Source organism: Micromonospora sp. NPDC047644 (assembly GCF_040704315.1).
GTDB lineage: Bacteria > Actinomycetota > Actinomycetes > Mycobacteriales > Micromonosporaceae > Micromonospora.
On sequence record NZ_JBEYSY010000007.1, the window covers coordinates 75,518 to 131,195 of the forward strand.

Sequence of the window (55,678 nt, forward strand, 5' to 3'; positions counted from 1 at the left end):
CGGAGCGAGCGAACCAGCAGGCACAGCAGCGACACGTTCGCGCCGCCGCGAAGCGGTGGCGCAAACGAGCGGAGCGAGCGAACCAGCAGGCACAGCAGCGACACGTTCGCGCCGCCGCGAAGCGGTGGCGCAAACGAGCGGAGCGAGCGAACCAGCAGGCACAGCGGCGACACGTTCGCGCCGCCGCGAAGCGGTGGCGCGAACGAGCGGACCAGCGGGCACAGCGGCGACGTCAGCGCGGTTCCGGAGTTGGTCACGCTGCACGTGTGGCGGACCTCCCGTGGCGCGTTGCCCCGGGCGCTGACCCGGATGGCGGTGGACCCCCGCCGGTTGCGGGCCCTCCCCGGCGTTCGTTTCGGCAAGCTGCTGGGCACCGGGACCGGCACCGACTTCGGGCCCCGGGACGCCGACCTGACCCGCTGGGCGGCGCTGACCGTCTGGGACTCCCCCGCCGCGGCGGCCGGCTTCGACGACTCTCCGGTCGGGCGGGCCTGGGCGCGCATCGCCCACGCCCAGGTACGAATCGACCTACGCCCGTTGACCAGCCGGGGCGAGTGGTCCGGCCAGCGACCGTTCGGCGACCCGTCGGGCGGCCGGGTCACCGGCCCGGTGCTGGCACTGACCCGGGCCCGGCTGCGGGCCCGCCGGGCGGCCACCTTCTGGCGGGCGATCCCGCCGGTGGCCGCCGCGCTGCGCGACGCGCCCGGGCTGCTGGCCCGGTTCGGGGTCGGAGAGGCCCCGCTGGGTTGGCAGGGCACGGTGAGCGTGTGGCGCGACCCGACGGACCTGGTGGCGTTCGCGTACCGTCACCCGGAGCACCGGGCGGCGATCATGCGAACCCCCACCGCGGGCTGGTACGCCGAGGAGCTGTTCGCCCGGTTCGAGGTGCGCGACGTGGTCGGCGACCGGTCGGTGCTCGGATGGGTCGTCGACGACGGCCCGGAAACGGTGAAGGGTGGACGGGCATGAGGTTGGTGCGCTGGACGCCGGACGATCTCGTCCGGCGGCTGGACGACGTGGTGGCCGTCTACGGCGAGGCGATGGGATACCGCACCGACCTGCTGGAGGCCCGGCGCGGTTACATCGCCACCCATGTCCGCCGACCGGGTTTCCGGGCGGTCGCCAGCCTGACCAGTGAGGGTCATCTCGCCGGCTTCGGCTACGGCTACCTGGGCGCGTCCGGTCAGTGGTGGCACGACCAGGTGCACCGCGCACTGAACGCCCCGACCCGCGCGCGCTGGCTCACCCACTGCTTCGAGGTGGTCGAGCTGCACGTCCGGCCACCGGCGCAGGGGCACGGCCTGGGCACCGGTCAGCTGCGGGCGCTGCTCGGCATGGCGGAGGGCGACACCGTACTGCTGTCCACTCCGGAGGCCGACGAGCAGACCTCGCGGGCCTGGCGGTTGTACCGACGGTTCGGCTTCGTCGACGTGCTGCGCGACTTCCACTTCCCCGGCGACGAGCGACCGTTCGGCGTACTCGGTCGGGATCTGCCGCTCGAGCCACCGGCGTCATGACCCGGCGGATCTCCTGGACGCTGCTCGCCGTCCTGGTCCTCGCCCAGATCTGCTACCCGCTCACCACCGGCGCCACCCGGGCCGGGCTCACAGTGGCCACCGTCGTCCTCGGTTGGCTGCTCTCGGTCGGCCACGCGCTGCTCAGCCGGGGCCCCCGGGTGGCGGCGGCGCTGGTCGCGGTGGCCACCGGCGGCGGGTTCGCGATCGAGGCGATCGGGGTGGCCACCGGTGTGCCGTTCGGCAGCTACGACTACTCGGGAGAGCTGGGTCCGAAGCTGGCCGGCGTGCCGCTGATCATTCCGCTGGCCTGGACCTGGATGGCCTGGCCGGCCTGGCTGGCAGCGGTCCGACTGACCGGCGGAAGGACCACGACAGCCGGCGGCAGCGGGCCGACGGTGGGGCGGTGGGTGGGGCGGATCGCGCTGGCCACCGTGGGGCTGGCCGCCTGGGACCTCTTCCTCGACCCGCAGATGGTGGCCGAGGGCTACTGGGTCTGGCGCGACGCCACCGGGGCCCTGCCCGGCCTGGCCGGCATTCCGGTCAGCAACTATCTGGGTTGGCTGCTCTTCGCGGTGCTGATGATGAGCGCGCTACGCCCGCTGGCCGGGCCGGCCGCCGAACACACCGATCGGCGGGACCACCCGATGCTCGCGCTCTACCTGTGGACGTACTTCTCCAGCATCCTGGCCCACGCCGTCTTCCTCGACCTGCCCGCCTCGGCGCTCTGGGGCGCCGCCGGCATGGCGGTGACCGCCGTACCCCTGGCGGTGACCCTCCTGCGTGCCCGCCGGGGCGGTGACCCCGCTCGGGAGGCCCACCAGCCACACCGCCCCGGCGTCGACGCGACCCGATGACCGTCCTGCTCGCCCTGCTCATCGCCGTCGCCGCGTTGACCGGGCACACCTGGCTCAACGCCACCCGGTGGCTGCGCCGACCCACCGACCGGCCCGACGACGTCGACGAGCCGGTCACCGTGCTGCTGCCGCTGCGCGACGAGGCCACCCGGGTCACGCCCTGCCTGCGTGCCCTGCTGGCCCAGCGCGGCGTACCCGGGCTGCGCGTCGTGGTCCTCGACGACGGGTCCACCGACGGCACCGCCGACGTGGTCCGCGCGGTGGTCGGCGACGACCCCCGGGTCACGTTGCTCACCGGGGTCGCTCCACCGCCGGGCTGGCTGGGCAAGCCGCACGCCTGCTGGCAGCTCGCCACCCGGGCCGATCCGGACGCCACCGCACTGGTCTTCGTCGACGCCGACGTGGTGCTCGCCCCGCACGCCGTGGCCGCTGCCGTCACCGAGCTGCGCGCCGCCCGGGCGACGTTGCTGTCGCCGTACCCCCGGATCGTGGTGGCGACGGCCGGCGACCGGTTGGTGCAGCCACTGCTGCAGTGGCTCTGGCTGACCTTCCTGCCGCTGCGCGCGATGGAGCGCTCGCCGCGGCCGTCGCTGGCCGCGGCGGGCGGGCAGTTCCTGGTGGTGGACCGGCGCGGCTACACCGCCGCCGGCGGGCACGCCGCGGTCGCCGACAAGATCCTGGAGGACGTCGAGCTGGCCCGGGCGGTCAAGCGGGCCGGTGGGCGGATCGCCCTGGCCGACGGCTCCCGGCTGGCCACCTGCCGGATGTACGACGACTGGCCGCAACTGCGCGACGGGTACTCGAAGTCGCTCTGGGCGTCGTTCGGGCACCCGGGCACGGCGGCGGCCGTGGTGGCGGCGTTGCTGCTGCTCTACACCGCCCCACCGCTGATCGCGTTGACGGGTGCGGCGGCCGGCGCACCGAGGGTGGCCACCGTGGGCCTGGCCGCGTACGTGCTCGGGGTGCTCGGACGGGTGCTCACCGCCCGCGCGACAGGTGGCCGGTGGTGGCCCGACGCGCTCGCACACCCCGTGTCGGTCGTGGTCCTCGGTTGGCTGACCCTGCGGTCGTACCATCTGCGGAAGCGACGCCGCCTGACCTGGCGGGGCCGCCCGGTCAGCTAGGGAGGACGCGGCATGGCGCGGATCGTGGTCGTGGGCGCCGGGGTGGGTGGCCTCGCCACCGCCGCCCGGCTGGCCGCCACCGGGCACCAGGTGACCGTCTTCGAGCGGGCCGACACGGTCGGCGGCAAGCTCGGCCGGTACACGCACGACACCCCGGCCGGGTCGTTCCACTTCGACACCGGGCCGAGCCTGCTCACCCTGCCCGAGGTCTTCCACGACCTGTTCGAGGCGACCGGGGCGAAGCTCGACGAATACCTGGACCTGGTTGCCCTGGACCCGATCGTCCGGCACGTCTTTCCCGGCGGTGGCCCGACCCTGGACTCGTGCGCCGACCCGGCGGAGTTCACCGCCCGGATCGGTGCCGCGTTCGGTGACCGGGCGGCGGCCGACTGGCAGCGGCTGTGGCGTCGGGCGGCGCGGGTGTGGGACGCCTCCTCACGGGACATCCTGCGCCGTACCGTCGACTCTCCCCGCGACCTCGCGTCGCTGGCCTGGCGCGTCGGCGACCTGGCCGCCATCGCCCCGGGCCGCAGTCTGCGCGGCCTGGGCCGCCGGCACCTGTCCGATCCGCGGCTGCGGATGATGCTGGACCGGTACGCCACCTACACCGGCGCCGACCCACGTCGGGCACCGGCGGCGCTGGTCGCGGTCCCCTACGCCGAGCTGGCCTTCGGCGGCTGGTACCTGCGCGGTGGTCTGGGCACGCTCGCCGACGCGCTGCTGACCCGCTGCCTGGACCTCGGCGTGGTCGTGCAGACCGACGCCACCGTCACCCGGATCGACGCCACCGGCGGCCGGGTGCACGGGGTACGCCTCGCCGGCGTCACCGCCCCGGCACCCGCCGACGTGGTGGTGGCCAACGTGGACGCGCTCACCGTCTACCGTGACCTGCTGCCCCACCCGGGTCGGCTGGCCGCGCTGACCGACCGAAGCCTCGCCGGCTTCGTGCTGCTGCTCGGCGTCTCCGGCAGCACCGGGCTGGCCCACCACAACGTCTACTTCCCGGACGACTACGATGCCGAGTTCGACGCGGTCTTCGGTGACCCGGGGCGCGGGGTACGGGCCCGGCCGGCGGCCGACCCGACGGTGTTCGTCACAGTGGCCGACGACCCGATGGTCCGCCCAGCCGGACACGAGGCGTGGTTCGTGCTGGTCAACGCCGCCCGACAGGGCACTGCGGCGGGTGCTGTCGACTGGCGACGCCCGGGGCTCGCCGACGCGTACGCCGACCGGATCCTGGACGTGCTGGCGCGGCGCGGCGTGGACGTGCGCGACCGGCTGCTGTTCCGCGAGATCCGCACCCCGGCCGACCTGGACGTGGCGACCGGCGCACCGGGTGGCTCGATCTACGGCACCGCCGGTGGGCTGCTGCGCCCGGCGAACCGGGGCCCGGCTGACGGGCTGTGGCTGGTGGGCGGCTCCACCCACCCGGGCGGTGGGTTGCCGATGGTGACCCTCTCCGCGCAGATCGTCGCCGACGAGATCGGCCCCGCCTGGTAGGGGCTGCGTCGAGCCGGGCTGGCCCGGCCGATCAGTCGGCCTCGCGCCGGGCTGGCCCGGCCGGACTCAGTCGGCGTCGAGCAGGGCGCGACGGATGCTGGAGAGCAGTTGCCCCAGGCCGAAACCGGCCAGCAGCACCCAGACCGCGGTCGCCATGGTGATGGTGCCGGCGGCCAGGTCCGGCTCGATCAACCCGGCCAGCCCGGCGACCAGCAGGCCGGCCAGCGCCACCGAGACCCGGGTGGGGCGTTCGCCCACCGTCACCGCGCCGATGTCCCGCATACCCGCGGCGACCGCCCGCGCCCGGACGTACTCGTGCAACCAGGACAGCGCGCCGCCCGCGACCACCAGCCCACCTGGCGCGCCCACCAGCCAGAAGGCCAGCAGCCACGCCACCTCACCGAGCCGGTCCGCGACCGAGTCGTAGACGTAACCGAGCCGGGTGGTGCGGCCGGTGGCGACCGCCACCGCACCGTCCACGCTGTCCGCCACGGCGGCGAGCAGCACGAACAGCGCGCCGAGGAACAGCCCGTCCCCCCGCCGGCCCACCAGCAACGGTACGCAGAAGCAGAGCAGCACCCCGGCCACGGTGACCGCGGTGGGGCTGACCCGCAGTCGACCCAGCACGTATCCGACGTGGTACGCGAATCGCAGCCAGGCGCGCACCACCGGCGCGGCGACCCGAGGGTCGAACCCGCCGTGCAGCCGCGCCCACGCCGTGGCGTACTGATCCCAGTTCAGCTGTGTGCCCACCACGGATCAACCGTCGTGCCGGGCAACAGGTGTCGCAAACGCAGCGTTCACACGCGGGCGCCGGCCTTCAGGTTCTGCCAGACCTCGCGGGTCGCCGTGGAGCGGTTGAGGGTGATGAAGTGGATTCCCGGCACGCCCTCGTCCAGCAGTCGGCGGCACATCTCGCTGGCCTGCTCGATGCCGAGCCGACGGACGGCGTCCGGGTCGTCGGCGACGCGTTCGAAGCTGGCCGCCAACGCCGGTGGGAACGGCGCACCGGACAGCTGCACGGACCGCTCGATGGTGCTGAACTGGGTCACCGGCATCACCCCGGCCAGGATCGGGGTGTCACAGCCAGCAGCGGCCACCCGGTCACGTAGCCGCAGGTAGTCGTCGGCGTCGAAGAACATCTGGGTGACCGCGAACTCCGCGCCGGCCCGGCACTTGCGGACGAACTGGGCGGTGTCGCTGGCCACGTCGGGCGAGCGGGGGTGCTTGTACGGGAAGGCCGCCACGCCGACGCTGAAGTCGCCGGCGTCGCGCACCAGCCGGACCAGGTCCTCGGCGTAGTCCACGCCCTCGGGGTGGCGGATCCACTCACCGCCCGGGTTGCCCGGGGGGTCGCCACGAACGGCCAGCACGTTGCGCACCCCCACCCCGGCGAGCCGGCCGACCACGTGCCGCAACTCGGCGACGGAGTGGTTGACCGCGGTCAGGTGGGCCATCGGCAGCAGCGTCGTTTCGGTGGCGATCCGCTCGGTCACCGCCACCGTGGTGTCCCGGGTCGAGCCGCCGGCGCCGTACGTGATCGACACGAACGACGGGCGCAGGGACTCCAGCTCGCGGATGGCCTGCCAGAGCAGCTGCTCCCCCGCCTCGGTCTTGGGCGGGAAGAACTCGAACGAGAAGGTCGGCTGGCGCTCACGGATGAGCTCCCCGATCGCCGGCTGCGGATTGGGGAGTGTCGAGGGAAGACCGAGCGCCACGACCCGACTCTAGCGGTCGATGGCACCAGGACACAGGCCCTTCCCACCCAGCGGCCGGTGCCGCCCGGCCCGGCGGGTGGCGTCATCTGGCCGGTGGGCGGCGTCGTCCGGTCTGCGGGGAGACTGTGGGCGGTGTCACCGGGTCCGCCGTGAGCCGGCGGATGGTGTCGCACCGCGCGCCCGACCTGACGACGGAAAGGCGTCGTACCTCCGAGGTAGAAAGGGACGGTGCGGGAGGGGCGGCGGGGGTGGCCAGGTCCCGCGCGGGGGTCAGCAACCGAGCGGTGACGCCGGTCCCGTCCGGTCAGGCGGGTGGGTCGTCACCGCACCGACGCCCGCCAGGAGGACCCATGATCCCGCTCGCATCGCCGCGTCCCGCGCAGCTCGGGCCGCTGCTGGCCCGGTGCCGACTGGCCCGTGGCTGGAGCCAGCAGCGAGCCGCCGCCGAGTTGTGTGCCGCCGCCGGGGTGCCGACGCTGAGTCGGCACGAGGTTTCCCGGTGGGAACGACAGCGGCGCGTGCCGGGCGGGTTCTGGCTCGGCTGGCTCGCCGTCGTCCTGGACGTGCCGCTGGTGGTGCTCGCGGAGGCCGCCGCGGCCACCCGTCGGGCCGGCTCGACGCGGGCCACCGGGCCGGGCCGCACCGCGGCGGCCGGCGCGCGACCGGCCGGGCGGACGGGTCCCGGCCGCACCGGCGGGACCACGCGTGGCGGTGGAGCACGAGCACGGACGACCGGCTAGCGTCGGGGCGTGACCCACGCTGCCCCCGTCTCCCCCGTCGACCGTGCCGGCCTGCGGCAGCGGGTCGACAAGGCTCTCACCGAGTTCCTGGCCGGCCAACGGGCTCGGCTCGTCGCCGTGGACGAGGCGTTGGTTCCGGTGGCCGAGGCGATCGAGGCGTTCGTGCTCGGCGGCGGCAAGCGACTGCGTCCCGCATTCGCCTACTGGGGGTTCCGGGGGGCGGGCGGGCTGGACGGTGACCAGGTGGTGACCGCCCTGGCCGCGCTGGAGTTCGTCCAGGCCAGCGCCCTGATCCACGACGACCTGATGGACCGTTCCGACACCCGGCGCGGCGAGCCGGCGGTACACCGACGGTTCGCCACCCGGCACCGGAAGGCCGGCTGGGGCGGTAGCCCGGACGGTTTCGGCGACGCCGCGGCCATCCTGCTCGGTGACCTGTGCCTGGTCTGGTCCGACGAGTTGCTGCACTCCGCCGGCCTGGACCTGCGCTCGTTGGCCCGGGCCCGGCCGGTCTTCGACGAGATGCGCACCGAGGTCACCGTCGGGCAGTACCTCGACGTGCTGACGCAGGTCACCGGGGACACCTCGGTGGAGCGGGCCAGCAAGGTCGCCCGGTACAAGTCCGCGAAGTACACCGTCGAGCGTCCGATGCTGCTCGGCGCCGCGCTGGCCGACGCGCCGGAGGACTTGCGGACGGCCTACTCGGCGTACGGGCTGCCGCTGGGCGAGGCGTTCCAGCTCCGCGACGACGTGCTGGGGGTCTTCGGCGACCCGACGCTGACCGGCAAGCCGGCCGGGGACGATCTGCGCGAGGGCAAGCGCACCTACCTGGTGGCGGCAGCCGTGGAGGCCACCGACGACGCGGGCCGCGAGCTGCTGCTCGGCCGGCTCGGCGACCCGGAGCTGGACGAACACGGGGTGGCCCGGCTCCGCGAGGTGATCTCGGGGAGCGGGGCGCTGGCCCGTACCGAACAGCGGATCGCCACCCTCACCGACGCCGCCCTGGCCGCCCTGACCACCGTCGACCTCGACACCGAGGCCCGCCAGGCCCTGGTCGACCTGGCCATAGCCGCAACCCGCCGAGCCGACTGACCCCCGCCGGGTTGATCATGAGGTTGGCGACGTTCGCCTCGGCGTCGCACCGCCAACCTCATGATCAACGCCGGAAGGCGCGGGGCGCGGAAGGCAGGGGTGGGCGGGGTTAGAAGCCTTGGGCTTGGGCTCGGCGCTTCACCTCGCGGGCCTGGTCGCCCGAGAGAGCGGCGGCCGGGGTGGCACCGGGAAGGGTGTCGTCCGGCTCGTAGAGCCAGCGCAGTGCGGCCTCGTCGTCGTAGCCGTTGTCGGCCAGCAGATTGAGCACGCCGGGCAGATGCTTGAGCACGGTCTGGTTGGCAACCAGGTCCGCCGGGATCCGACGGACGCCGTCGCGGCGGACCGCCAACAACTCGCGGTCACGGATCATCTGGTGCACCTTGCTGATCGACACGTCGAGGCGTTCGGCGACGTCGGGCAGGGTCAACCAGCCGGCCGGGTCGGTGGGGCCGGCGAGCTCCGGGCCGGGCGCGGCCTGGTCGGGTACGGGTTCGGTCACCCGACCACCCTGCCACGCCACCGCCGCGACGAGCCACCGGCACCCCGGGCGGGCCCTCCGCGTCCTCTTTCCTGACGCCGCTGACCAGCCAACAAGGGGCGGGGAGCGCGGCGGGACGGACCGGTTCGGCGTACGGCTGTAGCATCCTGTTCATCCTTCACCCTCTGGACACATAGACTGCCTGCCGATGGACACTCAGGTCGCCGACACGTTGCTGGGCTCGCTGATCGACGGGCGCTACCGCATTCGCGGTCGCGTGGCCCGTGGTGGCATGGCGACCGTGTATACCGCCACCGACGAACGCCTAGAGCGCACCGTCGCTGTCAAGATCATTCACCCGACCCAGGCGAGCGATGCACGGGCCCGGATCGCCAACTTCGTGGCCCGGTTCACCGACGAGGCGAAGACCATCGCCCGGCTGACCCACCCGAACGTGGTGGCGGTCTACGACCAGGGCACGCACGCCGGCCTCCCGTACCTGGTGATGGAGTACGTCCGTGGCCGCACCCTGCGGGACGTGCTGGCCGAGCGGCGCCGACTCAACCCGGACGAGGCGCTGGCCATCGCCGAGCAGATGCTCGCCGCGATCGCCGCCGCGCACCGGGCCGGCCTCGTGCACCGCGACGTCAAGCCGGAGAACGTGCTGGTCGCGGAGGCGCCTACCGGTGGCGTCGCCAACCTGGTCGACAGCGTCGTGAAGGTGGCCGACTTCGGCCTGGCCCGGGCGGTCGAGGCGAGCGCCGACGAGGAGCAGGGCAACCAGCTGATGGCCACCGTGGCGTACGTCGCCCCGGAGCTGGTCACCGAGGGCCGCGCGGATCCGCGCACCGACGTCTACTCGGCCGGCATCGTGCTCTTCGAGATGCTCACCGGTCGGGTGCCGTACGACGGTGACCGCCCGGTGGACGTCGCCTGGCAGCACGTCGACCGGGACGTGCCGGCGCCCTCGACGCTGGTGCCGGGCCTGCCGTCGGTCCTCGACGACCTGGTGCAGCGGGCCACCCGCCGCGACCCGGGAGCACGGCCCGCGGACGCTGGCGCGTTGTTGACCGAGGTGCAGGTGGCCCGGGATCGTCTGGGCGACGCCAACAGCCACACCGCGGTGCTCAGCCCGATCAGTGACGCACCGTCGCTCGCCCAGCCGACCATGATGGTCGCGACGCTCCAGCCGCCCAATCGCCCGTCGTGGGCACGCCTGCCCGAGGGCGCCGGCAGCCAGGGGCCGGGGCGGCGTCGGGCCGCGCCGGAGCCGGCGGAGGGCCTGGGCGCCCGCCTCGCCACGCTGCGCAGCACGCTGCTGAGCAGCCCGCGTGGCCGGCTGGCCGTCGCGGCCGTGGTCGTGACGCTGGGCCTGGTGGCCGCGCTCGGGGGCTGGTGGTTCGGCGTCGGCCGCTACACGGACGCTCCGCAACTGGTGAGCCTGAGCAAGGCCGATGCGCAGGCGCGGGCCGACCGCGCCGGGCTTCTCGTCGCGTACGCTGAGCCGCGCTTCGACGAGAAGGCTCCAAAGGACAGCGTGCTGGAGCAGAGCCCAGCCTCCGCCGCCGAGATTCTCAAGGGTGGCACGATCACCCTGACCCTCTCCCTCGGTCCGGAGCGCTTCCCCGTCCCCGACGTGATCGGCAAGGAGTTCGAGCTCGCCGAGGCGGACCTGGTCAACGTGAAGCTGGTGGTGGCCAGGGGCACCCCCCGCTACGACGACAGCCTGCCGGCCGGGGTCGTGGTGGACAGCTCCCCGAAGGTCGGCACCGAGGTCAAACCCGGCGCGAAGGTCACCCTCATTCTGAGCCGGGGCAGGGCGCCGGTGACGGTGCCGAACCTCGTCGGCAAGAGCCTGACCGACGCCCGGACGACCCTGGCCCAGCTCAACCTGGTGCTGAAGGAGACCTACAAGGAATCCGACAAGCCGAGGGACGAGATCCTCGGCCAGAGCCCGGCCGACGGCGCCGGTGTGGAGAAGGGCACCGAGGTCAAGCTGGACGTCAGCAAGGGGCCACCGCTGCTCGCCATGCCGCGGGTGATCGACCTGCCGTGCCAGCAGGCCAAGCAGGCGTTGGAGGGTCAGGGCTTCCCGGTGACGATGGCGATCAACCCGAACGCCGTGGTCCGGATCCAGATCCCGGGCGAGAATTCGCAGGTGGCGCCCGGCACCCCGGTCACCCTGACGTGCTTCTGATGCCGACGATCTCCGCGCGGCCGGTGGGCACGCACACTCCGACCTCGGGTGGGCTGGCGAAGGCCGCCCTGCCGTACGCCGACGCGACCGGTGCGCAGGTGGTGCAGGTCTACGTCTCCAACTCGCGAGGCTGGGCACTGCCCGCCGGTGACCCGGTGCAGGACGCGCTGTTCCGCGACGGTTTCGCCGAGCGGGGCGTTCCCACGTTCATCCACGCCGCTCTGCTGGTCAACCTCGGCTCGCCCACTCCGGCCACTGTCGAGAAGTCGGGCCAGACGCTGGCGCACGCGCTGCGTCGGGGCGTGGCGATCGGTGCGCGCGGGGTGGTGTTCCACGCGGGCAGTTCGGTGGACGAGGGGCACGCCGAGGCGGCGATGGGACAGGTCCGCGAGGTGCTGCTGCCGCTGCTCGACTGGGCTGCCGACGCCGGCGGGCCGATGTTGCTGGTCGAGCCGAGCGCCGGCGGTGGCCGCTCACTGGCCTCCCGGGTGGAGCAGCTCGGGCCCTACCTGGACGCGGTGGACGGGCATCCCATGCTCGGGGTCTGCTTCGACACCTGCCACGCCTGGGCGGCCGGCCACGACCTGGCGGCCGAGGGCGGCATGACGGCGACCCTGGACACCCTGGTGGCCACTGTCGGCGCGGACCGGCTGCGGCTGATTCACGCCAACGACTCGAAGGATCTGTGCGGCTCCACCCGGGATCGGCACGAGAACATCGGCAAGGGCAGCATCGGCGAGCCCGCCTTCGCCGAGCTGATGGCGCACCCGGCGACCGCTGGCGTTCCGATCGTGGTGGAGACCCCCAGCGAGAAGCACGTGGGCCACGCCGCCGACATCGCCACTCTCACCCGCCTGTCCCACCCCTGACCCACCCCACCCCGCCCCACCCCGCCCCCTCCCCTCCCTCTCCGGCACCCCCACCCGTCGGGTGATCATGAAGTTATTGCCATGACACGCCGATGCGAGTGGCAACAACTTCATGATCACCCGGGGGTCGGAGGGCCGGGGTGGGAGGGCCGCGGGGCCGGGGTTGGTGGGGTGGGGTGGGGTGGGGTGGGGGTCAGGCTGCGGCGAGGATGCGGGGTAGGGCTGCCAGGGCGCGGTCGATGTCCGCGTCGCTGACGCCCAGGTGGGTGACCAGGCGGGCGGTACGGGGACCGAGCACCGAGATGAGTACGCCCTCGGCCCGCGCCGCGGCGGCCAGGGCCCGGGCGTCCAGGGTGTGCTTGGTGAGGTCCAGCGCGACCAGGTTGGTACGGACGGTGGTGGCCAGCACACCGAACGGCGCGACCGCCTCGGCGAGCCGGGCCGCCCTCGCGTGGTCGTCGGCCAGCCGGTCGATGTGCTGCGCCAGCGCGTACCGACCGGCGGCGGCGAGAATGCCGGCCTGGCGCATCCCCCCGCCCATCCGCTTACGGATCAGCCGGCCACGTTCGATCTTGTCAGCGCTGCCCACCAGCAGCGAACCGACCGGCGCGCCGAGGCCCTTGGAGAGGCACACCGACAGCGTGTCGAAGAGCCGGCCGTACTCGATCAGCGGCACCCGGTCGGCGACGTGCGCGTGCCAGATCCGGGCGCCGTCGCAGTGCAGCGCGACGCCCGCCTCGTCAGCCACCCCGCGCAGATCCCGCAGGGTCGCCAGCGGAATCACCCCACCGCCGCCGCGATTGTGGGTCTGCTCGACGGCGATGGCGCGGGTGGGGACGGCGAAGTAACCGTCCGGCCGGATCATCCCGGCCACCACCTCCGGGTCGATGTCCGCGCCCACCGAGGGCCAGGTCCGCGAGGAGATCCCGCCGTACGCGGCCGCGGCGCCGATCTCGTACGTGACCACGTGCGCGTCGGCGTCACAGAGCAACTCCTCGCCGGGCGAGACCAGCAGTTGCAGAGCGATCTGGTTGGCCATCGAGCCACTCGGGGCGAACAGCGCCGCCTCGTGCCCGAACATCGCGGCGACCTCGGTCTCCAGCGCGTTGACGGTCGGGTCCTCGCCGTAGACGTCGTCACCGACCTCGGCGGCGGCCATCGCCTCCCGCATCCCGGCGGTGGGTCGGGTCACCGTGTCGGACCGCAGGTCCACGAACAGATCAGGCACTGTCATCCTTTCCACAACCGACTGCCGGCTCGCACGCTCGTTCCGCGCGTCGGCCCTGGCCATCCTCCGACTGCCGGCTGCGGGCTCGCAAGCTCAGCCACGCAGCATTTCGGCTACGAGGAAGGCCAACTCCAACGACTGTTGGGTGTTCAGTCGCGGGTCGCAGGCGGTCTCGTACCGGTCGGGCAGGTCGAGGTCCTCGATCCCCTGGGCGCCGCCGAGGCACTCGGTGACGTCCTCGCCGGTCAACTCGACGTGCAGGCCGCCGGGGTGGGTGTCCAGCCCCCGGTGCACCTCGAAGTAGCCGAGCACCTCGTCGACGATGCGGTCGAAGTGTCGGGTCTTGTAGCCGTTGGACGACTCGTGCGTGTTGCCGTGCATCGGGTCGCACTGCCAGACCACCTTGGCCCCGGCGGCGGTGACCTTGGCGACGATCGGCGGCAGCGCGTCGCGTACCCGGTGGTTGCCCATCCGACTGATCAGGGTGAGCCGACCGGGGATGTTGTCCGGGTTGAGCTTCTCGCACAACTCGATCGCCTCGTCGGGGGAGGTGGTCGGGCCGAGCTTGACCCCGATCGGGTTGGCGATCCGGGAGATGAAGTCGATGTGCGCCCCGCTGATCTGCCGGGTGCGCTCGCCGATCCACAGGAAGTGCCCGGAGAGCCCGTACGCCCGACGGTCGGAGACCCGGGTGAGCGCGCGGTCGTACTCCAGGGCCAGGGCCTCGTGGGAGCAGTAGAGCGTGACGGTGCGCAGCGCCTCGTCGTCGGTCATGCCGCAGGCCCGGATGAAGGCCAGCGCCCGGTCGATCTCCCGGGCGATGGCCTCGTAACGCTCCCCCGCCGGGGAGTTCTTCACGAAGCCCTTGTTCCAGTCGTGCACGGCGTGCAGGTCGGCGAGCCCGCCGGCGAGGTACGCCCGGAGCATGTTCATCGCCGCCGCCGAGTTCGCGTACGCGCGGATCATGCGCTGCGGGTCGGCGACCCGGGCGGCCGGGTCGGCCTCCAGCGAGTTGATCATGTCGCCGCGGTACGCGGGCAGGCCGCGGGCGTCGGTGGGCAGCGAGCGGGGCTTCGTGTACTGCCCGGCGACCCGGGCGACCTTGACCACCGGCAGGGACGCGCCGTAGGTGAGCACGATCGCCATCTGGAGCAGGGTGCGGGCGTTGGCCAGCAGGTGGCTCTCGGTGTTGTCCACGAACGTCTCGGCGCAGTCACCACCCTGCAACAGGAACGCCTTGCCCTCGCAGACCAGGGCGAGCTTCTGCCGGAGCTGGTCCACCTCGTAGGGCGCGACGACCGACGGCACTGTGTCGAGGACCTTGCAGACGGCGGCCACGGCGGCCGGGTCGGACCACGGCGGGACCTGCTCGCGGGGCAGTTCCCGCCATCGGTCCAGACCCAGCGCGGCGTCCTCGGCGGAGTCGATCGTCGGTCGGCTGGTCTGCAGGCCCGGGCTGCCCACCGCGGGATGGCTCAACTGATGCCACTCATGGCGCATGACAGAAAGCGTACGGCGACGGTCGGGGTGGCCGGGCGGCGAGGGGGACGGTTCCGGCAGATGGGAGATCAGTCTGCCGGGCGCTGGTCAGGACGCGGGCGAGGGGACCACACCGGTCGGCGTCGGGCTGGCGGCCGTAGTTACGTCCGGGGCCTCCCCGGCGATGCACCAGTCGCTGCCGTCGCGGGTGACGGTGAAGACCAACGGCCGGACGACTGTGCGCTTGCCGACCGCGACCGAGACCGAGACGCGGACCTCCTGCCCGAGCGGACCGGACCGGATGTCCGTGATGGCCGCCTCCGGCACCTGGAAGTGGTCGGCGAAGTCACCGTTGGGGCCGGTGGCACCACGGTCGAAGCCGTCGTGCAGCAGAGCACAGAGCTGGCTGCGTCCGGCGGCGACGTCCTTGGCCGTCATCGCGTCGAGGTACGCCTGCACGCGCTCACGGGAGCGGGTGGCGGCCTCCTCGGCGGGGGCCCGGGCCGGCTTGGGGGCCGACTTCTCCTCGTCCTTGTCGCCGATCCCGCAGCCGACCAGGGCCACCGGCAGCAGCATCAGCCCGGCGGCGGTCGCCGCCAGCCTGCTCTGTGTCGGGCGCATGATCACCTCCGTCGGCGGTGAGATCGAGACGTGCCGAGCCGCGAGTCTGCCACATCCGGCTGTACGAGCCCAACGGCGGCGGCCCGGTCGACGCGCTGGGCGTCGGCCGGGCCGCTGTGTCACGGGCGGGAAGGGACGGTGCGGGCCCCTTCCCGCCGTGTGGGTGGTGCGTCGGCCCTCGGCTCAGCCGAGACCGCCCTTGATGGCGCCGATGAGCTCGCCGTTGCTCGTGTCACCGGAGAGCTCCCAGAAGAACGCGCCACCGAGGCCCTGGTTGTTCGCGTACGTCATCTTGCCGTTGATGGTCGACGGGGTGTCGTAGCTCCACCAGTTGCTGCCGCACTTGGCGTACGCGGTGCCGGCGATCGTGCCGGTGGCCGGGCAGGTGTTCTTCAGGACCTTGTAGTCCTCGATACCGGCCTCGTAGGTGCCCGGCGCCGCGCCGGTGGCACTGCCACCCGGAGCGGCCTGGGTGACACCGGTCCAGCCTCGACCGTAGAAGCCGATGCCGAGCAGCAGCTTGTTGGCCGGGACGCCCTTGCTCTTGAGCTTCTGGATCGCCGCGTCGGAGTTGAAGCCCTGCTGCGGGATGCCGGTGTACGAGGTGAGCGGCGAGTGCGGTGCCGTCGGACCCTGGGCCGCGAAGGCGCCGAAGTAGTCGTAGGTCATCGGCATCAGCCAGTTGAGGTTGCCGATGGCGCCGGCGTAGTCGGTGGCGTCGATCTTGCCGCCGTTGCTGCCGTCCGCGGTGATGGCGGCGGTGACCAGGGCGCTGGACCCGAACTTCGACCGCAACGCGCCGATCACGTTCTTGAACGCGTTCGGGCCGCTGTTGTCACAGCTCAGACCACAGGCGTTGGGGTACTCCCAGTCGACGTCGATGCCGTCGAAGACGTCCGCCCAGCGCGGGTCCTCGACCAGGTTGTAGCAGCTCTCGGCGAACGCGGCCGGGTTCTGCGCCGCCTGGGTGAAGCCGCCGGACCAGGTCCAGCCACCGAACGACCAGATCACCTTGAGGTGCGGGTTGAGCTGCTTGAGCTTGCGCAGCTGGTTGAAGCTGCCGCGCAGCGGCTGGTCCCACGTGTCGGCGACGCCGTCCACGCTCTCCGCGGCGGTGTACGCCTTCTCGTAGTCGGCGTAGCTGTCACCGATCGAGCAGCGACCGCCGGTGGTGTTGCCGAAGGCGTACAGGATGTGGGTCAGCTTGGCGGCCGAGCCGCTGGTCTGGATGTTCTTGACGTGGTAGTTGCGCCCGTAGACGCCCCACTCGGCGAAGTAGCCGACGATCTTCTTACCGCCCGGGTTCGGCGGGTTGGTGGTCGGCGGTGGCGTGGTGGGCGGAGGGGTGGTGGGCGGCGTCGTCGTCGGCGGGGTGGTGGTCGGCGGAGTGGTGGTCGGCGGGGTCGTTCCGCCGCCGCACGCGGCACCGTTGATGGTGCAGTTCAGCGGAGCCTTGTAGGCGCCGCTGCCGTTGTAGCCCCAGCTGAACGAGGCGCCGGGGGCGATGCCACCAGCCCAGCTCTTCTTGACCGCGACGTAGTGGTTGCCGCTGCTGGTGACGTCGGCGTCCCACGCGCTGCTGATGGTGGTGCCCGACGGCAGGTCGAACTCGATGCGCCAGGTGGTGACGGTGGCGCTGGAGCCGTTGGTGACTGTCACCCTCGTCTCGTGACCGGTCCCCCAGTCCTGCGCCTTGGTGAAGGTGGTGGTGACCGTGCCGGCGCCGAAAGCGGTGGTCACCGGCACCGCTGCGACGGTCACGGCGACCACGGCACCGGCCCAGAGGGCCCGGCGGAGCGATCTTTTCATGAGGCGTCTCCCGAACTGTTAGGAAACTTTCCAAAAGAGATGGTGAGACGGTACTCACACCGTCATCCGTTCGTCAAGATGCGCATGTTTCGATTTCTCCTGGTGCACGGAGTGCGTACGCTGCGCCCACCCCGCCCCCGACGCCCGGCCGGCGCGTAGCCTCGGCCCATGACCGTCTTCGACACCCCGATCGACGCCCTCAACGGCGGCCCCGCCGACCTCGCCCGCCACCGCGGCAAGGCGCTGCTGGTCGTCAACGTGGCCTCCCGCTGCGGCCTCACCCCGCAGTACGCCGGCCTCCAGAAACTGGCCGACACCTACGCCGACCGGGGCCTGGTGGTGCTCGGCGTGCCGTGCAACCAGTTCGCCGGGCAGGAGCCGGGCAGCGCCGCCGAGATCAGCGACTTCTGCCAGGTCAACTACGGGGTCACCTTCCCGCTGACGGAGAAGGTCGACGTCAACGGCCCCGACCGGCACCCGCTCTACGCCGCGCTCGTGAACACCCCGGACGCCGACGGGCACACCGGCGACGTGCGCTGGAACTTCGAGAAGTTCCTGGTGGCCCCGGACGGCTCGGTCGCCGCCCGCTTCGCTCCCACGGTCGCGCCCGACTCCGACGACCTGCGGGCAGCCATCGAGAAGACCCTCCCCACCCCCTGAGCCGGCCTCCCGACTCCGAGACGGCGCGATCACGGTGGGGCCGCTCGTCACCGGAGTGTGGCAGGTCCTCGGAGAGCCGGTTCGCAGTCGGCGTGAGCGCTACGTTGGGCGGGCGGACCCGCGTCGCGACCAGGCATTCGCCGGGCGACGACGATCGCGAGCAGTCCGCGTAGCTGCCGGCAGCGGGTGATCCGAATAACCCACCAGTCCGGTCGGGAATTCGTCGTGGGTGGACGGAGTTGGGAACGAGCATGACAACTGTGGGACTGATCGGCAGTGGCAACATCGGCGGCACCGTGGCACGGCTGGCCGTCGACGCCGGCTACGACGTGGTGCTGAGCAACTCGCGGGGCCCGGAAACCCTCACCGACCTGGTGGAGACCCTGGGCGGGCACGCCAGCGCCGGCACGGCGCAGGACGCCGCACAGGTGGGCGACCTGGTGGTGGTCAGTGTGCCGCTGAAGGCGTACCGCGCGGTGCCCGTCGAACCGCTGGCCGGCAAGGTCGTCATCGACACCAACAACTACTACCCGCAGCGCGACGGCACCTTCCCGGAGCTGGATTCGGGCGAGACCACCAGCAGCGAACTGCTCCAGCGGCACCTGCCGGACTCGCGAGTGGTCAAGGTCTTTAACAACATCTACTTCAAGGGCCTGGCCGCGCTCCCCCGGCCGACCGGCGCGGCCGACCGCAGCGCCCTCGCGATCGCCGGTGACGACGCCGCCGCGAAGGCCGAAGTGACCGCCTTCCTGGACCGGATCGGCTACGACGCGGTGGACGTCGGCCCGCTGGCCGAGGGGTGGCGCTACCAGCCGGACACCCCGGCGTACGGCACGCTCTACTCGGCGAGCCCGACCGACTGGGAGCACCCGGCCCCGGGCGACGCCGCGAAGGTGCGCGCCGCCGTGGCCGCCGCCACCCGCTGAGCAGCGCCCGAGAATAGGCGACCGCCGTGGTCCCGGTGGGCCGGTCACGGCCGGCGCGGGGCTTCGGGCGGGGTCAGGTGGTGGGATCGGGCGACGGCTCTTCCGCGACGCCGGCCACCCGGTACGCCAGTTCGGCGCGCAGCCGGTGGAGGTTCGGCGTGACGGCAACCACCGACAAGTGGACCTCCTGTGAGTTCCGCCCGCGTGCCCGGTTCCACCCGCCCACCCGACCCCATTCCCAGCGGTCCAGCACCGGCCGGGTCCGATCCCGGTCAGCGATGTCGAGGATCAGGCTCGGGCTGATCCGGCCGCGTACCTCGGCTCGGTGCAGGTCGGCCCAGTCGACCTGCACCGTCCCGCCGGCGGGCAGGGTCAGTTCGAGGAAGTCACGGGTCAGCCGAAATGGCAGCCCACCCTGACGTCGTAGTTGCACGGGGTAGCGGATCGCCGCCCACAGAAGTATCGGCCCGTGCGGAAGCGGGTGGTACCAGGCGTTGCCGAACGCGACCCCGAGCAACGCGAAGGCCGGCAGGACCACAAGGCCCGCGCAGGCCACCCGGGCCAGCACCCACCAACGGGATCGTCGGAACCAGGTGTCCCCCGCATCGGCCTTCGTCACCACTGCTGTTCAGTAGCCACACCGGAGCGGACGCAAACGCCCCACTTCTGCCGTCGGAAGAACGGGTCTCCCTGGTGGACGCCGACTCGTAGCCTCGGCGAATGGGGACGACGAGCACACCGGCGTACGACGCCCACGCGGACTGGTACGAGGGCTTCATCTCCGGCGGCGGCGACTATCTGCGGCGGGTGCACGCGACGGTGGCGGACCTGCTCGGCGCGGGCGAGGGTCCCTGCCTCGATATCTGCTGCGGCACCGGTGCGCATGCTCGGGTGCCGACGGATCTGGGGTGGACGCCGGTGGGCGTGGACCTGTCCGGCGGGCAGTTGCGGCACGCGCGAGGGCGGCTGCCGGTGGTCCGGGGTGACGCGGGCGCCCTGCCGGTCGCCGACGCGTCGCTGCCGGCCGCGATGTGCGTGCTGGCCAGCACCGACCTGCCCGACTACCCGGCCGCGCTGCGCGAGGTCGCCCGGGTGCTGCGCCCCGGCGGGCGGTTCGTCCACGTGGGTGTGCACCCGTGTTTCGTGGGCGCGTTCGCCGACTGGAGTCACCATCCGCGTGTCGTCGTCGACGCCCGGTACGCCGACCGGTCGCACAGCTTCGACAGTTGGAACGTCACCGGCGTGCGGGTGCGGGTGGGTGCCTGGCACGTCCCCCTCGCCGACCTGGTGAACGCGACAGTGGACGCCGGCCTTCGGCTGGTCCGGGTCGTCGAGGCGGGCCCCGGCGGGGTCCCCGACCTGTTCGGCCTCCTCGCCATCCGCGAGCGGTAGCGACAGCAACAAAAAGATCGCTGTGGCAACTTGCGTTGCAGTCCTGTTCACGGGACCCTGTCCCTGGGTTGCCGCCCGCTCACCGAACGTGCCCCCGGAGGCGACATGCACACGCTCCGTACCGTGCCCCGCCGGCTGCTGGCCGGCTCCGGCGCGCTCCTGCTCGGCACCGCCCTCGCGACCGCCGCCATTCCGGTTCCGGCCAATGCCGGAGCGGACACCGTCGGTTACGTCCGGCTCGCGCACCTGTCTCCGGACACCCCGGCGGTGGACGTCTACCTTGCCGCGCCGGGCGCGGAGAAGCCGCAGGTCTTCCCCGGGGTCGGTTACGGCGTGGTCTCCGACTACCTCGAACTCGCGCCGGGCCGGTACGCGGTGGCCATGCGCGAGGCGGGCGCCCCCGCCAGCGACCCCCCGGTGTTGACCACCGAGGTCGCGGTGACCAGCGGGGACGCCTTCACGGTGGCCGGTGTCGGCCGGCACGCGGACCTCGGCCTGCGGGTGCTCAACGACGATCTCAGCGCCCCCACCGACGGCCGCGCCAAGGTGCGGGTCGTGCAGGCGTCGGTGCGCACCCCGGTGCTCGACGTGGCCGCCGCCAACGGTCCGATGATCGCCGACGGGGTGCAGTTCGCCACCACCACCGACTACCAGCAGGTCGAGCCGGGCAGTTGGCGGCTCAAGCTGACCGGCGCGGGCGGGCCGAGCACCGACGCCGAGGTGCGGCTCACCGGCGGCGCCGTCTACTCGCTGCTGGTGCTCGACGCGAAACAGGGCGGGCTCACCGCCGAACTGCGCCGCGACGCCGAGGGCGGCACCGTCGTCCCGGCCGGCGGGGTGGACACCGGTGCCGGTGGCACCGCCGGGGCAGGACTCGACGGGTACCCCCTGATGGCCGGCGGTCTGGCCGCGGCGGCCGGCGCGGTGGCCCTGCTGCTCTGGCGTCGGCGGCGGCGCACCACCTGGTGAGCGCCGGGCCGGACCCGTCGATCCGGCGACACCGTGAGCGCCGGACACCGCTGGCCGCGCTGGTCGCGGCCGGCGCGGCGGTCTGCCTGGCCGCCGGCACCGGGGTCGGGCTGGCCACCACCGGCCCGCCACCACCGGCGGCGATCTGGCACCCCGGCTGCGGCGACGACTGTCCGTCGGTGGCCGCCGCGCCCACGCCGGACGGTCCACCCACCCGGGTACGCGTACCGCGCATCGACGTCGACTCACCGCTCACCGTGCTCGGTCTGGACCGCGCGGGCGTGCTGATTCCGCCGACCGACTTCCACACCGCCGGCTGGTACGGCGGCGGTCCGGCCCCGGGCGACACCGGTCCGGCCGTCCTCGCCGGGCACCTGGACTCCCGACGCGGCCCGGCGGTCTTCGCCCGGCTCGGCGAGCTACGACCCGGCGACCTGGTGGAGGTGTGGCGCGGCGGGCAGCGGTTGCCGTTCCGGGTGACCGGGTCGCTGCGTACCCGCAAGGACCTTTTTCCGACAGCGGTGGTCTACGGGCCGACGCCCGGTGCGGAGCTGCGCCTGGTCACCTGCGGGGGCGACTTCGACCGGCGGCGTGGCCACTACGTCGACAACGTGGTGGTGTTCGCGGTGACCGATGCCCCCGACCCGGTCCTGCCGACCTCCGCGGCGGGCTGAGCCGCGCAGCCCTGATCCACTCGGGATCACGGAAGTCGGGGCATCCGCCGCGCTCGAATACCGCGATTTCCATGAACCCGAGTGGATCAAGCGAGTGAGGCGGGAGGGTTCAGAGGGGGCGGCGGCCGGCGAAGCCGCACTCGGCCCGGTGGTACCAGCGCACGTCGGAGTCGCCCTCCAGCCAGCACCAGAGCACGGCACGGCCGGCCCGCTCACCGGGGAAGTCGAGCAGCACCGGGGCGATGCCCTTGACCTGGATGTCGTGCTGGTGCAGCTCGTCGACGACGCCGTGCAACCGAGCTTCCAGTGCCTTGACCTCGGCCAGCCCGCCGAGCGCGCTCATGCCGTGGTCGGCCAGGTCGGCGCGCAATTCGGCCAGGTCGGCCCGGACCCGGATCAACTCGTCGACGCGCGGTTGCAGGGTGGCCACCAGGTGCCGGGCCTGGGCAAGTGTGAACACCGGGCCAGTATGCGGCACGCTCGGCCCCGCGACGTGCCCGGACCGTTCCGGTGCGAGGCGCGACCGCTCAGTCGGCCTGTGCCGCCAGCTCGCGGGCGCGGTCCCGGGCGGCCTCCAGCGCGGCGAGCAACGCCGCGCGTACGCCGTGCTTTTCCAGCTCGCGGATCGCGGAGATGGTGGTGCCGGCCGGTGAGGTGACCGCCTCGCGCAGCTTGACCGGGTGCTCGCCGGAGTCGCGCAGCATCACCGCCGACCCGATCGCGGTCTGCACGATCAACTCGTGCGCCACCTGACGGGGCAGCCCGAGCAGGATTCCTGCGTCGATCATGGCTTCGACGAGGAGGTAGAAGTAGGCCGGGCCGGAACCGGAGAGCGCGGTGACAGCGTCCTGCTGCGATTCGGGCACCCGGATCGTCTGGCCGAGCGGCTTGAACATCTCCTCGGCCAGGGTGAGGTGCGCCCCGGTGGCGTGCGCGCCGGCCGAGATCGCGGTCATCGCCTCGTCCACCAGCGCCGGGGTGTTGGTCATCACCCGCACCACCGGGGTGCCCTCGGGCAACCGGCGGCTGAAGAAGCTGGTGGGCAGACCGGCGCAGAGCGAGATGACGAGCTTGTCGGCCGGAACCTTGGGGCCGATCTCGTCGAGGAGCGCGGCGGCGTCCTGCGGCTTGACCGAGACTGCGAGCACAGCGGCCTCGTCCACCGCGGTCAGGTTGTCGACCACCCGTACGCCGTACCGGGCGGTCAGCTCCTGCGCGCGAGCGGGTCGGCGGGCGGTGGCGAGCAGCCGGTCCACCGGCCATCCCGAGCGCAGCAACCCGGAGAGCATCAGCTCACCGATCTTGCCCGCGCCGATCACCGCGACCGTGTGCACTCCGGCTGACATGTCGGCCCGTACCCCCTCTATCGGGTCGCGGCGCGGCGGACCCGCAGGCCCGCCGCGCCGCCGACGATCGATCAGCTGCCGAAGAAGACCTCGGCCTCGGCGTACCGCTCCAGCGGCACGGTCTTCAGCTCGCGGGTGGCCTCGGCGAGGGGCACCCGGACGATGTCGGTGCTCTGCATCGCGACCATCTTGCCCCAGTCGCCGTCGTTGACGGCGTCGATGGCCTGCAGGCCCAGGCGGGTGGCGAGCACCCGGTCGAAGGCGGTCGGGGTGCCGCCGCGCTGGATGTGGCCCAGCACCACGGTGCGGGCCTCCTTGCCGGTCTTGGCCTCCAGCTGCTCGGCGAGCCACTGACCGATGCCGCCGAGGCGGACGTGGCCGAACGAGTCGAGCTCCTGGTTGGCGAGCACCATCTGGCCGTCGAGCGGCTGGGCGCCCTCGGCGACCACGACGATCGGGGCGTACTGGTGCTGGAAGCGCTTCTCGACGTAGCCGGCCACCTGGTCGACGTCGAACTGACGCTCGGGCAGCAGGATCACGTTGGCGCCACCGGCCAGGCCGGCGTGCAGGGCGATCCAGCCGGCGTGCCGGCCCATCACCTCGACGACCAGGGTGCGGTGGTGGCTCTCCGCCGTGGTGTGCAGCCGGTCGATGGCCTCCATCGCGATGTTGACCGCGGTGTCGAAGCCGAAGGTGTAGTCGGTGGCCCCGAGGTCGTTGTCGATCGTCTTCGGCACGCCGACGACCTGCACGCCCAGCTCGTAGAGCTTGGTGGCCACGCCGAGGGTGTCCTCGCCGCCGATCGCGATCAGCGCGTCCACGCCCTGGGCGGCGAGGTTGTCCTTGATCCGCTCGACGCCGTTCTCGATCTTGAACGGGTTGGTCCGGGACGAGCCGAGGATGGTGCCGCCGCGGGGCAGAATGCCGCGAACGTCCGCGATGTCCAGCGGGCGGGACAGACCCTCCAGCGGGCCCTTCCAGCCGTCCCGGAAGCCCACGAACTCGTGACCGTAAGTGGCGACGCCCTTGCGGACCACCGCCCGGATGACCGCGTTGAGACCCGGGCAGTCGCCGCCGCCGGTGAGCACGCCGATACGCATGATCCGCTCATCCTCCTGGAGCATCAGGTAAAGCCCGATATGCCCCAGGGTATGTGTCAGGTCAGACCATCGGCGCCGTTGCCGGCCCGGGGCGGGCCGTCACTGCGAACTGTAGTCGGCCCGCCGGTACGACGACAGCGCGCCCCGGGCACCCGGCCCCGGTCAATAGGTCACCTCGTGGTTCTCGCCGGCCTTCGGCGGCCGGCCGGTGACCGCGGCCCTGGCGTAGTCGAGCAGGTTCACCACCGTGCTGTTCGGCGAGTCCCAATACTCGGCGGAGCTGGCGTGCACCTTGATCAACGTGAGACCGGGGGTGTCCAGCCCGTCGGGGAACCACGCCTTGAGCAGCGGGTTCCACAGCCGCTCGGCTCGGGCCCGGTCGAACCCCTCGGTGGCGGTGCCGGAGATCGACACCCACGCGTTGTGCTTCTGGTCGGAGAAGGCGACGTTGACCTCCGGGTTCACCCGGAGCTGGCGGACCTTGGCCGAGTCGGCGTAGGCGAAGAACCACAGCTCGCCGTCGAACTCGGCCTCCTGGAGCCCCATCGGTCGACTCACCTGCCGCCCGTCCAGAGCGGTCGTGGTGAGCATGCAGATCCGCGCGGCCCGGGCCAGCCCGGTGACTCGGGCGCGTGCCTCCGCCGCGCTGCTCGGCTGGTGGCTCATGGCAATCTCCCTCGGCTCGGCTGGTCGAACCGTTGCCCGGGACAGAACCGGTCAAACCTACGGCGGCGCGGCCACCCTCAGCGGGAGGTCATCGCCCGCCAGCGGGCCAGATTGTGCCGGGCATCGACCAGCGCGTCGTGCCGGGCCGCGTCCGCGTCCGGCAGGGGCGGGCGGCCCCGGTCGTCCCAGAGCTGCCGCAGCTCCTTGGTGTAGCGGGGAATCTCCCGGGGCAGCGCCGGCATCGCGCCCCAGAGCTGGGCGAGCACCACGTGGTCGTACGCGGCGAACCAGGCCCACAGCTCCAACTGCTCCCCCGGCCGGTCCCGGATCGGCTCCATCAGGAAGTCGTACAGGTCGTCGCGGATGCGCTCACGCGAGCGCCAGGCCCGGTCCGCCGGGGAGGGCAGCTTGTCCAGCACGTTGCGTCGAACCCAGGGCACGGCGCGGGAGTCGTCGAACTCGGTGGAGACCGCGTAGAACTCGCGGCCGTACTCGTCGACGACACCGATCGAGACGAGGTCGACGGTCGTGCCGTCCTCGATGAACTCGCAGTCGTAGAAGTAGCGGTAGACCATTCCGGGCATCCTCGCCCACCGCCGCCCGGCCGCGTCGGGCGGGGCCCGTCCGGCGGTGGAGCGCACCGCCGCGACACTTCGCGTACGGCGCGTCGCGGACCGTGACGGTCACGGAAGTGCTTCGAGGGGTGTACAGCAAGCGACCGGACCGTCATGATCTGATGTGTACCGCTACCGGACGCCGGATCGGCGTCAGTTCACCTTGTCGGGGCCCATCAGGTTCGCCCGGTGAGCGAGTTGTGGTCCATGACCGGGGGAGGGGTTGGGCCGTGGAGGTTCGCCTGCCGGAGCCGGGTGACGCGCTCACGGGTGTCGAGATGTTCGCCGGGCTGGAGCCCGAGGTGCGGCAGCGCGTCATCGCTGCCGCCGTTCCGCGCACCTACCGCAAGGGCCAACTGCTCTTCGTGGAGAACGACCCCGGCGAGTCTCTGATCGTGCTGCGCCGCGGTGCGGTGGCGGTCTTTCGCACCGCGCCCACCGGCGAGCGGGCCGTGCTGTCGGTTATCCGTCCACCGGACGTGCTCGGTGAGGTCTCCCTGCTCGACGCGTCCACCCGGTCCGCCTCGGCGGAGGCCATCGAGGACTGCGCGGCGCTCGCGCTCTCGCGGGGCGCGTTCATGGAGTTGGTGCACTCCAACCCCCGCATCCTGGACGCGGTGATGCGCTCACTGGGCGGGCTGATCCGTCGGCTCACCGAGCAGAACGCCGACCACGTCTTCCTCGACCTGCCCGGTCGGGTGGCGAAGACGCTGGTGCGACTGGCGGGCGAAAGCCAGGCACCGATGATCACGATCGAGCTCAACCAGAGCCAACTGGCCGAGATGGCCGGTGGTTCTCGGCAGAGCGTCAACCAGGCGATCGGCTCGTTCGCCAGCCGTGGCTGGTTGCGCACCGAGGGCCGCCGGATCGTGGTGACCGACGTGGCCGCGCTGCGCCGCCGCGCCGGCATGGCCGACCGCTGACCGACCGGCACGTCGCTCAAGCGTCCGATCTGGACAGGCCCCACCCGTATGCACGGCTGCGCCGGCTGCCAGTGGCAGCCGGCGTCACCGTGCTCGCGGCTCAGCGCGTGGGGTTCAGCGGGTCGCGCCCGGCCAGCGACCGACTGGTAGCCGGGGCCCGCCCCGAGCTGGTCGGTGTGTGGTGCCTGTCGTGCCGGGGACGCTACGACGTAGAGCGGGTGCGGCCGGTGGACCGAGGGCCCGCCGACCGCACCCGGGCGATCACTTCTCCGTGCTGTCGGCCGGCGGCGCACCCGGCCCCGGCCCGATCTTCTTCGGGTCGGTCGGCTTACCAGCCGTGGACGTGCTCGACGAGGTGGTCGTGGTCTCCCCCGACCCGCCCGACTGACCCTCAGGCTCTTCCACCATGCCCTGCTCCTCCAGTTCGGCGAGAGTGACCGCATCGACGTCGATCGTGTCGCCCGGCGCCCAGAGCGTGCCACCCGGATCGGTCCACGAGGCGGACAGTCGTACCTGCACGACACTCTCCCTGACATGAAACTTCCTGGTACGGAACACTAACCCCGACCGATCGATGCCGTTGCCCGTCCGCACGTCGGGTACCCGACTGGCCGACCGGGCGCGATACTGACCTCTTTCGCCCACGGAGCTGAACATCGACCTCAAGTGTGGACACTGCGCACGCGCGGCCGGGCCGGACGACCGCTTCTGCGGCGGGTGTGGCCAGCCGCTGGGTGTCAACTGTGCGCACTGCGGGCACACCAACAGCACCGAGGTCAACTTCTGCACCGGCTGCGGTCAACCGCTGCGCGACCACGCCGTCGCGGTGCAGGAGGACCGGCGTCAGGTCAGCGTGCTCTTCGTCGACATCGTGGACTTCACCAGCTACGCGGAGCGGGCCGACCCCGAGCAGGCCCGCAGTCTGCAGCAGACCTACTTCGCCACGGTGCGCCGGATCGTGCACCAGTACGGCGGGGTGGTCGAGAAGTACATCGGCGACGCGGCGATGGCGCTGTTCGGCGCGCCGGTGGCCACCGACAACGACGCGTTGCGGTGCGTCCGCGCCGGACTGGAGCTGCAACGGAGCCTGGCCCGCCAGCCCGCCGGTCCGCAGCCCCCGCTGAGCTTCCGGGTCGGCATCGCGACCGGCGAGGCCCTGGTCGACCTCTCCGCCACCCGCGACGGTGGGCAGGCCTTCGTGACCGGAGACGTGGTCAACACGGCCTCCCGCCTACAGGGGTTCGCCCCGCCGGGCGGCGTCGTGGTCGACGAGAGCACCTGGTCGGCCACCCGACACGAGATGGAGTACGCGGACCAACCACCGGTCACCCTGCGCGGCCGCTCCGCGGTGAGCCGGATCTGGCTGGCCGTCCAGGTGCGACCACACCGGGACCCGCGCGGCGCCGAGCTGACCCCGATGGTGGACCGGGAGCACGAGCGCGGCCTGCTGGTCAACGCGCTGCACCGGATGGTGACCGAACGGACGTCGCAGTTGGTGACGGTGTTCGGCCCGGCCGGGGTGGGCAAGAGCCGGCTGCTGCGCGAGCTGGCCCGGCACGCCGGCAGCCTGCCCGGACCGCCGATCACCTGGCTCGTCGGGCAGTGCCCGCCGTTCGGCGAGAACGTCACCTGGGCCGCCCTGTCGGACATCGTGAAGACCTGGGTGGGCGTGCCGGAGGTCGACGGCCCGACCGCGCTGCGCGAACGGCTACGGTCCCGGCTGGGGCAGCTCGCCGACCCGCACGCGACCCGCCTGGCCGAGGCGCTCGGCCCGCTGATCGGCGTACCCGGTGAACGGCTCACCCCCGGTGAGACCGAGGCCGCCTGGCGGCGGTTCCTGATCACCCTGGCGACCACCAACCCGACCGTGCTGGTCTTCGAGGACATGCACTGGGCGGACCAGCCGATGCTCGCCTTCGTCGAGCAGTTGGGCGCGTCAGCCCGCGGCGTACCGCTGCTGGTCGTGGCGACCGCCCGGCCGGAGCTGCGGGAACGGCACCCGGCCTGGACCGGCACGATCAGTGGCGCGATGTCCATCTCGGTGCCGCCGATGCACGACACGGACATCGACACGCTCTACTCGCTGCTGCTGGGACAGGCGACGCTGCCGTCCAGCTCGCGTACTCCGCTGATCGAGTTCGCCGACGGCAACCCGCTCTACGCCCAGGAGTACGCCCGGATGCTGCTGGACGGCGGCCTGCTCGACGCGGTCGGCGCGACCGCCCACCCCGACCTCGACGGCGGCGCGGAGATGCCCCGCACCGTGCAGGCGGTCATCGCCAACCGGCTCGACCTGCTGGACCCGGCCGACCGGGCGGTGCTCCAGGCCGCCGCCGTGGTCGGCGTGGTGTTCTGGGCCCCACCGGTGGCGATGGCCTTGGGACGGCCGGTGGAGTGGGTGGAGCGCGCGCTGGACCGCCTGCAACGTCGCGACCTGGTCTACGAGCAGAGCACGTCGACGATGCCCGGAAAGTCCGAGTACCGGTTCCGGCACATCCTGGTACGCGACGTCTGCTACCAGCGACTGCCCCGGGCCGAACGGGTGCTGCGCCACCAACGCACCGCGGACTGGATGGCACAGCTCACCGACGGCCGGCAGTACGACCTGGCCGAGGTGCTGGCCAACCATCGCTGGGCGGCGCACCAGATCGCCCGGACGGTCGGGCTGGACACCGCCCCCTACGCCCCGCCGGCGCGGGCCGCGCTGCACCGGGCGGCCCGCCGCGCGTACGAGCTGCACGCGCTGGACACCGCCGCCGCGCTGGTCGGCCGGGCGCTGGCCCTGGACGTCGGGCCGGACCCGGCGCTGGAACTGTTCGACGCCCAGCTGGCGTTCTATCGGGACGGGGACGCCTTCCTGGTGGCGGGGGGCACGGACATCCTCTCCCGGCTGGCCGCTCGGCTCACCGCGAGCGGCGACCGGACGGGGGCGGCGCGCGCCTGGACGCTGCTGGCCACCGCGGCCTGGAGTCGGGCCGACCGGTCGGCGACCCTGCACTGCCTGGACCAGGCGATCGGCATCTACGGCGACCTGCCGGACAGTCAGGAGAAGGCGGGCGCGCTGCTGGAGCTGGCCCGGGTGCACATGCTCAACGCGGAGACCGAGCCGGCGTGCACCGCGGCGCAGGCGGCGGCGTCCCTCGCCGAGCGGCTCCAGCTGCGCGAGGTCCAGGCCAACGCGCGGATCACCCTGGCCGTGGCGCGCTACCTGGCCGGCTCCGCCGAGGCGTTCCCGGAGCTGGCGGAGGTGACCGAGCACTGCCGGGTGGAGCGGCTGACCAGTCGCCGCCGGGCGGTGCAGAACCTGGCCTGGGCGTTGCAGGAGGAGGGCGACCTGGCCGGCTCGGCCCGGTTGGTCGACGAGCAGCTCACCCTCGACCTGGGCGGCGAGCACAGCCTCGCCACAAACTTCGCCGACCAGTGGGCGCGGTCGTACTACGCGGGTGACTGGACGGCGGCGCTGGCGATGGCGGCGGAGTCGACCCGGCGGCCGACAGCGGAGTGGGATCTGCACATCGTGGCCGTCTCGGGTTGGATGCGCGGCCTGGCCGGAGCCGAGCTGGTCGGCCCAGGCGGGCCCGACGACACCGTGGGGTCGGACGCGCCGGGTGGGGATCTGGTCGAGCAGGCGCTGGTCGCGGCGCGGCGTACCGGATTCCACCGGGTGCTGCGCTCCACCCTGGCGCACGCCGCCCTCTGCCGGGCGGCGCAGGGCCGCCGGGACGAGGCGATGGCGCTGCTCACGGAGCTGAACGAGGACTGGCGGCGGACCCGGATGATCCCGTTCGCGGAGTGGGTGCCGGCCGTCGGGCACGTCGCCGGGGTGCTCGGCGCGGACGCGGCCCGGCTGGTCCGACAATTGCTCGACCGGGCGCCCCGGACGACCCCGTGGGCTCACGCGGCCGGTCAGGTCGCCGACGCCACGTTGGCCCGGTACGCCGGGGATCCCTCGACCGCGGCGAACCTGCTGCGCTCGGCGGCGGCGAGCTACGCCCGGATGAACGACGTGACCGACGAGATCATCACGCTGGCGCTGGCCATCGGCCCGCTTGCCGAGACCGACCCACCCGCCGCCGCGGCGACCCGGGCCCGCCTGCACGACTTCGCCAACCGCCACCACGCCCCCGCCCTGCTCCACCTGCCCTGACCGCCGACCGGGGCCGGCGGTGACTCAGGCGGCCAGCGGCGTCGCAACGGGCTGCTTGAGCTTCTGGGCGTAGACGTCCACGTACTCCCGGCCGGAGAGTTCCATCAACTCGTACATGATCTCGTCGGTGACCGCGCGCTCGACGAACCGGTCACCGGCCAGCCCGGCGTAGCGGGAGAAGTCCAACGGCGCGCCGAACCGGATCCGCACCCGATCGATCTTGGGGATGAGCTTGCCCGGGGGCTGGATCTCGTCGGCGTTGAGCATCGCCACCGGCACCACCACCGCGCCGCTCTCCAGGGCGAGCCGGGCCACCCCGGTCTTGCCCCGGTAGAGCCGTCCGTCCGGGGAGCGGGTGCCCTCGGGGTAGATGCCGGCCACTCCCCCGGCCCGCAGCACCTGCAACTGGGTGTCCAGGGCGGCGCGCGCGGCCCGGCCGCCGGAGCGGTCCACCGGAATCGTGCCGGTGCCGACGAAGAACATCCTGGTCAGCCAGCCCTTGATCCCCTTGCCGGTGAAGTACTCGGCCTTGGCGACGAAGGTGACCTTCCGGGCGGTGATCAACGGCGTGAAGATCGAGTCGGAGAAGGAGAGGTGGTTGCTCGCCAGGATCACCGGACCGGTCGCCGGGACGTTGCCCAGGCCCTCCACCTGCGGGCGGAAGATCAGCTTGAGCAGCGGACCGAGGATGACGTACTTCAGCAGCCAGTAGAGCACCGGCGTCCCTTCCGTGGTGTGCCCGCGACAGCGCCAGCCGTCGTCGCCGACGAGCCTACGAAGCGAGCGCTCGCACCACAACGGACGATGCCCGCAGCCGAGGCGTCGACCCCGTTCACGTTCACCAGGCGAACGCGTTGACCCCGGTCAGCAGGGCCGCGAGCAGGTAGTCGGGCGAGCGGGCCAGCATCGCCGCCCGCCACAACCGGCTCCGGGGGTTCCACAGACGCTTGGGCAGATACCAGACCAGCAGCATCTTCGCGGCGTGCACGGCCATCATCCAGAAGGGGAAGAAGATCGCCCACTCGCCGACGTCGAACGCCAGGTCCTTGACCTGCTCGTCGGCGAAGACGGACACCGGGACCAGGACGAGCGCCCCGAGGGTGAACGTCACCCCGAACAGGACGAACCAGGCGGCCGCCAGGGTGACGTGCCGCAGGCCGAGGTCGGCCAGGTCGTCCCCCGGCAGGCTCGCGTGCTCGATCACCTCGGCGCGGCGCTCCTCGGGCGTCTCGCCGTCGGCGTCGACGACCTTCGCGACGGGACCAGCCAGCCAGCGGGTGATGCCCAGCGCCAGATCCATCTCAACCCCTCAGTGCACGGCTGTCACTCCCCGCCCTTCCACTGTAGGTATTCGTGTTCACCATCCGTCACGTGGGCCTCTCCGCACTCATCGATCGCTGGCAGGTCAGCAGGGCGACGCTCGGCGTGTCACATCGCCCCGCTGCCAACGATCACCGAGATCGCACGTGTCGCGCAAGAACGGACAAAGGAGCCCCGCCGCGACCTGCGGTAGCAGCCGTGACTTTGGAAGACGCGACACAACGCACTCCCGGAACCGGGTCCTGACGTGTCACGATTCAAAGCACGGCGTGCGGACGGGCGTCGAAGGGCAGAGGTGGCCGCGCCGGAAGGCGCGTTAAAGGGGGATGTCCGGGTGTCAGCGGGTGGGGCCCGCCGGGGACGGCGGGACAATGGGCTCGACGCGAACGAGTACGCCGTCGTCGGCGACGTCGATCCGCGCGTCGGTGAGCACCTGCTCGACGTGCTGGCCGCCGGTGGGATCGCCGCCTACCTCCAGCCCTCCGCCGACCTCAACCCGGTCACCCGCACCACCACGGTGCCGGCCCGGCCGGTCGACCGGCTCTACGTCGACCGCTCGCACCTGACCACCGCCCGGGACTACCTGACCCAGCTCGCCGACGAGACCGCCCCGGAGCAGCCACCGGCTCGCGACGAACCGGACATCGACGCCGAGTGGGCACGGATCGTGGCCGGCTTCCACACCACCTCCACGCCCGGTGACAACCCGTGGCCGGCCTCGGAGGACGTGGACGAGCGGGACACCCGGGACGAGCCGACCTCCGGGCCGCTGACGCGCTCCGGCACCGACGAACCGGGTCCGACCGCCACCGACGTTCGCCGGCTGCCGTCCGCGACGGACATCTCCGGAATCTCGGTGGGGCGCGGCACCCGGCCGGACGAGCCGTCGCTGCTGGACGGGTTGGACACCTTCGGCGCCGACCTGCCCGACGACGAGGACGACGAGGGCTACCACCCGCCGCCACCGCCGCCGCTGCCGCGGGTCAGCAAGTACGCGGTGATCGGCGTACTCGGGGTGGTCGTCGGGTTCGTGCTGTTCCTCTTCCCGTGGCTGCTCCCGATCGACCGCTCGGCGGTCACGCTGTTCGGGTTCACCGGCATCCTGGCCGGTTTCGTCACGCTGATCTGGCGGCTGCGCCCCGGCGACGAGGACGAGGACGACCCGGACAACGGCGCCGTCGTCTGACGGTCGGCCCGCATCCCGAGACAGCAGCGCCCCGCCGGGCGCGTAACAGTGGTGTAACTTACTGTCAGTAGGAATACCGCTGTACGTCACTTCCCCCGCTGACTGACCGGTTTTTCCTTGCTCGCGGCGGTCAGTCCTCTGCTGATCGGAATGCCCGAGATGCGACAGAGTTCTCTCGTGGTGGTGGCCAACCGCCTCCCCATCGACGACAATCAGGCCCCCGACGGGGCCTGCGAGTGGCGGCGCAGCCCGGGTGGGTTGGTCAGCGCGCTGCTCCCGCTCCTGCGACACACCCCAGCCACCTGGGTCGGCTGGGCCGGTGGCACCGGGCCGGCCCCCGCCCTGCCCGACGTGGACGGCGTGCGGATGCACACCGTCGCGCTCAGCCCGGAAGACCTGCGCGACCACTACGAGGGGTTCGCCAACGCCACCCTCTGGCCGCTCTACCACGACTCGGTGGAGCAGCCACAACACCACCGCCGGTGGTGGGAGGCGTACCAGCGGGTCAACCAGCGCTTCGCCGAGGCGACCGCGGAGGTGGCCGAGCCGGGTGGGGTGGTCTGGGTGCAGGATTACCACCTGCAACTGGTCCCCGGTCTGCTGCGCGCGCTCCGCCCGGACCTGCGCATCGGGTTCTTCCTGCACGTCCCGTTTCCGCCGCCGGAGTTGTTCATGCAACTGCCCCGGCGGGCCGAACTGCTGCGCGGCATGCTCGGCGCGGACCTGGTCGGTTTTCAGCGGGGGCAGGCGGCGCACAACTTCGCCCAGTTGGTGACCCGGGTGCTGGAGCTGCCGGCCACCGACCGGCGGATCGGCATCGACGACCGGGTCGTCCGCATCGGCGCGTTCCCGGTCTCCATCGACACCGCCGAGATGGCCGCGCTCGCCGACCGCCCGGACGTTGCCGCCCGGGCCCACCGACTCCGGCAGGACCTCGGCGATCCCCGGCAGGTCGTCCTCAGCGTGGACCGGATGGATTACACCAAGGGCATCGAGCAGCGCCTCAAGGCGTACAGCGAGTTGCTGGCCAGCGGCGACGTCAAGGTCCGCGACACCGTGCTGGTGCAGGTCGCGATGCCGAGCCGGGAACGCGTCGGCCAGTACCAGATCCTGCGCGAACGCATCGAACGCGAAGTCGGCCGGATCAACGGCGAGTTCGGTCGGGTCGGTGAGCCGGCGATCCACTACCTCACCCAGCCCTTCGACCGGGCCGAGCTGGCCGCGCTGTACCGGGTCGCCGACGTGATGGCGGTGACCCCGCTACGCGACGGGATGAACCTGGTCGCCAAGGAGTACGTGGCCGCGCGGGTCGACGACACCGGCGCGCTGCTGCTCAGCGAGTTCGCCGGCACCGCCGCCGAGCTGTCCCAGGCGTACCTGGTCAACCCGCACGACCTGGAAGGGCTCAAACAGGCCCTGCGCGCGGCGCTACGGGCCGACCCGGCCGACACCGTGCAGCGGATGCGGGCCATGCGTGCCCATCTGCACCAGCACGACATCCGGGCCTGGGCCCGCTCCTACCTGCGTGCCCTGGACGAGGGTGGTGCCCTGATCAGTCGCCTGACCAGCACCGACACCGGCCCCGACGGCGCTGCCCGGGTGCCCCGACCGGCCACCCCGGCGGGCAGCCCGGCCGTCCACCAGGCCGGCGGCTGACCGCCGGCGGCCTGGCCGCTCAGTGCGCTGCCGGCTCCTTCTCCAGCCAGTCCAGGATGGCGTCGATCGGCTCCGCCCACCGGGCGTCCAGCATCAGGTCGTGGCCCATGCCGGGAAAGAGCAGCGGGGCCGACCCGTACCGGCGGGCCACCCGGGTCAACGTCGACGCCGGCACCACCCGGTCGTCCGGGCTGCCCAGCACCAACACCGGGGGCGCGCCCACGGCCGGCTCGGCCTCCGGCTCGCCCAGCAGCGCCCACTGTGCCCGCCGACCCGCCCGGCCGAGGCGTCCGACATACCGCCGGGCCTCCTCGTCGGGCAACTCGCGGCTGAACAACTGCCCCCGGTTGAGCCGCAACGGCCCGCCGAACACCGCCGGCAACGTGCCCGCCGGGTTGCGGCGCAACGCCGCGCCCAGCACTCCCCACCCGCCGAAGACCGGCGCCACCAGCACCGCGCCCCGCGCCGGGTAGCGGGCCAACGCGTGTGCCACCACCAGCGCCCCGGCGCCGTGCCCCACCAGCACCGCCTGCCGCGGCAGGCTCGCGGCCACCTGGACCACGTCGTGGGCGTACGCCCGCAGCGTCGCCTCCGGCGCCGGCTCGCTGCCACCGTGCCCGCGCAGGCTCACCGCGTACGCCGGGAACCCCCGCGACGCCACGTGGCCCAACCAGTGCTCGGCGAACGCCCACGCGCCGTGCCCGAACCCGGGTACGAACAGCAGCGGCGGTCGCCCCTGCTCCAACTCGGGGAATGCGCTGAGGACCTCCCGCCGGGCCGGCCGGACCGGCCGGGACCACTCCCGGCCCCGCATGATCCGCAGCTCGCTACTCGCGCTCACCGGGCCAGCCTTTCGTTCGCGACTGCGGGGCTCGCAAGCTCACTCCTCGCGCTCACTTGCCCTCCAGCTCGATAAGGGCGCGTTGGATGGCGCGCAGGTAGTCGGCGTGCCCGACCTCGAACCAGTGCCGGCTGCTGTCCTTGACCGGCCCGGAGTACCGCTCCCCCGCCCGCTCCCGCACCCGGGCCGCGAACGCCGTGGCCCGTTCCGGCCGGTCCCGGCGGGCCTGTAGCAGCCGGGCGAAGAGCACCGTCTGCCAGTGCGACAGGGTGAACAACCCGGAGTCCGGTTGCAGCAGACCGGCGACGGCCAGGGTCGGGTGCCCCGGCGTGAACGCGTTGAGCCACAGCGTGGGCCGGCCCGCGCCCGCGCTGTCACCGAACACCGACGCGTCGAGGAACTCGAAGCGCGGCAGGTAACCGGTGGCGAAGACGACCACCTCGGGGTCGATCTCGCGGCCGTCGGTCAACTCCACCGCGTACGGGTGGAACCGGGCGACGTCCGGCACCGGGCCGATCCCGCCGTGGCCCACGTAGTACACGAGCTGACTGTTCGCGATCGGGTGCGTCTCGTACACCCGGTGGTCGGGCTTGGGCAGGCCGAAGCGGGTCAGGTCGCCGACGGTCAGCCGCAGCGTCCAGTGGTAGAGCCACTGCCGCACCCGCAGCGGCACCCGCAGCGCCAGCAGGCTGTCGTTCACCTGGTCGGCGGGGCGGCCGAGGACGTACTTCGGCGCGTACCAGTAGCCCCGGCGGGTGGAGTGCCAGCAGCGCGACGCCTGCTGGGCGGCCTCGACGGCGATGTCGCAGCCGGTGTTGCCGGCCCCGACCACCAGCACCCGCTTACCGCGCAGCTGCGCCGGGTCCTTGTAGGACGAGGCGTGCATGATCTCGCCGCGGAACTCCTCCAGGCCCTCGTAGCGGGGCAGCTTCGGCGACCAGTTGTGGCCGTTGGCGATCACCACGGCGGCGTACCGGGCGGTGCGCTCGGGGCCGTACCCACCGGTGGAGCGGGTGGTCACGTCCCACCGGTCCCCCTCGACGGGCTCGACCCGGATCACCTCGGTGCCGAACCAGATGTGCGAGCGCAGGTCGAAGTGGTCGGCGTACCGCTCGAAGTAGGACAGCAGCTGACTGTGGTGCGGGTAGTCCGGCCAGGAGTCCGGCATCGGGAAGTCGGGGAACTGGGTGAACGGCTTCGACGAGATCAGGTGGGTGCTGGCGTACACGGGGCTGCGGTCGTGCCGCCAGTTCCAGGCGCCGCCGACGCCCGTCTCCCGCTCGTAGCAGTCCACGCCGAACCCGTGCTCACGCAGGTTCTTGATGGCGGTCAGCCCGCTGGCCCCGGCCCCGATGACGCAGACCGTGTCGCCCCGGTCGGAGACCGGGCGCCCGTCGCTGTTCGCCGTGGGCGAGGTCGCCTCCGGGTCGGGCCGGCCGTGGTCGGTGGAGGTGGACACCGGGGACATCTCCTTTTGGTACGGCAGGCGTGCCGGTCGCCGCGAAATCCTCTCCACAACCGGGCCGGATGTCCAGTCCTGAGCCGGAGGCGCCGACGGTCGAGCCGGGGTCGGGGGTCAGCCGTCGGCGGGCAGCAGCAGGTCGACCAGGACCGGGAAGTGGTCGCTGGCCCGGCGGGTCTGCGGGGTGTCCACCACGTCGTAGTCGACCACTGTGATCCTCGGGTCGACGAAGAGCGCGTCGATGCGTCGGCGCGGGTCGGCGCAGGAGTAGGTGAGCCGCTCGGCCCGGTCGGCCGCCACCGCCGCGTCGGTCAACCCGCGCGACACGGTGGCCCAGGCCGGCCCGTCCGGACCCTCGTTGAGGTCGGCTCCGGCCAGCACCGGGCTGGTCGCCGCGTCCAGACCACGCTTGAACTCGGCGGCCTGGGAGGGCCGCTCCGCCGGGTCGGTGGACAGGTGCGAGCCGGCGAGGGTGAACCGGGCGTCACCGACGCGGCAGTCGGCGTACGCGGCGCCGCGCAGGTGCCGGCCCGGGGTCAGCGGGAAGCGCTGGCAGCGGGTGCCCAGCACCTGGACCCGCAGGCTGGTCAGGAGCAGGTTGCCCAGCGCGGGCAACCCACCGGCGGCCACCACCAGGCCGAACGACTCGGCCAACGTGGCGGACTTCTGCCGCCACCGGAACCGGCGCGGCCCCTCCTGCACGATCACCACGTCCGGCGTCGCGGCCCGGACCACAGCCGCCAGCGCGGCGGTGTCGTCGCGCTGGCTGTGGACGTTGTACGACACCACGCGCAGCGGCACGCCCATCGGAGACCCGCCTCAGATCCGGCGGGCCAGGTCGGCGGCGCCGATCACCCCGGCGCTGTTGCCCAGCTCCGCCGGGAGCACCTCGGCCACCGGCAGGCGACCGCGCTGGGCGAGCGCGTCGAGGTACGAGCGGCGGGTGGGGCCGAGCAGCAGGTCACCGGCGTCGATCACGCCGCCGCCGACCACCAGGGTCTGCGGGTCGAGGATCTGCGCCATGTCGGCGAGGCTGGTGCCCAGCCACCGGCCGATCTGGGCGAACGCCTCGGCGGAGACCGGGTCGCCGCCCTGCGCCGCGGCGGTCACCATCGGGCCGGTGATCGCCTCGGCCTCACCGCCGGCCAGCTTCAGCAGTGCGGTGGCCCGGTTGGGCTCCTGCCGGGCGCCGGCCCGGGCGAAGCGGACCAGGGCGCTGCCGCTGGCGTACTGCTCGATGCAGCCCAGCCGGCCGCAGCCACACTGGTGCCCGTCCGGCACGGCCAGCATGTGGCCCAGTTCCGCGGCGATGCCGTGCGCGCCGCGCATCAGGTCACCACCGAGGACGATGCCGCCGCCCACACCGGTGCCGATGGTGAACATGATCATCGAGTCGTCGGCGTCGCGGGCCGCGCCGTAGCGGAACTCGGCCCACGCGGCGACGTTCCCGTCGTTCTCCACGATCACGGGCAGCCCGATGGCCTCGCTGACGTACTCGCGCAGCGGTTCGTCACGCCAGGCCAGGTTGGGCGCGAAGAGCACCGTCGACCGGCTGGCGTCGATCCACCCGGCCGCGCCGATGCCGACGGCCTCGATGGTCCGCCCGGCAGCCAGTTCACCGACCAACTCGATGATGACGTCGCGGGTCTTGGCCACGTCATCGGCGGGAGTGTCCCGTCGGGTCTGCACGAGGACCGTGCCGGTGTCGTCCACGACACCGCCGGCCACCTTCGTGCCACCGACGTCGACTCCGATGGTCAGCGTCACCGCTACCGCCCCCCTCTGCTGTGCTGTCCGGCCCGGTCCCGGCCCAGTGCCGGCCCGGGTCGGAAAGGTCCCGCGCTCAGGCGCCGTCGCCCGATGCTTCCGCGTCGGCGTCGTCGGGCACCCGCGAGGCGGGCACCACGGGACGGGTGGTCGGCGCCGGTACGGTCGCCGTCCCGGCCTCGTCGACGGGTGGTACGGCGGCCGGGGCGAGTGGGTCCGCCGTCCGGGTGGCGACCGACCAGACATCCCGCTCCGGCGCCGGCTGAGAATCATGCCCGGTACGGGTGGCATCGCGCCACACGTGCTCGTCGACGGTCGCGGTGGGCGGGGCGCTCAGGGGTGGCTCGGGGAGCACGTCGTCGGTGCTCGCGGCGGGTGCCGGCGAGGACGGGGTGCTCGGCTGGGTAACCGGCTCGGCGGTCCCCGGCGCGGACGGTTCCGCCGGGGAGAACGCACGGAGCAGGCTGGCGACACCCGCGGCGAGGTCACCGGCGCCGGTGGCGAGCCGTTCGGCGAATTCGGGACTCGGGTCGCGCAACGCGGCGATGCCCCGACAGACCGGGCAGACGCAGCATTCGGCCGAACCGGTGGCGAAAGCACCACCCGTCCCGGGGCGGGCGTCCGGACCCGTGCTGTGACCGAGGACACCGGACAGCATCCCGCCCAACGAGCCGAACGCGCCGCCCGCCGAGCCGGCGGAGGCCAGTCGCGCCCCTGCCAGCAGGGTGGCGACCAGCCGCTCCGCCTCTTCCCGGGCCGAACCCGGATCCGTTCCGCCCACCGTCGGCTCCTCTACCGTGCCACCGGACACGTCACTGCGCCGCACCGGTTGCTTCTACCCGGCGCTTGAGCTGCTTCAACGCGGTGTCCATGATCATCTTCTCGGCTTTGCGCCGAAACATCCCGAGCATGCCGACCGACAGGTCGACCTCCAGCGTGTAGGTCACCGTCGTGCCGCCGTCCGCGTTACCCACCAGGTCGTACGAACCACGCTGGGCCTTCTGCATCTTCGAGGGCGCGACCAGGTGCCACTCGATCCGGGACAGGTCCTCCGCGTACTCGTAGGCGAGCACGTACTCGTCGGCCATCACCCCGGCGTCGATGGTGAACCGCACCTGACTGGCGTAGCCGTCCTCGTACTCCTCGACGACCTCGGCGCGACGCACCGCGTCGGTCCACTCCGGGTAGCGCGCGAAGTCGCAGATGACCGCCGTCACCCGATCCGGTGCGGCGCCGATGATGATCGACTGGGTGGAGGAGTCCGCCATGGGGGGAGGCTACCCGCCTCCTGGGTGTCTCACCCCGACCGCCCGCCGGGTAGGTTTCGACACATGCCGACGCCACGGCGGCGGCCGGCCCAACCAGTGCGAGCACGAAGGAGTGCAGGTGCGCGAGTTCTCCGTCCCGCCGATCGTCACCGTTGGCGACGCGGCCAACCTCACCGATCCGGTCTGGGACAACGCCGAAGTCGCGCCCGACACCGTCCAGTTCGCCCGCCCCACTCCGCGCGCCGACGGCACCGTCACCGAATGGACCGAGGTGACCTGCCTTGAGTTCCGCGACGAGGTGGCCGCCGTGGCCCGCGGGCTGATCGCCGCCGGCATCGAGCCCGGTGCCCGGGTCGGGCTGATGAGTCGCACCCGCTACGAGTGGACGCTGCTGGACTACGCCATCTGGGCCGTCGGCGCGGTGACGGTGCCGATCTACGAGACGTCCAGCGCCGAGCAGGCCGCGTGGATCCTCGAAGACTCCAACGCGGTGGCCGTCGTGGTGGAGAGCGAGGCGCACGCCGCCCTGATCGCCGGTGTCCGGCACCGGTTGCCCGAGCTGGGCCAGCTCTGGCAGATCGACAGCGGCGGGGTCGACGAGCTGGTCACCAGCGGTGCCACCGTCGAGCTGGCCGAGGTCGAGCGGCGGCGCAAGGCCGTCCGTGCCGGCGACCTCGCCACGATCATCTACACCAGCGGCACCACCGGCCGGCCGAAGGGCTGCGTGCTCACCCACCGCAACATGTACGCCGACATCGCCAACGCCGTGCCGGTGCTGCCGAACCTCTTCAACGCCGGCGCGAGCACCCTGCTCTTCCTCCCGCTGGCGCACGCCTTCGCCCGACTCATCCAGATCGGCGTCGTGCAGGCGCGAGCCACCATGGCGCACTGTGCCGACACCAAGAACCTGGTCGCCGAGCTACAGGCGTTCCGGCCGACCTTCGTGCTCTCCGTACCCCGGGTCTTCGAGAAGGTCTACAACGCCGCCAAGCAGAAGGCCGAGGCGGACGGCAAGGGCGGCATCTTCGCCCGCGCCGAGCAGGTCGCCATCGCCTACAGCGAGGCGCTGGAGACCCCGGGCGGCCCCGGCCTCGCGCTGCGCGCCCAGCACGTGGTCTTCGATCGGCTGGTCTACCGCAAGCTGCGCGCCGCGCTCGGCGGACGGTGCCGCGACGCGATCTCCGGCGGGGCGCCACTCGGCGCCCGGCTCGGCCACTTCTTCCGGGGCATCGGCGTGACGGTCCTGGAGGGCTACGGCCTCACCGAGACCTCGCCCGCCGCCGCCGCGAACCTGCCCAGCGGCACCCGGATGGGCAGCGTCGGCCGTCCGCTGCCCGGCGTGACAGTGCGCATCGAGGACGACGGCGAGATCCTGATCTCCGGCGACCTGGTCTTCCAGGGTTACTGGCGCAACGAGACCGCGACGAGCGAGACGATCAGCGCCGACGGCTGGTTCCGCACCGGCGACCTGGGCCAGCTCGACTCCGACGGCTACCTGAGCATCACCGGTCGCAAGAAGGAGCTGATCGTCACCGCCGGCGGCAAGAACGTCGCCCCGGCGGTGCTCGAGGACCTGGTCCGGGCACACCCGTTGATCAGCCAGTGTGTCGTGGTCGGTGACGCCAAGCCGTTCATCGCGGCGCTGGTCACCGTCGACGAGGAGGCGCTGCCGACCTGGCTGGAGAACGCCGGGTTGCCCCTCGACACCACCGTCGAGCAACTGCGCGAGCACGAGGGCCTCCGCAAGGAGATCCAGGCCGCGGTCGACACCGCGAACCAGGCCGTGTCGAAGGCCGAGGCGATCAAGGTGTTCCGGGTCCTGCCGCACGACTTCACCGAGGCGACCGGCGAGCTGACCCCGTCGCTCAAGGTCAAGCGCCAGGTTGTCCACAAGACGTACGCGGCGGAGATCGCCGATATCTACCGAGGCTGACTACCATCCGTCACGTGCCCGCATCCACAGCCACCGCCCCGCACCCGCATCCCCTCGCCGCGGCCGCCCGCGTGGTGATGCTGGCGCTGGTCGCCATCCTGACCCTGTTCGCCACCCGCGACGTCACCCAGCTGTGGTGGATCGCGCTGCTGGCGGTGGCCGGGCTGCCGTCGCTGCTGGCACCGCAGCACCGGCTGGTCGGCCCGCTGAGCCGGGTGGCCGAGGTGGTGGTGCTGGGGCTGGCCGCGAGCCACGTCGCCGCGGTGGCGTCCATCGGTGGCACCGTCGACGGCCTGGGCGCCTCGGCGGTGCTGCCCTACCTGGCGGTCCCGGTGACCGTCACCGCGCTGCGCCGCCGCTTCCCGGAGGGCGCCGCGCTGCTCGTGGTCACCGCCGCCACCCTGCTGCTCAGCGGCGCGCTGACCCGGGTCGACGGTGGTCTTCAGCTCGGCCAGCCGGGTTACCTCGCGGTCTGCGCGCAATGGCTGATCCTGGCGGCGTTGGGGCTCTACGCCGCCGGCACGCTGCACCGGGTGATGGCGGTCCGCGGTGAGGGCAAACCCCAGCCGTACGCCGAGGCGACCCGACTGCTGACCCAACTGCGGACGGTGGCCCGGCAACTGCCCGGAGCGACCCTGGACCCCGGCGGCATCTCCGAGCACCTGCTGGAGGAGCTGCGGACGGTGGCCCGCGCGGACCGCGGCGCGGTGTTGTCGGCCAGCGGCGGCGGTCGCCTCGTGGTGCTCGCCCAGGCCGGCGTCGACCGGGTGGACTGGGAGACGACGCTGGACGCGGACTCGGCCATCGCCGACGCCTGGGCCACCCAGCAGGCCACCACGGCCGCCCGGTCGCAGTCCCGCTCGCACCGCGGCGGCGACGTGTCCGCGCTGATCATTCCGCTGGTCGCCGGCGTACGCACGGTGGGGCTCGTGGTGCTGGAGGCCGACGCCACGCAGGCGTACCCACCGCCGGTGGTGTCCCGGGTGACCGCGCTGACCCGCCCGGCCGCGCTGCGGCTGGAGGCGGCGCTGCTCTTCGACGAGGTGCGCTCGCTGGCCACCAACGAGGAGCGGCAGCGGCTGGCCCGGGAGATCCACGACGGGGTGGCCCAGGAACTGGTGATGGTCGGCTACGGCATCGACAACGCCCTGGCCACCGTCTTCGACGACGCCGACGAGACCGCCGAGGCCCTGCGTACGCTGCGCGGCGAGGTCACCCGGGTGATCCAGGAGCTGCGGCTGAGCCTCTTCGAGCTGCGCAGCGAGGTGGACCGGCAGGGTGGGTTGGCCGCGGCGATCGCCGAGTACGCGCGCACCGTGGGCGCGTCCGGCGGGCTGCGGGTGCACCTCTCGCTGGACGAGTCCACCGCCCGGCTGCCGGCCGCCACCGAAGCCGAGTTGCTGCGCATCGCGCAGGAGGCGGTGACCAACGCGCGCAAGCACGCCGGGGCGTCGAATTTGTGGGTCACGTGCGAGATCGACCCCCCGTACGCGCAAATAGAAGTGTCGGATGACGGTCAGGGGATGGCTGACCAGCGCCCGGACGGACGGTACGGTCTTGCGATCATGGCCGAGAGGGCGGAACGTATCCGGGGCCGGTTGGAGATCAGGCCGCGGCAACCCAGCGGCACGACCGTGGCGGTGGTTCTCGGCACCTCGGCCCGGCGCGATAACGTGCGCGGCAGCGCAGCACCAGAAGGGGAGTAACCCGAGGATGACCACAAGTCCGATACCGGCCACCCGTACCAAGGTCCTCCTTGTCGACGATCATGACCTGATTCGCAAGGGTTTGCGGCACGCCTTCGAGCGCGACCGCCAGTTCGAGGTCGTCGGTGAGGCGGCCACGGCGGCGGAGGGAGTACGCCAGGCCGGCGCCTTGCAGCCGGACGTGGTGATCATGGATCTGCGGCTGCCCGACGGCAGCGGCCTGGAGGCCACCCGCGCACTGCGTAAGTCCAGCGCGTCGATGGGCATCGTGGTGCTGACCATGTACGCCGGCGATGACCAGCTCTTCGGCGCCCTGGAGGCCGGCGCGAGCGCCTTCGTGCCGAAGACCGCCCCGGCCGACGAGGTGGTGGCCGCCGCACGGCACGCCGCCTCCTCCCCCAGCGCGTTCACCGCTGCCGACCTGGCCGAGGCGATGAAGCGCCGGCTCGCCCCGTCCGGCCCGCAGTTGTCTCCCCGGGAGGGGCAGGTGCTGCGGCTGCTGGCGGACGGCATGAGCGTGGCGGGCATCGCCAAGCAGCTGTTCGTCAGCGAGTCCACGGCGAAGACGCACATCTCGAAGCTCTACGAGAAGCTCGGCGCGGCCAACCGGGCTCAGGCCCTGATGACCGCGCTGCGGCTGGGCCTGCTCGAGGCACCGGACGCGCCCAAGTTCTGACCTGCCTCCCGCTCGTCGAGCGGGACGACGCGACCGACGGTCCGCGCCAGCTTCTGCCGGCGCGGACCGTCGCGCATCGACCGACGTCGGCGGGTAACCTCCGGCACGCTATGGTCTGGCGTGCGTGGCGGGTGCACAATACCCGCGCGGGCGATGAAGCTCGCGTCGCGGATTCGAGGGGTGAAACGCATGCAGCGGCCGGACTGGGCACCCGACACCATCGACATCGAGCGCCCGAGCGTCGCGCGGATGTACGACTACTACCTCGGCGGCTCGCACAACTTCGCCGCCGACCGGGCCGCGGCGCAGGCGATGGTCGCCGCGGTGCCCGAGGCACCGTTGATGGCCCAGGCCAACCGGGCGTTCCTGCGTCGCGCCGTGCACCACCTCGCCGACGCCGGGATCCGGCAGTTCCTGGACATCGGTTCGGGCATTCCGACGGTCGGCAACGTGCACGAGATCGCCCAGCAGCTCGACCCGCGGTCGCGAGTGGTCTATGTGGACGTCGACCCGGTGGCGGTGGCGCACAGCCGCGAGATCCTCGCCGGCAACGAGCAGGCCGCGGTCGTGCAGGAGGACCTGCGCAACCCGGAGGCGATCCTGGCCCATCCGGATGTCCACAAGCTGCTCGACCTGAGCCAACCGGTGGCCGTGATGATCGTGGCTGTCCTGCACTTCGTCCCCGACGACGACCGGCCGGCGGAGCTGCTGCGGACGCTGCGCGAGGCGTTGGCGCCCGGCAGCTACCTGGTGCTGTCGCAGGCCAGCGACGACGGGCGCAGCGAGGACGAGCGCGCCGAGGCGGAGCGGGTCTACCGGCGCACCGACAACCCGCTGTCGGTGCGCAGCCGCGCCGAGCTGACCGCGCTCTTCGACGGCTTCGAGTTGCTCGACCCCGGCGTGGTCTGGGTGCCCGAGTGGCGACCGGACACCCCGGAGAGCGCGGAGGACGCCGAGCGCGCGGTCTTCATGGGCGGCGTCGGGCGCCTCGGTGACTGAGTCGCCCGGGGCGGCCCCCTACCCGGGGACGTTCGCCCGGGCCTGGGCGAAGGCGGTTTCCGGCACCAGCTACCTACCGATGACCCAGGCCCAGTTGGAGTCCCTGCTGGACCGGCTCACCGGGGAACTGGCCGGGGCGTTGCTCACCGAGCCGTTCGACCTGCGGGCCGGGCACCGGGTCGGCGCCGAGTTGGTCGCCGCGCACATCGCTTCCGCCGAGGGACTGGGTCGTACCGTCGAGGTCATCCAGCTCCGCCTGGTCCGCGACCTGGGCCTGGTGGCCGAGGACGTCGAGGACCGGATGGCCCGGCTGCTGGCGGCCGTGGCAACCGGCTACGCCCGTGCGCTGCGCGACCGGACGCTCGACGAGCAGGAGTCGATCCGCCGCGCCGCCATGCGGGCTCGCACCCAGGCCGAGCGGGCGCTGCGGGCCAGCGAGGCCCGTTTCCGGCATCAGGCCACCCATGACCCGCTGACCGGCCTGCCCAACCGGACGTTGTTCACCGAACGGCTCGCCGCCGCGCTCAACGAACCGGGCCGGGGCGCGCAGCGGGTCGGGGTGTGCTTCCTGGATCTGGACCGCTTCAAGGTGGTCAACGACACGCTGGGGCACCAGATCGGTGACCTGTTGCTGGCCACGGTGGCCGAGCGGCTGCGCAAGGCCATGGGTGAGCACCTGGTGGCCCGGCTCGGCGGCGACGAGTTCGTCATCCTGGTGGAACGCACCGCCGGCACCGACGACATGGTGGCGGTGGCCGAGACCGCGCTCGCCGCGGTAAGCACACCGGCCCTGGTCGACGGGCACGAGTTGCAGATCTCCGCGAGCATCGGCATCGTCGAGCGCCAGGTCGCCGGGGCCAACCCCACGGACCTGATGCGGGCCGCCGGCAGCACCCTGCACTGGGCGAAGTCCGCCGGTGGGGCACGCTGGGCGCTCTACGACGCCGAGCGCAACCAACGTGAACTGGCCCGCTACGCGCTCTCCGCGGCCATCCCGGCGGCGTTGGAGCGGGGCGAGTTCTACCTCGACTACCAGCCGCTGACCTCACTGCGCGACGGCAGCCTGGTCGGCGTGGAGGCGCTGGTCCGCTGGCGGCACCCCGAGTTGGGGGTGCTGCGCCCGGACAGCTTCATCGGGTTGGCCGAGGAGACCGGGCTGATCGTCCAGCTGGGCGGTTGGGTGTTGGCCGAGGCGTGCCGCGAGGCCGAGGCGTGGTCGGCCGGGGGTGCCGCCGCGCCCTTCGTCAGCGTCAACCTGGCGGTACGGCAGGTGCACCGACCCGGGTTGGTGCAGGAGGTCCGGGCGCTGCTGCGGCAGACCGGCCTGCCGCCGGAGCGGCTCCAACTGGAGATCACCGAGAGCACGATGATGAGCACCGCCGAGGAACCGGTCCGCGCCCTGCGGGTCCTCGCCGACCTCGGGGTCCGCATCGCCATCGACGACTTCGGCACCGGCTACAGCAACCTGGCCTACCTGCGGGACCTGCCGGTGACCGAGCTGAAGGTGGCCGGGGAGTTCGTGGCCGGCCTGCGGTCGCCCTCCGTCGGCCGCACCGACGAGCGGATCCTCGCCAGCCTCGTCTCGCTGGCGCACGCGCTGGATCTGACCGTCACCGCCGAGGGGGTGGAGACCGCCGGGCAGGCCGAGCGGCTGCGCGCGATCGGCTGCGACGCCGCCCAGGGCTGGCACTTCGGCCGTCCGGCCCCCGCCGATCGCATCCTGGCCCGCATCCGCTGAACGTCCCCGGCGAGCCCCACCCCCGCCGACCACCGGGGCCGTGCGGCTGGGGGTGTGCCGCGCCAGGACCGCCCTTTGCTCTGCACCCGCCGATGCGCCAAGCGCCCACGCGCCACCCATGCCCAACATCGCCAGGCGCGCACCACGCCCGCCCACGCGCAGGTCACGCACTCCACGACAGGTCATCACCCCCATGCGCAGGTTGCGCGCATCGTGCGGCTGTGCGGAGCGTCCCGGCCGGCAAGATCGCGCAATTTCCTGGTTGTAGTGGTGTCGGTACGTCGATGAGGCCACTACATCCTGGTTCGAGCAGGATCTTGGCGGCCGGCAGTGTCTCGACCCTCGCCCCCGGTACCAGGACACCCCGACGTCACCACACGGGATCTGGGGACCCGGACAGACGGCAGGCGTGCTGCGCCGTCGCCCGAAGGGCACCGGCGGTAGACACCGTCTACGCCGACTGGTAGACAGTGTCTATGGACGCGGACGAGACGGGGCTGCGAGCCCGGTTGGTGGCCGCCGGGGTGGACCTCGTGCTGCGCGAGGGCCAGTCGGCGGTGTCGCTGCGGGAGATCGCCCGGCGCGCCGGGGTCTCGCACGGCGCACCACGCCGCTACTTCCCCACCCACGTCGACCTGCTCTCCGCCATCGCCCGGGAGGGCTTCGCCGACCTCACCGCCCAGGTCGAGCGAACGTTACGCGACGTCGATCCGGACCCCCGTACCCGCTTGACCGCGCTGGCCCGGACGTACCTGGACTTCGCGGCGGCCCACCGCGGCATGTTCGAGCTGATGTTCCGCCACGACCTGCTGGACAGCGGCCGCCTTCGGCTGCGCGAGACGAGCCTGCCGCTCTTCGCCATGCTGGCCGACCTGGTGGCGCAGGCACGCCGGGCCACCGACGCGCCCGCGGCGGTGCTGGCCGGCGCGCTCTGGGCGAACCTGCACGGCATCGCCCAACTCTGGGCCTGGGGCAGCCTGCCGCTGGCCACCGGCGCCACCAACGACGATGCCCTGCTGCACGCCGCGTTGGACGCGCACCTCGGCCCGACGCCCGTCTGAAAAACCGACCCGGAGGACACGTGCCCCTGCTGTACGACGTCACCAAGCTGACCGTCGGCACCGCGCTGCGGTTCGGCTGGCAGCCCCGGGTGGAAGGGCTGGAGCACCTGCCCCGACACGGCGGCGCGATCCTCGCCGGCAACCACCTGTCCGTCGCCGACGAGTTGTTCCTCGTCACCTCGACGCCCCGACACGTCACCTTCTGGGCCAAGGTCGAATACTTCAACGGCCGAGGTCCGGCTGGGTGGCTCAACCGGCGGATCGTCGCCGGCATGGGCGCCATCCCGGTCGACCGCGCCGACGGCCGGGCCGCCCTGCGCGCCCTCGACGCCGCCGTCCCGGTGCTCCGCTCCGGTGGCCTGGTCGCCGTCTATCCCGAGGGCACCCGATCCCCGGACGGGCGGCTCTACCGGGGCCGGGTCGGGATGACCCGGCTGGCCCGCGACGCCGGGGTGCCGATCATCCCGGTCGGCGTGCTCGGCACCGCCGAGGTGCTGCCGGTCGACGCGCGGCTACCCCGTCGCCACCCGATCACCCTTCGGTTCGGCCCGCCGATCCCGGTCGCCGAGCGGATCAACGGGCCGCGGGACATCCGGACGGTCACCGACGAGGTGATGGCGGCGATCCAGCAGCTCACCGGCCAGGAGTACGTGCCGCACTACGCGCCCGCCCGGGAGAGCTGAACGCGGCCGGCGATCAGCCGGCGAGCAGTGCCGCCATGCGGTCCGCCTGCGCCTCCCAGCGCCACTCCCGTTCCACCCAGGCCCGGCCGGCCGCGCCCAGCTGACGGGCCAGGTCCCGGTCGGCGAGCAGCCGGGCGACCCGATCGGCGAGCTGGGCGATGTCCCGACCGCCCACGACGTAGCCGGTCTCCCCCTCCCGGACCGCATCCGGCGCTCCCCCGGAGTCACCGGCCACCACCGGCAGGCCGGTCGCGGATGCCTCCAGGTAGACGATGCCCAGCCCTTCGACGTCGAGGCCACGGTTGCGGGTGCGGCACGGCATCGCGTAGACGTCACCGGCCGCGTAGTGCGCCGGCAACTCGACCGACGGCACCGTGCCGGTGAACACCACGTCCCGTTCCACGCCGCTCTGGCGGGCCAGCTTCTCCAGGGTCGCCCGGTACGGCCCGCCACCGACGATCAGCAGCGCCGCGTCGGGCACCCGGCGGCGGATCTCCGGCAGGGCCCGGATCAGGGTGTCCTGACCCTTGCGCGGCACCAGCCGGGACACACAGACGACCACCGGCCGGTCGGTCAGGCCGAGCCGGGCCCGGACCTGTTCACCGTCCACGCTCGGGTGGTAGGTGTCCACGTCGACCCCGGGCGCGAGGCGGCGCAGCTCGGTCACCCCGTCCAGCACCCGGGCCAACCGGCTGCGGGTGTACTCGCCGAGATAGGTGGTCACGTCCACACCCCGACCGATGCGCCGTAGCGCTGGCCGGGCGGCCGGCACGGCCGCCCAACCGACCTCGTGGCCATGGGTCTGCGCCACCACCCGACGGATGCCGGCCCGCCGCCGCAGCCCGGCCGCGAGCAGACCCAACGGGGCCGCCGCGCCGAACCACACCGTGTCGCAGTCGTACGCGCGAGCCAACCGGGCCGCCCTGCGGGCGATCAACGGGGTGGGCAACAACACCCGGGTGCGTTCCCGGATCACCTCGTACGGCTGGTCGGCGTCGAACTTCGCCGCCCCGCGCCAGTTCGACGCGTAGACGACCACCGAGCCGGCCGGTTGACGGACCGCGAGGTGGTGCACGAACGACTGGATCCCACCCGGGCGGGGCGGAAAGTCATTGGTGATCAGCAGGGTGCGGTTCATCGGCCGGCCTCCCGGGCGTACGCGCGGGCGGCGGCCATCCGCTCCACTGTGGACGGGTGTGAGGCCGAGTAGAGGTATTCCCAGCGGGGCGGGTCGGGGTCGCCGAGGTTGACCGAGCCGAGCCGGCGCTGCATCGACTCGAAGGACTCCGGGTCGTTGGTGAGCGCGAGCGCGTGCGCGTCGGCCCGCGCCTCCACCCGTCGGGACATCAGCGCCTGCACCGGCGCGGCAACCAGCCCGGCCACCGTGACCAGGGCGACCAGCAGCGGGAACGCGCGCGGTTGGGCCACCGAGTCGACACCGGCCAGCCGCAGCAGCGGCCCCCACGAGCCGAGCAGGTAGAGCGCCACCACGGCCGCCGCGGCTCCCAGCGCCCCGGTCAGCGTGCCGGTCGCCACGTCGGACTCCTTCGCGTGCCCCAACTCGTGCGCCACGACGGCGGTCACCTCGGCCGGGGTCGCCTCGCGCAGCAGCGTGTCGTAGACGACCACCCGTCGGGTCGGCCCGAGACCGGAGACGTACGCGTTGACCGCCCTGGTGCGCCGGGAGGCATCGGCGACCAGCACGTCACGCACCGGCACCCCGTCGCGGGCGGCCATGCTCATCAACTCGGTGCGCAACGGGCCCTGCTCCATCGGGGTGAACCGGTTGAACACCGGCTCCACCAGCACCGGCAGCACGAACGACAGCAGCACCACGAGCACGGCGGCGCCGGCCGCACCGAACGCCCACCACCACCGGGGCGCGAGCCGGATGACCGCGTAGAAGCCGAACAACGCCACCGCGCCGATCACCGCGCTGACGGCGTACGACTTGAGCAGGTCGACGGCCCAGCCGCTCCAACCGTTGGTGCTCAGCCCGTAGCGGGTGAGCACGCTCTGGCGCCAGGCGGCGAACGGGAGCGTCACCAGGTCGGCGACGAGCACCACCGCCAGCCCGCCGAGCACAGCCTGCGCCGCCCAGTGCCCACCGAAGGGCCGGCCGACCAGCTCGACCAGGCGACTGCCCAGCGGGGTCAACCCGAGCGCGAGGGCGATCAGCAGCCCAACGGCGAGCGCGGTGTAGCCACCGGGACGCAGCGCGGCCCGGAACTCCCGCCCCTTGGCCACCTGCTCGGCCGGCAGGTCGCCCAGCGCGGCGAGCTGGTCGGCCCGGGGTGCCGGCGGGCGGTGCCACGGGATGAGCAGCGCGGCCAGCACGACCAGTGCGAGGGCCAGCCCGGCCAGGGTCAGCAGCGCCCAACCGCGCGGGGTCACCGCGTCACCGCCCGGCGGGCCGGATCGCCGCCGCCGAAAGCAGCACCACCGGACGCAGCACCACCGGAAGCGGCACCACCGGACGCAACACCACCGGACGCAACGCCGCCGACCAGCCCGCCGTGGTCCCGCCGTACCTCGCTCATCGCGCCGCTCCTCCCGCCGTGACCGCTCATCCTATGGCCCGCGAGAAGCCTGCTTCCGGGCGCGGTGGAACGCTCAGGCGACCCGGCGGGTGGGATGGCGGGGAGCGGCCTCCGGGCGCGCGGGGGCGGCCAGCACCTCCACGTCGAAGCCGGCCCGGGCGAGCACCTCGATGGCCTCGACCTCGGCGGCGACCAACCCGGCCGCCGGGGACGTCTCGTCGAACAGGGCGGTCAGCGGGCAGCCGGAACAGCCGTCGGCCCGCTTCGCGCACCCGTCGCAGTCGATGAGCATCACGCCTCCTGATCGGCTCGCGGCGCACGGGCGACTCCTGCTGTCGTCGACCGGGCACCGTCGGTGACATCGACACTAACCACCGGGTACGACAGCAACCCGATCCGACCGCCTGTTTCAGGGCTAGATCCACTCCAGATCAGCGATATCGGGGTATCCCACCCGACCGGGAGCCTCGACCAACGACACCGACGACCTCGTGCCGGCCGAGCCACGGAGAGAATCGTTTGACCGACCGACCACTCGGGCACTGGGCGAGCGTGGCCGATCTCGATGCGTCGTCAGTCGTGGAATTCCGGCACTCCCCGCGCCGGGTTCGCGTCGCCATGGTTCTCGCCGTGCTGGCCGGCGCGGCTCTCCTCACCTTCTACACCCTGGTGTTCGACGAGGCGTGGTGGAAGGTGCTGCTGCGCTTCGGCATGATCGGTGCCGTCGTCGGGCTGACCACCAACTGGCAGCTTCGCCATCAGCCTCGCCTGCCGCTGCGGTTGACCGACGAAACGCTGCACCTGAGCGGACCGAAGGGGACCACACTCAGCATCGACTGGGTCAACGTGGCCAGCGCCCAGGTGCGGGGACGCCTGGATCCGCGACTGGTGGTCGTCACCCGCGACCCGCAGCAGACTCGCCCGCCCCTGCGAGCCGGGCAGTGGTCGACCCCCGGACGTGGCCCCTACGAGCTGGTCGTCCGGCTCACCTGGATGGAGCCGGGCACCGACGCCCTGCGTCGCGAGCTGACCCGGCGACTACCGGCCACCTGAGCTGGCTGCGGTTCAAGCGCCGGGCCGGCCGAGCAGCCGTCGGGGACGGGGGGTCAGCGCTGCACGTCGAGGTCACGCAGGGCGAAACGCAGGTGCTGCCACTCCTCGTTGAGGATCACGTGGAGGCAGTGCCGGACGGACACGACCTTCTCGGGCCACCACACGCTCGGCCGAGACTCGGCCAGCAGATCCGGCGTGAGGGTCGTGAGGAAATCGCGCACCATCGCCTGCCGCTCGGCCCGCGCCCGCAGGACCGCCTCGAAGGTCGGCTGCTCCGTGGCGAAGACCGACATGTCGAAGCCGTCGGTCTCGTACTCCACATGGGACTGACCGAGCGGGTGGAACGGCTGCGGCAGGCGCAGGATCGCCTTGCCCAGCCAGGCGTCGGCGGCGAACACGAGGTGACGCAGCGTCTGCGCGAACGACCACTCGCCGTGGATCGAGACGTCGACCGCGCCCACGGGCATGGCGAGGACCCGGTCGACCGCCGCCGCCCAGGCCCGCTCGGCCGCCGCCCATCCCGCCCTGAGACCGGCGGGTTCGCTGGCCCGCCTCAGATCGCGGCCGGGAAACCGCCGGTCCAGCTCAGCCTCGACGAGCGGCACCACGTCGACTCCGTTGACCAGCAGCGCGGTCTCGGCCAACCACGGCGCGTCGATGTCCAGGCCACTCACGTCGACGCCGCGCATCACCGCGCCGGCGAGCGTCGACCTGTCGAAACGCGCACCCCGCAGATCCTCGTCGACGAAGACCTTGACCTCGTTCCGAGCCATCACGACTCCCGTCCCTCGGCGGTCGCGGCGATGCTAGCGCCCGGGTGCGACAGCCGAGGCGGTCACGCGGCGGTACGGCAGCGGGACGTGTCCCCTCAGGAGCGGGCGAGCCGCCGCAGCAGCGAGTCCGCGCCCAGCGGGTACGCGCCGTGCCGGCGTACCCCGTCGGCGACCTCGCGATCCGACGAGACGACGACCACCGGCCGGCCCGCCGGCTCGGCGCGGACCAGTCGCCGGATCAGCTCGTCGGCGGTCTCACCCTTGCGGGAGAAGAGCACCCGGACGCCGCGCGGCGCGGGCGGCAGCCCGTGCATCCGTTCGGCGCCGTCGAAGACCACCGTGACCTCGTCGCCGGTCTGTGCGGCGATCCCGCCCAACCCGGTGATCAGGCGTTTGCGCTGCTGTTCCAGGGACATCTCGCCGAAGCCTCGCTTGGTGACGTTGTAGCCGTCCACCACGAGGTGCGCCCGGGGCAGGGCGAGCAACTGGTCGAGCCGGGCCGGGTCGTCGGTGTCGCGCGCGCGGGCGGCGGGGCCGGCCGGCGCGGTGCCCGGCTGCTCGGCGAACGCGTCGGCGACGAAGTCGGCCGGGAGTTTGTCCACCGGGTCGAGCGCCAGCTCCCGGCGCAGCCCGACGGCGGCCTGGCCGATGGTCTCCAGGAGCAGCCAGAGCCGGGCGTCGTCGACCGAGCGCGCCTCCTTGGCGCTGGCGCGGGCCACCCCGGCGGCGGCCTCGGCCTCGGCCAGCCGGGACCGGGCGCGGCGGAGTTCGGCGTCCACGTCGGCGCTGGCGCGGGCCGCCCGGCCGCGCTCGGTGGCCAACAGCTCGGTGGCCTTGCGCTCGCGGGCCTGGGTCTCGCGCAGGGTGCGGGCCACCTGTCGGGACTCCTCGCGGAGCTGACCCAGCTCCTCGCGGACGCGGGCCAACTCGTCGCGGAGCTTCTCGGCCTCGACCCGGGCGACCGCGCGGTCGTGCTCGGCCCGGGTGGCCCGCTGCTCGGCCTCGCGGACCAGCTCGGCGACGACGGCGCTGTCCGCCTCGGCGCGCACGGCCGCGCCGCTGGCGTCGATCAGCTCCCGCCAACCACGGGGCCGGGCCAGGTAGGCCAGCGCGGCCACCTCGACCGGGTCGGCGGCGGCCGGAGCGGTGCCGTCGACCACCGCCGCACCGAGGTCACCGGCGTCGGCCAGGACCCGCGCGGTGACCCGCTGCCGGAACAGCGGGTCGGCGGTGAGCTGGGCGGCGATGACGGGTGCGCCGAGCCGGGCGCGTCGGTTGGGGGCGAACTTGGCCACCCGGCGCAGCGGCACCGGGACCTCGTCGGTGGGGAGGGTGGGGAGCACCGCGGCGGTCAGCGTCACGATCCGCTGCCGGACCGGCTCGGGCAGTGTCGGCTCCGGCTCGGCGGCGGGGCCGTCGCCCGTTGTCGGGTCCGATGCGTCCGATGTGTCGCTGACTACGTTGTCGTCCGGGTTGCCCACAGCACCGTCGAGCGCGACCTGGTCCTCCTGCGGGAGGTGGTCGTCGTACGGCTCGGTGAGGGGCATGTGGCAAGTCTCCCACCGCGACCGGGCCCACCGCCCGGTGAGTGAGCCGATCTCTCATCCTAGCCCCATGGTGACGGATGGGACGGCTGCGACGGGAGTGTCGGACCGGGGCGCTAGCGTGCCGCCGATGGCACAGGCGGAGTACGTCCAGGAGTCACTGGCCGGTCTCGACCCGGCGGTGGGCGGGGTGGACCCGGCGCTGCCGCTCTACGCGACGACCTTCGTGGTGGTCGACCTGGAGACCACCGGCGGCGCGCCGGACGGCGGCGGCATCACCGAGATCGGCGCGGTCAAGGTGCGCGGTGGCGAACAGCTGGGGGTGCTGGCGACCCTGGTCAACCCGGGCCAGCCGATTCCGCCCTTCATCACGGTGCTGACCGGCATCACCCAGGCCATGCTGGTGCCGGCGCCACCGATCGAGCAGGTGCTGCCGAGCTTCCTGGAGTTCATCGACGACGCGGTGCTGGTGGCCCACAACGCGCCGTACGACGTGGGCTTCCTGAAAGCCGCCTGTGCCAGACACGGCTACCGGTGGCCCAACCCCCGGGTCCTGGACACGGCGGCGCTCGCCCGCCGGGTGCTGACCCGCGACGAGGTGCCCAACCGCAAGCTGGGCACCCTGGCCGCCTACTTCCGCACCGCCACCCAGCCCACCCACCGGGCGTTGGACGACGCGAAGGCCACCGTCGACGTGCTGCACGGGCTGATCGGCCGGCTCGGCGGGCACCGGGTGGACACGGTCGGCGACGCCATCGAGTTCGCCCGCGCGGTCACCCCGACCCAGCGCCGCAAGCGGCACCTGGCCGAGGGGTTGCCCAAGGTCCCG

At 72.8% G+C, this 55,678-nt stretch carries 56 protein-coding genes (1 of these 56 only partly in view); 27 read left to right on the plus strand and 29 right to left on the minus strand.

All coding sequences use genetic code 11. From position 1 onward, the window contains the following. The coding region (locus AB0877_RS13150) for a hypothetical protein (protein WP_366608789.1) at window positions 1–257 on the minus strand (257 nt) is incomplete at its 3' end. Here AB0877_RS13150 and AB0877_RS13155 point away from each other — a divergent pair. From AB0877_RS13155 to crtI, 5 genes are read left to right on the plus strand one after another with little or no spacing between them, the layout of a single operon-like run. Next, on the plus strand, window positions 250–969 hold the full coding sequence (locus tag AB0877_RS13155; protein WP_366608790.1) for a monooxygenase: 720 nt from the start codon (window positions 250–252) through the stop codon (window positions 967–969). The two genes, AB0877_RS13150 and AB0877_RS13155, sit on opposite strands and share 8 nt — an antisense overlap. Continuing rightward, entirely contained in the window at window positions 966–1,517 is a 552-nt protein-coding gene (locus AB0877_RS13160) for a GNAT family N-acetyltransferase (protein WP_366608791.1), read from the plus strand. The genes AB0877_RS13155 and AB0877_RS13160 overlap by 4 nt, the downstream gene beginning before the upstream one ends. After that, a complete protein-coding gene (locus AB0877_RS13165; RefSeq protein ID WP_366608792.1) occupies window positions 1,514–2,371 on the plus strand; it encodes a carotenoid biosynthesis protein in 858 nt (285 codons plus the stop codon). The genes AB0877_RS13160 and AB0877_RS13165 overlap by 4 nt, the downstream gene beginning before the upstream one ends. After that, the gene (locus AB0877_RS13170; protein WP_366608793.1) at window positions 2,368–3,495 is read left to right on the plus strand and encodes a glycosyltransferase family 2 protein; all 1,128 of its coding nucleotides are present in this window, start codon (window positions 2,368–2,370) and stop codon (window positions 3,493–3,495) included. The genes AB0877_RS13165 and AB0877_RS13170 overlap by 4 nt, the downstream gene beginning before the upstream one ends. A gap of 12 nt (window positions 3,496–3,507) precedes the next feature. Next, window positions 3,508–4,995 (plus strand): phytoene desaturase family protein, encoded by a 1,488-nt coding sequence (gene crtI, locus AB0877_RS13175; RefSeq protein WP_366608794.1) that lies wholly within the window; start codon window positions 3,508–3,510, stop codon window positions 4,993–4,995. 66 nt (window positions 4,996–5,061) lie between these two features. Here crtI and AB0877_RS13180 read toward each other — a convergent pair whose 3' ends face one another. Together AB0877_RS13180 and metF are read right to left on the minus strand one after the other, a co-directional pair. Next, window positions 5,062–5,751 carry a CDP-alcohol phosphatidyltransferase family protein gene (locus AB0877_RS13180; protein WP_366608795.1) on the minus strand — a complete coding sequence of 230 codons (690 nt, stop codon included), beginning with the start codon at window positions 5,749–5,751 and terminating at the stop codon, window positions 5,062–5,064. 44 nt (window positions 5,752–5,795) lie between these two features. Continuing rightward, window positions 5,796–6,713 (minus strand): methylenetetrahydrofolate reductase [NAD(P)H], encoded by a 918-nt coding sequence (metF, locus tag AB0877_RS13185; protein ID WP_366608796.1) that lies wholly within the window; start codon window positions 6,711–6,713, stop codon window positions 5,796–5,798. A gap of 350 nt (window positions 6,714–7,063) precedes the next feature. Here metF and AB0877_RS13190 point away from each other — a divergent pair, with 350 nt between their 5' ends. Together AB0877_RS13190 and AB0877_RS13195 are read left to right on the plus strand one after the other, a co-directional pair. After that, window positions 7,064–7,453, plus strand: a complete 390-nt coding sequence (locus AB0877_RS13190; protein ID WP_366608797.1) for a helix-turn-helix domain-containing protein — start codon at window positions 7,064–7,066, stop codon at window positions 7,451–7,453. 9 nt (window positions 7,454–7,462) lie between these two features. After that, complete coding sequence (locus AB0877_RS13195; RefSeq protein WP_366608798.1) at window positions 7,463–8,545, plus strand: polyprenyl synthetase family protein; 1,083 nt, start codon at window positions 7,463–7,465, stop codon at window positions 8,543–8,545. A gap of 109 nt (window positions 8,546–8,654) precedes the next feature. Here AB0877_RS13195 and AB0877_RS13200 read toward each other — a convergent pair whose 3' ends face one another. Beyond that, entirely contained in the window at window positions 8,655–8,972 is a 318-nt protein-coding gene (locus tag AB0877_RS13200) for an Rv2175c family DNA-binding protein (protein ID WP_366609030.1), read from the minus strand. A gap of 259 nt (window positions 8,973–9,231) precedes the next feature. On the opposite strand from AB0877_RS13200, the gene pknB reads away from it, so the two are divergent. Together pknB and AB0877_RS13210 are read left to right on the plus strand one after the other, a co-directional pair. Next, complete coding sequence (pknB, locus tag AB0877_RS13205; protein ID WP_366608799.1) at window positions 9,232–11,220, plus strand: Stk1 family PASTA domain-containing Ser/Thr kinase; 1,989 nt, start codon at window positions 9,232–9,234, stop codon at window positions 11,218–11,220. Next, entirely contained in the window at window positions 11,220–12,089 is an 870-nt protein-coding gene (locus AB0877_RS13210; protein ID WP_366608800.1) for a deoxyribonuclease IV, read from the plus strand. Before pknB ends, AB0877_RS13210 begins: the two co-directional genes overlap by 1 nt. Before the next feature lie 193 nt (window positions 12,090–12,282). On the opposite strand, the gene AB0877_RS13215 is transcribed toward AB0877_RS13210, so the two are convergent. From AB0877_RS13215 to AB0877_RS13230, 4 genes are all read right to left on the minus strand, one after another. Further along, window positions 12,283–13,317: a GntG family PLP-dependent aldolase gene (locus tag AB0877_RS13215; protein ID WP_366608801.1), complete on the minus strand. Its 1,035-nt coding sequence runs from the start codon at window positions 13,315–13,317 to the stop codon at window positions 12,283–12,285. Between the two features lie 93 nt (window positions 13,318–13,410). Further along, complete coding sequence (locus AB0877_RS13220) at window positions 13,411–14,817, minus strand: class II 3-deoxy-7-phosphoheptulonate synthase (RefSeq protein ID WP_091407607.1); 1,407 nt, start codon at window positions 14,815–14,817, stop codon at window positions 13,411–13,413. 87 nt (window positions 14,818–14,904) lie between these two features. Continuing rightward, complete coding sequence (locus tag AB0877_RS13225) at window positions 14,905–15,417, minus strand: hypothetical protein (RefSeq protein WP_366608802.1); 513 nt, start codon at window positions 15,415–15,417, stop codon at window positions 14,905–14,907. Between the two features lie 183 nt (window positions 15,418–15,600). Next, a complete protein-coding gene (locus AB0877_RS13230; protein ID WP_366608803.1) occupies window positions 15,601–17,226 on the minus strand; it encodes a glycosyl hydrolase family 18 protein in 1,626 nt (541 codons plus the stop codon). Window positions 17,227–17,394: 168 nt separating this feature from the next. Here AB0877_RS13230 and AB0877_RS13235 point away from each other — a divergent pair, with 168 nt between their 5' ends. Both AB0877_RS13235 and AB0877_RS13240 read left to right on the plus strand, forming a co-directional pair. After that, window positions 17,395–17,886 carry a glutathione peroxidase gene (locus AB0877_RS13235; protein WP_366608804.1) on the plus strand — a complete coding sequence of 164 codons (492 nt, stop codon included), beginning with the start codon at window positions 17,395–17,397 and terminating at the stop codon, window positions 17,884–17,886. A 251-nt stretch (window positions 17,887–18,137) separates the two neighbouring features. After that, complete coding sequence (locus AB0877_RS13240; protein ID WP_366608805.1) at window positions 18,138–18,812, plus strand: NADPH-dependent F420 reductase; 675 nt, start codon at window positions 18,138–18,140, stop codon at window positions 18,810–18,812. A gap of 73 nt (window positions 18,813–18,885) precedes the next feature. On the opposite strand, the gene AB0877_RS13245 is transcribed toward AB0877_RS13240, so the two are convergent. Beyond that, on the minus strand, window positions 18,886–19,431 hold the full coding sequence (locus AB0877_RS13245) for a hypothetical protein (protein ID WP_366608806.1): 546 nt from the start codon (window positions 19,429–19,431) through the stop codon (window positions 18,886–18,888). 101 nt (window positions 19,432–19,532) lie between these two features. Here AB0877_RS13245 and AB0877_RS13250 point away from each other — a divergent pair, with 101 nt between their 5' ends. The 3 genes from AB0877_RS13250 (at window position 19,533) to AB0877_RS13260 (ending at window position 21,847) form a co-directional block, all read left to right on the plus strand. Continuing rightward, window positions 19,533–20,204, plus strand: a complete 672-nt coding sequence (locus AB0877_RS13250) for a methyltransferase domain-containing protein (protein ID WP_366608807.1) — start codon at window positions 19,533–19,535, stop codon at window positions 20,202–20,204. 105 nt (window positions 20,205–20,309) lie between these two features. Beyond that, complete coding sequence (locus AB0877_RS13255) at window positions 20,310–21,173, plus strand: DUF4397 domain-containing protein (RefSeq protein WP_366608808.1); 864 nt, start codon at window positions 20,310–20,312, stop codon at window positions 21,171–21,173. Next, entirely contained in the window at window positions 21,170–21,847 is a 678-nt protein-coding gene (locus AB0877_RS13260) for a class F sortase (protein ID WP_366608809.1), read from the plus strand. The genes AB0877_RS13255 and AB0877_RS13260 overlap by 4 nt, the downstream gene beginning before the upstream one ends. A gap of 109 nt (window positions 21,848–21,956) precedes the next feature. On the opposite strand, the gene AB0877_RS13265 is transcribed toward AB0877_RS13260, so the two are convergent. The 5 genes from AB0877_RS13265 to AB0877_RS13285 all read right to left on the minus strand — a co-directional run bounded on the left by AB0877_RS13265 (window position 21,957) and on the right by AB0877_RS13285 (window position 25,534). After that, on the minus strand, window positions 21,957–22,307 hold the full coding sequence (locus AB0877_RS13265; protein WP_366608810.1) for a DUF2203 domain-containing protein: 351 nt from the start codon (window positions 22,305–22,307) through the stop codon (window positions 21,957–21,959). A gap of 67 nt (window positions 22,308–22,374) precedes the next feature. Beyond that, window positions 22,375–23,193, minus strand: a complete 819-nt coding sequence (proC, locus tag AB0877_RS13270) for a pyrroline-5-carboxylate reductase (RefSeq protein ID WP_238667415.1) — start codon at window positions 23,191–23,193, stop codon at window positions 22,375–22,377. A 71-nt stretch (window positions 23,194–23,264) separates the two neighbouring features. Further along, window positions 23,265–24,293, minus strand: coding sequence for a 6-phosphofructokinase (locus tag AB0877_RS13275; RefSeq protein ID WP_366609031.1), 1,029 nt, complete (start codon window positions 24,291–24,293; stop codon window positions 23,265–23,267). Between the two features lie 162 nt (window positions 24,294–24,455). Next, window positions 24,456–24,959, minus strand: a complete 504-nt coding sequence (locus AB0877_RS13280; protein ID WP_366608811.1) for a pyridoxamine 5'-phosphate oxidase family protein — start codon at window positions 24,957–24,959, stop codon at window positions 24,456–24,458. A gap of 77 nt (window positions 24,960–25,036) precedes the next feature. Beyond that, window positions 25,037–25,534, minus strand: coding sequence for a polyadenylate-specific 3'-exoribonuclease AS (locus AB0877_RS13285; RefSeq protein ID WP_366609032.1), 498 nt, complete (start codon window positions 25,532–25,534; stop codon window positions 25,037–25,039). A gap of 269 nt (window positions 25,535–25,803) precedes the next feature. Between AB0877_RS13285 and AB0877_RS13290 the strand changes: the two genes are divergently transcribed. Continuing rightward, a complete protein-coding gene (locus tag AB0877_RS13290) occupies window positions 25,804–26,496 on the plus strand; it encodes a Crp/Fnr family transcriptional regulator (protein WP_091407574.1) in 693 nt (230 codons plus the stop codon). Between the two features lie 261 nt (window positions 26,497–26,757). Here the strand turns inward: AB0877_RS13290 and AB0877_RS13295 are convergent, their stop codons facing one another. Then, window positions 26,758–27,015, minus strand: a complete 258-nt coding sequence (locus AB0877_RS13295; RefSeq protein ID WP_366608812.1) for a hypothetical protein — start codon at window positions 27,013–27,015, stop codon at window positions 26,758–26,760. A gap of 136 nt (window positions 27,016–27,151) precedes the next feature. Here AB0877_RS13295 and AB0877_RS13300 point away from each other — a divergent pair, with 136 nt between their 5' ends. After that, the gene (locus AB0877_RS13300; RefSeq protein ID WP_366609033.1) at window positions 27,152–30,643 is read left to right on the plus strand and encodes an adenylate/guanylate cyclase domain-containing protein; all 3,492 of its coding nucleotides are present in this window, start codon (window positions 27,152–27,154) and stop codon (window positions 30,641–30,643) included. A 24-nt stretch (window positions 30,644–30,667) separates the two neighbouring features. Here AB0877_RS13300 and AB0877_RS13305 read toward each other — a convergent pair whose 3' ends face one another. Further along, on the minus strand, window positions 30,668–31,360 hold the full coding sequence (locus AB0877_RS13305) for a lysophospholipid acyltransferase family protein (RefSeq protein WP_366608813.1): 693 nt from the start codon (window positions 31,358–31,360) through the stop codon (window positions 30,668–30,670). Between the two features lie 121 nt (window positions 31,361–31,481). Continuing rightward, window positions 31,482–31,943, minus strand: coding sequence for a hypothetical protein (locus tag AB0877_RS13310; protein ID WP_366608814.1), 462 nt, complete (start codon window positions 31,941–31,943; stop codon window positions 31,482–31,484). Between the two features lie 354 nt (window positions 31,944–32,297). Here AB0877_RS13310 and AB0877_RS13315 point away from each other — a divergent pair, with 354 nt between their 5' ends. Beyond that, entirely contained in the window at window positions 32,298–33,149 is an 852-nt protein-coding gene (locus AB0877_RS13315; protein WP_366608815.1) for a DUF308 domain-containing protein, read from the plus strand. Between the two features lie 159 nt (window positions 33,150–33,308). Then, window positions 33,309–34,805, plus strand: a complete 1,497-nt coding sequence (locus AB0877_RS13320) for a trehalose-6-phosphate synthase (protein ID WP_366608816.1) — start codon at window positions 33,309–33,311, stop codon at window positions 34,803–34,805. 19 nt (window positions 34,806–34,824) lie between these two features. On the opposite strand, the gene AB0877_RS13325 is transcribed toward AB0877_RS13320, so the two are convergent. The 6 genes from AB0877_RS13325 to AB0877_RS13350 form a co-directional block, all read right to left on the minus strand. After that, window positions 34,825–35,619 carry an alpha/beta fold hydrolase gene (locus AB0877_RS13325; protein ID WP_366609034.1) on the minus strand — a complete coding sequence of 265 codons (795 nt, stop codon included), beginning with the start codon at window positions 35,617–35,619 and terminating at the stop codon, window positions 34,825–34,827. Window positions 35,620–35,698: 79 nt separating this feature from the next. Beyond that, complete coding sequence (locus AB0877_RS13330; protein ID WP_366608817.1) at window positions 35,699–37,105, minus strand: NAD(P)-binding domain-containing protein; 1,407 nt, start codon at window positions 37,103–37,105, stop codon at window positions 35,699–35,701. A 117-nt stretch (window positions 37,106–37,222) separates the two neighbouring features. Continuing rightward, window positions 37,223–37,915, minus strand: a complete 693-nt coding sequence (locus AB0877_RS13335; protein ID WP_366608818.1) for an endonuclease/exonuclease/phosphatase family protein — start codon at window positions 37,913–37,915, stop codon at window positions 37,223–37,225. Between the two features lie 12 nt (window positions 37,916–37,927). Further along, window positions 37,928–38,875: an ROK family glucokinase gene (locus AB0877_RS13340; RefSeq protein WP_366608819.1), complete on the minus strand. Its 948-nt coding sequence runs from the start codon at window positions 38,873–38,875 to the stop codon at window positions 37,928–37,930. Between the two features lie 76 nt (window positions 38,876–38,951). Beyond that, entirely contained in the window at window positions 38,952–39,656 is a 705-nt protein-coding gene (locus AB0877_RS13345; protein WP_366608820.1) for a hypothetical protein, read from the minus strand. 31 nt (window positions 39,657–39,687) lie between these two features. Continuing rightward, window positions 39,688–40,143 (minus strand): SRPBCC family protein, encoded by a 456-nt coding sequence (locus tag AB0877_RS13350; RefSeq protein ID WP_366608821.1) that lies wholly within the window; start codon window positions 40,141–40,143, stop codon window positions 39,688–39,690. Window positions 40,144–40,261: 118 nt separating this feature from the next. On the opposite strand from AB0877_RS13350, the gene AB0877_RS13355 reads away from it, so the two are divergent. From AB0877_RS13355 to AB0877_RS13385, 7 genes are all read left to right on the plus strand, one after another. Further along, a complete protein-coding gene (locus AB0877_RS13355; protein ID WP_366608822.1) occupies window positions 40,262–42,076 on the plus strand; it encodes a long-chain fatty acid--CoA ligase in 1,815 nt (604 codons plus the stop codon). Between the two features lie 14 nt (window positions 42,077–42,090). Then, window positions 42,091–43,782: a GAF domain-containing sensor histidine kinase gene (locus AB0877_RS13360; protein ID WP_357229566.1), complete on the plus strand. Its 1,692-nt coding sequence runs from the start codon at window positions 42,091–42,093 to the stop codon at window positions 43,780–43,782. 7 nt (window positions 43,783–43,789) lie between these two features. Further along, window positions 43,790–44,458 carry a response regulator transcription factor gene (locus tag AB0877_RS13365; RefSeq protein WP_030337723.1) on the plus strand — a complete coding sequence of 223 codons (669 nt, stop codon included), beginning with the start codon at window positions 43,790–43,792 and terminating at the stop codon, window positions 44,456–44,458. Between the two features lie 189 nt (window positions 44,459–44,647). Further along, window positions 44,648–45,457 (plus strand): SAM-dependent methyltransferase, encoded by an 810-nt coding sequence (locus AB0877_RS13370; RefSeq protein WP_366609035.1) that lies wholly within the window; start codon window positions 44,648–44,650, stop codon window positions 45,455–45,457. 79 nt (window positions 45,458–45,536) lie between these two features. After that, the gene (locus AB0877_RS13375) at window positions 45,537–47,195 is read left to right on the plus strand and encodes a bifunctional diguanylate cyclase/phosphodiesterase (protein ID WP_366609036.1); all 1,659 of its coding nucleotides are present in this window, start codon (window positions 45,537–45,539) and stop codon (window positions 47,193–47,195) included. A 476-nt stretch (window positions 47,196–47,671) separates the two neighbouring features. Beyond that, window positions 47,672–48,256, plus strand: coding sequence for a TetR/AcrR family transcriptional regulator (locus tag AB0877_RS13380; RefSeq protein WP_366608823.1), 585 nt, complete (start codon window positions 47,672–47,674; stop codon window positions 48,254–48,256). 20 nt (window positions 48,257–48,276) lie between these two features. Next, window positions 48,277–48,939 carry a lysophospholipid acyltransferase family protein gene (locus AB0877_RS13385; protein WP_366608824.1) on the plus strand — a complete coding sequence of 221 codons (663 nt, stop codon included), beginning with the start codon at window positions 48,277–48,279 and terminating at the stop codon, window positions 48,937–48,939. A gap of 13 nt (window positions 48,940–48,952) precedes the next feature. On the opposite strand, the gene AB0877_RS13390 is transcribed toward AB0877_RS13385, so the two are convergent. The 4 genes from AB0877_RS13390 to AB0877_RS13405 all read right to left on the minus strand — a co-directional run bounded on the left by AB0877_RS13390 (window position 48,953) and on the right by AB0877_RS13405 (window position 51,771). Continuing rightward, a complete protein-coding gene (locus tag AB0877_RS13390; RefSeq protein WP_366608825.1) occupies window positions 48,953–50,077 on the minus strand; it encodes a glycosyltransferase family 4 protein in 1,125 nt (374 codons plus the stop codon). Next, window positions 50,074–51,333 (minus strand): M48 family metalloprotease, encoded by a 1,260-nt coding sequence (locus AB0877_RS13395; protein WP_366608826.1) that lies wholly within the window; start codon window positions 51,331–51,333, stop codon window positions 50,074–50,076. Before AB0877_RS13395 ends, AB0877_RS13390 begins: the two co-directional genes overlap by 4 nt. Continuing rightward, window positions 51,330–51,479: a hypothetical protein gene (locus AB0877_RS13400; RefSeq protein WP_366608827.1), complete on the minus strand. Its 150-nt coding sequence runs from the start codon at window positions 51,477–51,479 to the stop codon at window positions 51,330–51,332. The genes AB0877_RS13395 and AB0877_RS13400 overlap by 4 nt, the downstream gene beginning before the upstream one ends. 73 nt (window positions 51,480–51,552) lie before the next feature. Then, window positions 51,553–51,771 (minus strand): hypothetical protein, encoded by a 219-nt coding sequence (locus AB0877_RS13405; protein ID WP_366608828.1) that lies wholly within the window; start codon window positions 51,769–51,771, stop codon window positions 51,553–51,555. Between the two features lie 227 nt (window positions 51,772–51,998). Here AB0877_RS13405 and AB0877_RS13410 point away from each other — a divergent pair, with 227 nt between their 5' ends. After that, window positions 51,999–52,532 carry a hypothetical protein gene (locus tag AB0877_RS13410; RefSeq protein ID WP_366608829.1) on the plus strand — a complete coding sequence of 178 codons (534 nt, stop codon included), beginning with the start codon at window positions 51,999–52,001 and terminating at the stop codon, window positions 52,530–52,532. A 53-nt stretch (window positions 52,533–52,585) separates the two neighbouring features. Here AB0877_RS13410 and AB0877_RS13415 read toward each other — a convergent pair whose 3' ends face one another. Together AB0877_RS13415 and AB0877_RS13420 are read right to left on the minus strand one after the other, a co-directional pair. Beyond that, a complete protein-coding gene (locus AB0877_RS13415) occupies window positions 52,586–53,305 on the minus strand; it encodes a DinB family protein (RefSeq protein ID WP_366608830.1) in 720 nt (239 codons plus the stop codon). A 95-nt stretch (window positions 53,306–53,400) separates the two neighbouring features. Continuing rightward, complete coding sequence (locus AB0877_RS13420; protein ID WP_366608831.1) at window positions 53,401–54,852, minus strand: NYN domain-containing protein; 1,452 nt, start codon at window positions 54,850–54,852, stop codon at window positions 53,401–53,403. Between the two features lie 127 nt (window positions 54,853–54,979). Between AB0877_RS13420 and AB0877_RS13425 the strand changes: the two genes are divergently transcribed. Beyond that, on the plus strand, window positions 54,980–55,678 hold the start of the coding sequence (locus AB0877_RS13425; RefSeq protein ID WP_366608832.1) for a DEDD exonuclease domain-containing protein. 1,056 nt of this gene lie beyond the right edge of the window; the window shows 699 of its 1,755 coding nt (coding positions 1–699); its start codon is at window positions 54,980–54,982; the stop codon falls past the right edge of the window.

What these genes read in the sequence shown, in the direction of transcription:
- AB0877_RS13325 (WP_366609034.1), bottom strand. Translation starts at nt 35,619, where the DNA reads ATGCGGGGCCGGGAGTGGTCCCGGCCGGTCCGGCCGGCCCGGCGGGAG.
- AB0877_RS13400 (WP_366608827.1), bottom strand. Translation starts at nt 51,479, where the DNA reads ATGAGCGAGGTACGGCGGGACCACGGCGGGCTGGTCGGCGGCGTTGCG.
- AB0877_RS13350 (WP_366608821.1), bottom strand. Translation starts at nt 40,143, where the DNA reads ATGGCGGACTCCTCCACCCAGTCGATCATCATCGGCGCCGCACCGGAT.
- AB0877_RS13420 (WP_366608831.1), bottom strand. Translation starts at nt 54,852, where the DNA reads ATGCCCCTCACCGAGCCGTACGACGACCACCTCCCGCAGGAGGACCAG.
- AB0877_RS13320 (WP_366608816.1), top strand. Translation starts at nt 33,309, where the DNA reads ATGCGACAGAGTTCTCTCGTGGTGGTGGCCAACCGCCTCCCCATCGAC.
- AB0877_RS13405 (WP_366608828.1), bottom strand. Translation starts at nt 51,771, where the DNA reads ATGCTCATCGACTGCGACGGGTGCGCGAAGCGGGCCGACGGCTGTTCC.
- crtI (WP_366608794.1), top strand. Translation starts at nt 3,508, where the DNA reads ATGGCGCGGATCGTGGTCGTGGGCGCCGGGGTGGGTGGCCTCGCCACC.
- AB0877_RS13375 (WP_366609036.1), top strand. Translation starts at nt 45,537, where the DNA reads ATGACCCAGGCCCAGTTGGAGTCCCTGCTGGACCGGCTCACCGGGGAA.
- AB0877_RS13365 (WP_030337723.1), top strand. Translation starts at nt 43,790, where the DNA reads ATGACCACAAGTCCGATACCGGCCACCCGTACCAAGGTCCTCCTTGTC.
- AB0877_RS13170 (WP_366608793.1), top strand. Translation starts at nt 2,368, where the DNA reads ATGACCGTCCTGCTCGCCCTGCTCATCGCCGTCGCCGCGTTGACCGGG.
- AB0877_RS13280 (WP_366608811.1), bottom strand. Translation starts at nt 24,959, where the DNA reads ATGAGCCACCAGCCGAGCAGCGCGGCGGAGGCACGCGCCCGAGTCACC.
- AB0877_RS13250 (WP_366608807.1), top strand. Translation starts at nt 19,533, where the DNA reads ATGGGGACGACGAGCACACCGGCGTACGACGCCCACGCGGACTGGTAC.
- AB0877_RS13310 (WP_366608814.1), bottom strand. Translation starts at nt 31,943, where the DNA reads ATGGATCTGGCGCTGGGCATCACCCGCTGGCTGGCTGGTCCCGTCGCG.
- AB0877_RS13370 (WP_366609035.1), top strand. Translation starts at nt 44,648, where the DNA reads ATGCAGCGGCCGGACTGGGCACCCGACACCATCGACATCGAGCGCCCG.
- AB0877_RS13230 (WP_366608803.1), bottom strand. Translation starts at nt 17,226, where the DNA reads ATGAAAAGATCGCTCCGCCGGGCCCTCTGGGCCGGTGCCGTGGTCGCC.
- AB0877_RS13380 (WP_366608823.1), top strand. Translation starts at nt 47,672, where the DNA reads ATGGACGCGGACGAGACGGGGCTGCGAGCCCGGTTGGTGGCCGCCGGG.
- AB0877_RS13275 (WP_366609031.1), bottom strand. Translation starts at nt 24,293, where the DNA reads ATGCGTATCGGCGTGCTCACCGGCGGCGGCGACTGCCCGGGTCTCAAC.
- AB0877_RS13190 (WP_366608797.1), top strand. Translation starts at nt 7,064, where the DNA reads ATGATCCCGCTCGCATCGCCGCGTCCCGCGCAGCTCGGGCCGCTGCTG.
- AB0877_RS13390 (WP_366608825.1), bottom strand. Translation starts at nt 50,077, where the DNA reads ATGAACCGCACCCTGCTGATCACCAATGACTTTCCGCCCCGCCCGGGT.
- AB0877_RS13220 (WP_091407607.1), bottom strand. Translation starts at nt 14,817, where the DNA reads ATGCGCCATGAGTGGCATCAGTTGAGCCATCCCGCGGTGGGCAGCCCG.
- pknB (WP_366608799.1), top strand. Translation starts at nt 9,232, where the DNA reads ATGGACACTCAGGTCGCCGACACGTTGCTGGGCTCGCTGATCGACGGG.
- AB0877_RS13225 (WP_366608802.1), bottom strand. Translation starts at nt 15,417, where the DNA reads ATGCGCCCGACACAGAGCAGGCTGGCGGCGACCGCCGCCGGGCTGATG.
- AB0877_RS13210 (WP_366608800.1), top strand. Translation starts at nt 11,220, where the DNA reads ATGCCGACGATCTCCGCGCGGCCGGTGGGCACGCACACTCCGACCTCG.
- AB0877_RS13335 (WP_366608818.1), bottom strand. Translation starts at nt 37,915, where the DNA reads ATGGGCGTGCCGCTGCGCGTGGTGTCGTACAACGTCCACAGCCAGCGC.
- AB0877_RS13165 (WP_366608792.1), top strand. Translation starts at nt 1,514, where the DNA reads ATGACCCGGCGGATCTCCTGGACGCTGCTCGCCGTCCTGGTCCTCGCC.
- AB0877_RS13160 (WP_366608791.1), top strand. Translation starts at nt 966, where the DNA reads ATGAGGTTGGTGCGCTGGACGCCGGACGATCTCGTCCGGCGGCTGGAC.
- AB0877_RS13285 (WP_366609032.1), bottom strand. Translation starts at nt 25,534, where the DNA reads ATGGTCTACCGCTACTTCTACGACTGCGAGTTCATCGAGGACGGCACG.
- AB0877_RS13240 (WP_366608805.1), top strand. Translation starts at nt 18,138, where the DNA reads ATGACAACTGTGGGACTGATCGGCAGTGGCAACATCGGCGGCACCGTG.
- AB0877_RS13235 (WP_366608804.1), top strand. Translation starts at nt 17,395, where the DNA reads ATGACCGTCTTCGACACCCCGATCGACGCCCTCAACGGCGGCCCCGCC.
- AB0877_RS13415 (WP_366608830.1), bottom strand. Translation starts at nt 53,305, where the DNA reads ATGGCTCGGAACGAGGTCAAGGTCTTCGTCGACGAGGATCTGCGGGGT.
- AB0877_RS13255 (WP_366608808.1), top strand. Translation starts at nt 20,310, where the DNA reads ATGCACACGCTCCGTACCGTGCCCCGCCGGCTGCTGGCCGGCTCCGGC.
- proC (WP_238667415.1), bottom strand. Translation starts at nt 23,193, where the DNA reads ATGTCAGCCGGAGTGCACACGGTCGCGGTGATCGGCGCGGGCAAGATC.